The following is a 57,671-nucleotide window of genomic DNA, read 5'->3' as shown; positions in this document are numbered from 1 at the left end:
GGCGAGCACGATCAACAGGTGACCCTGGCCAACGAAGAAGCGCTGACGGCCTTTACCTGGGCGATCCGCCAGGCCCTGGATAACCAGGCGATCACCGGCGAGAACGGCGGCCATATCGATCATATCGAGTTGTTCGCCGATGACGTCGCCACCGACGCCGATACCATCACGCCAGCCGACAGTCGCAACTTCGTGCTCTGCCCGGGCAAGGCCTATGACCGCTCGCCCTGCGGCACCGGCACCAGCGCCAAACTGGCCTGCCTGGCGGCGGACGGCAAGCTGGCCCCCGGCGAGATCTGGGTGCAGGCCAGCATCACCGGTAGCCGATTCGAGGGGCACTTTGAATGGGAGGGCTGGGAGCGGGACGACCAGGCACGCGGTCGTATACGCCCCTATATCAAGGGCAACGCTTATCTCAGCGCCGATGCCACGCTGCTGATCGACGAGAACGATCCGTTTGCCTGGGGCATTACCGCGTCATAGCGGCGCTTTAAGACATCGTCCCGACAACACGACACCTAAAGATTCCAGAGGACAACCATGAACGACTCCATTTTCACCGGCTGTATTCCCGCCCTGATGACCCCGTGCACGGCCGACCGCACGCCGGATTACGACGCGCTGGTTGCCAAGGGGCGTGAACTCGTCGATCTCGGCATGCGCGCCGTCGTCTACTGCGGCTCGATGGGCGACTGGCCGCTGCTGAGCGAAGCCGAGCGTCAGGAAGGGGTGACGAGACTGGTCGCCGCCGGCGTGCCCACGATCGTCGGCACCGGCGCGGTCAATTCGAAGGAAGCGGTTTCCCACGCCGCGCATGCGGCCAGGGTCGGCGCGCAAGGGTTGATGGTGATCCCCCGCGTGCTTTCCCGTGGCACCTCGCTCGCCGCCCAGAAAGCGCACTTCTCGGCGATTCTGGAAGCCGCTCCCGAATTGCCGGCGGTGATCTACAACAGCCCCTATTACGGCTTCACCACTCGCGCCGAGCTGTTCTTCGAACTGCGTCGCGAGCATCCGAACCTGATCGGTTTCAAGGAGTTCGGCGGCGCCGAGGACCTGCGCTATGCGGCGGAGCACATCACCTCCCAGGATGACGACGTCAGCCTGATGGTCGGCGTCGACACCCAGGTCGTCCACGGCTTCGTCAATTGCAACGCCACCGGCGCGATCACCGGCGTCGGCAACGCGCTGCCGCGAGAAGTGCTGCAGCTGGTCGCGCTGAGCCAGAAAGCCGCCAAGGGCGATCTCGCGGCCCGGCGTCTGGCCCAGGAGCTGGAATCCGCGCTGGCGGTGCTCTCCTCCTTCGACGAGGGCGTGGATCTGGTGCTCTATTACAAGCAGTTGATGGTGCTAAACGGCGAAAGCGCCTACGAGCTGCACTTCAACGAGAGCGATGCCTTGAGCGAAGCACAACGGCGCTACGTCGAGACCCAGTACGCGCTGTTCCGCGAATGGTATGCGCAGTGGTCGGCCCAGCTCGGCGCCTCCTGAAAAGTCGGCGTTCGATTTTTGGATTGAATACAATATCCGAAAATCAATGGGATACTCGCTAATCATGGCAACTTTCAAGACCCGAGCCCAGCACGTCGCGGACGACCTGCGCGAACGCATTCTCGGCGGCGAGTTCAAGGGCGGCTCCCAGCTGCGACAGGACGCGTTGGCCAGAGATTACGACGTCAGTCGCATTCCCGTTAGGGAAGCACTGCTGACCCTGGAGTCCGAGGGGCTGGTGGAATTCCACGCCCACCGCGGGGCATTTACCACCGAGCTCTCCGTGGCCGCGATTCGCGAACTGTTCGATCTGCGCGTCCTGCTCGAGACCTATGTACTGCGCTACGCGATCCCGAATCTGACGGCGGCGGATCTCGATCATGCCGAAGGCATCCTTCGCCAGTATGACGCGGCGCTCGATTCCGGCAGCCAGATCGACAACTGGAGCGACTACAACTTCGCGTTTCACCACGCCCTGTATGCGCCCTCCGCGCTGCCCGAAACCCTGGCCATGATTGGCCAGTTGAACACCAAAGCGGGGCGCTATATCCGCATGCAACTGCTCTATACCCGCGAGATCGAGAAGGCCGAGCTGGAACACCGCGAGCTTTTGCGGCTGGCTCGGCAGGGCAACATCGACAAGGCCTGTCAGTTGCTGGAAACCCACATCAAGGACGCCGCGGAAGGCATAGCGGCGGTACTGGACAAGAGCCTGCGTAGCGCGTGAGCCGCTATTCGGTCCCTATCGCCCTGGTCATGAGGTAGCGCATGTCGGATCCATCCCATCCCGCATCGACCGATGCCGATATCGTCGTCGTCGGCGCTGGCCTCGTCGGCGTGACCAGCGCCTTGGCACTGGCCCGTCAGGGCCACCGCGTGCTGGTGCTCGATACCCAGGAGCCGGGGCGCGGCGCCTCCTACGGCAATGCCGGGCATATGGCCACCGAGCAGGTCTTCCCGATCGCCGATGCCTCGATCCTCAGGTCCCTGCCAGGCATGCTGATGGATCCGATGGGCCCGCTGCGCCTGGACTGGAGATATCTGCCCCGCGCGCTGCCGTGGCTGAGCCGTCTGATACTGAATCTACGTCCGCAACCGTTTGCCCGAAGCGTGGCCGGCATCCGTGCCCTCAACGAGCGCAGCCTGGCGGCGTGGCAACGCTTGCTGGCGTCGGTCGGCGGCGCTCACCTGCTGAAAGCGGATGGGTCGCTGCTGGTCTACGAGAAGCCCGAGTCACGCCACAAGCTCGAAGCGCTCGAGTCGCGCATGCGCGAACAGCAGGTGCCGGTCGAACGGTGGGAGCGCGAAGCGATCCAACGCGCGGCCCCGCAGCTATCGGATGATCTGCTGGGCGGGCTGTTCTTTCCCGGCACAGGGCACGTACTGGATCCGTGGCGGGTAGTCACGACCCTGGTGGAAGCGGCCCGCCATCAGGGCGTGCGCTTCGCCCAGGAGACGGTGCGCTCGGCGCAAGTCGTCGAGTCCGGCGTCCGCCTCGTCACCAACAGCCGTGAGCTGAGGGCCAGTAGAGTGCTGCTCGCCTGTGGCGCCCACTCGGCACCGCTGACCGTTCAGCTCACCGGCAAGCGCGTGCCGCTGGATACCGAGCGCGGCTATCACCTGATGCTGCCTCGCGAGCAAGACCGACTGCCCTTCGCGGTGACCTCGCTGGAGCGCCGCTTCATCATGACCCCGATGGAAACCGGGCTCAGACTGGCCGGCACCGTGGAGTTCGCCGGACTGCACGCACCGCCCAACATGGCGCGGGCGTGGCAGTTGCATCGCCTGAGCCGGGGGTTGTTCAAGGCCGATCTCGACGCCGAAGGCGCCACGCCGTGGATGGGCTTTCGACCCTCCCTCCCGGACTCGCTGCCGGTCATCGATCGTCTCGAGAATGGCCGCGTGCTGCTGGCCTTCGGCCATCACCATCTGGGACTGACCCAGTCGGCGATCACCGCCGAACTGATCGCGTCGCTGGCGGGCGGCAGCGCGAGCTTGACGCCAGCCAGCGATCTGCCGCCGCTCGACCCCTACCGGCTCGCCCGCTTCGGCTAGGCGGGGTCGAGCCCTTCAGGAAAGGCTGAGCGAGCCACGCTGATGCGCTGACGCGACGCGATAGACGTTGGAGGAATGCGACAAGAATGCCTTTATCGAGCGCCTTTATTATGCCGCCGTACGCAATGCTGATGGCATTCTTGTATATTTTATACAAACGATTAGTATCGATATAAAGCATAGTGTAGGAATGTAATTTTCCATGGCAGGATGAAAAACCACCGCACGCGACGCGGTCCAAGCACGGAAGGGCGTGATGCCCGACCCCTTTGCAGTACGAACAAACAAGTATGAACAAACAATAAGCGCTGAAGGGAGTAATGCTGTATGGGTAAATTTCTCAAATTGGTCGCCTCCGCGGCCATCGTCAATCTCGCCGCCGGCTCTCTTGCCATGGCGCAGGACGGCCCCATCACGCTGGGCGTTCAGGTGCCGACGACCGGCTCCGAAGCGACCTACGGCAAGGATATGTTCAATGCCATATCGCTGGCTGCCGACGAGATCAACGCCGACGGTGGGTTGCTGGGCGGCCGCCAGATCGAACTGGTGACCGGCGATACCGCCTGTGATCCCCAGCAATCGGTCAACGCGGCCAGTCGCCTGGCGTCACAGGAAGTCGTCGGGGTGGTGGGCGGCTATTGCTCCGGCGCCACGCAGCCCACGCTCAAGATCTACGGCGATGCCAATATCCCGTTCGTGATAGTGGCGGCCAATTCGACGCAACTGATCCCGGCCAATCCGGGCAATGCGGTAATGATCAACTCCACCGGTGCCGACCAGGCCAAGACCGCCCTCGACTTCTTCGAAGGCAAGGGCATCGAGAAGCTGGCCATCGTCAACCAGGGGGATGCTTATTCCCAGGATCTGGCCAACCTGACCCGCGATGCCTGGACCGGGGCCGGCCACACCGTCTCTGCCTTCGAATACGTCAACAAGGGCGAGCAGGACTTCTCCGCGCTGGTCAACAAGATTCGCGGCTCCGGTGCCGAGGCCGTGTTCTGGACCGCCTACTACGCCGACGGCGGCCTGCTGATCCGCCAACTGCGTCAGCGCGGTTTCCAGGGCACCATCGCCGTGGGTGATGGCTCCAACTCGCCGGAACTGTTCAATATCGCCGGCCAGGCCGCCGAGGGCGTGTTCGCCTTCTCCAACCCCACCGCCGACTTTCTGCCGGCTGCCGAGCAGTTCATCAGCGACTATCGTTCCAAGTTCGATAACGCGCCGGGGCCGTATGCGCCACTCGCCTACGATGGCCTGCAGTTGATGGCCTGGGCCATCAACAAGGCCGGCTCGACAGACCCCGATGCCATCATCAAGGCGCTGAACAGTGCCGATGGCCAGGAATGGCTGGCCGGCCCGATCTCCTTTACCCCGGAGCATACGCTGGCGCGCAGCAACTTCGTGGTACTCGAAGGTCAAGGCGGCAAGTGGACCCGCTACGAAAAATAACGGCTAGCTTTCCGGTTCGAGCTTCGGCTCGAGCCGGAGATGACGATACGCATTGCTGAAAATGGCGCAGTGAAACTGACGTAGTGCAACGCGTTCGTCCGCCCTTTCCGCTGTCCAGAGATGCACGCTCATGACCTGGTACGATTCTTTTCTACAGCAGCTCGTTGACGGGCTGGTGCTGGGCTCTTTCTATGCCCTGGTGGCGCTCGGTTACACCATGGTGTTCGGAGTCATCAAACTGCTCAACTTCGCCCATGGCGATCTCTACATGACCGGTGCCTTCGTCGGCTTCGGTGGACTGTCGCTGGTTTCTGGATTTCTCGGCGCCGGCTGGCTCGGTATCTTCGTCGCCATGCTGCTGGCAATGCTGGCGGTCGGATGCCTCGGCGTGCTGATCGAACGAGTGGCCTATCACCCCATGCTTGGCGCGCCGAGGCTGTCGATTCTGATTACCGCACTGGCCGTTTCGCTGGTGCTGCAGAACGCGGCCCTGGCACTGACCGGCGGCCAGTACACCGCGTTTCGCACCGAGCTCGGGTTCGGCGGCTTTAACCTGGGGAACCTGTTTCTCTCCTACAACCAGATCGTGCTGGTCGCGACCGCCGCGGTATTGATGATCGCGCTAGAGCTGTTCGTCTCCAAGACGTTGTATGGACGTGCCATGCGTGCGGTCTCCATCGATAAGGACATGTGCCGAATGATGGGGATCAACGTCTCCGCCGTCATCGCGGTGACGTTCTTCATCGGTTCGGGCCTCGCGGCTGCCGCCGGCACCATGGCGGGCGCGTACTACGGCAGCATCTGGTACTTCATGGGCTTCTTGATCGGACTCAAGGCCTTCACTGCCGCAGTGATCGGCGGGATCGGCAGCATCACCGGGGCGATGCTCGGCGGCCTGATCCTGGGCTTGCTGGAATCCTTCGGGACGCACATTCCCTTTATCGGCAGCGAATGGAAAGACGTCTTCACCTTCTCGATTCTGATCCTGGTGCTGGTGTTCAAGCCCACCGGCCTGCTGGGCAAATCCGAAGTGGAGAGAATGTGACATGGACAAACATTCGCTATCCACGACCTCGGATGCCGACGAGCCGCAGCCGCGCAATCCGTTTCAACGCCTCTACGTGGCCTTCGAGTCGCCGGGACGACGGCGTGCACTGCATGCCGTCATCATTGCCGCTCTCATCGTCATGCCGTGGATCTCGAGTCAGTACACCACGGTGATCCTGACTAACGCATTGCTCTACGTCGTGCTCTGTCTGGGACTGAATATCGTGGTCGGCTATGCCGGGCTGCTCGATCTCGGCTACGCCGCTTTCTTTGCCGTCGGCGCCTATACCGCGGGCATTCTGACCCAGCAGTTCGGCGTCAATTTCTGGGCGGCGATTCCCTTCGCGCTGATGGCCGCAGCACTCGCCGGCGTCATTATCGGCGGGCCGACGTTACGCCTGCGCAGCGACTACCTGGCCATCGTGACGCTGGGCTTCGGCGAGATCGTGCGGTTTTCCGCACGCAATCTGGAGATCACCGGCGGCGCCAGCGGCCTTTCACAGATTCCGGAGCCATCGCTGTTCGGTTGGCATATCGACAGCTCGATCGACTTCTACTATGTCTTCGCGGTGTTGGCGGTACTGGCCTACATCGCCAGCCAGCGGCTGTTCGATTCCCGCCTGGGGCGAGCATGGCTCTACGTTCGCCACGACGAGGACGCTGCCGAGGCGATGGGGATCAATCGCGTCACGACCAAGCTGGCGGCCTATGTCATCGGCGCCATCTTCGGGGCGATCGGGGGCATCTTCTTCTCGGTCAATCTGGGTGCCATCTCGCCGGAGAGTTTCAGCTTCCAGCAGTCGGTGCTGATTCTGCTGGCGGTGGTGCTTGGCGGCATGGGCAAGATACCCGGTGTCATTCTCGGCGCCTTCATCGTGGTGCTTGGTCCCGAATTGCTGCGTGATTTTGGCACCTTGCGACTGCTGATATTCGCGGTGCTGTTGCTGTTGATCATGCTGTTCCGGCCGAGCGGTATCTGGCCCGAGAAGCGTTCCTAGGGGGAAGCGATGCTGCTGCAACTGAAACAGGTGTCGCTGAGCTTCGCCGGCAACACCGTACTCCATGATGTCAATTTCGGCGTCGACGCGGGTCGGATCCACAGCCTGATCGGCCCCAATGGCGCCGGCAAGACATCGATGTTCAACGTGATCACCGGCTTCTATCGCCCTCAGCAGGGCGAGATCACGCTCGATGGCGAGCCCATCGTCAAGCGCAAGCCACATGCCGTGACGCGCCTGGGTATCGCGCGGACATTCCAGAACGTGCGGCTCTTTCGCGAAATGTCGGTGCTCGAGAACGTCATGGCGGGACAGCACTGTCGCAGCCGAGCCGGTGCGCTGGCGGCCATCCTGCGGCTGCCGAGCCAGCGCGCTGAGGAGCGCCGGATTCTCGAGACCAGCCTCGAGTGCCTCGATTTCGTTGGCCTGACGGGCCATCAGGATCGGCTGGCGACCAATCTCGCCTACGGCCATCAGCGACGTGTCGAGATCGCCCGCGCTCTGGCCACCGAACCCAAGCTGTTGCTGCTCGACGAGCCGGCGGCGGGTCTCAACAGCGGCGAGAAGCAGGCGCTGATCGAGCTGATCCGGCGCATCCGTGACGAACGCGGCGTGGCCGTACTGCTGATCGAACACGACATGGGCCTGGTGATGAATGTCTCCGAGCATATCAGCGTGCTCGACCACGGCAGCCTGATTACCGAGGGCGATCCGCAAACGGTGCAGAACGACCCCAAGGTGATCGAGGCCTATCTCGGCCAGGACGACGAGGAGCTGGCGCTGTGACGGAAACCATCACTCAAACCGATACGCCGGCCAGCGCCACGCGGCCTGGCAAGGTGCGCCTGAGCATTCGCGACGTCGAGGCTTTCTACGGCAAGATTCAAGCCCTGCGAGGCGTGACGCTGGACGTCCACGAGGGAGAAATCGTCACCCTGCTGGGCAGCAACGGTGCCGGCAAGTCGACCACGCTGAAGACCGTGTCTGGACTGGTACGGGCACAGCGTGGCGACGTCCAGCTCGAGGGCGCATCGATCGCCAAGCTGGCCGCCCACGAAATCGCCCGCCGCGGGGTGGTTCACGTACCGGAAGGCCGCCACATCCTGCGCGGCCTGACGGTCAAGGAGAACCTGGAGCTGGGCGCGTTCACGGTCAAGGACAATGCGCTGCGTCGCCAGCGGCTCGACGAGGTCTACGAGCTGTTTCCGATCCTGCACGAACGCCGTCATCAGGACGGCTCGCTGCTCTCCGGCGGCCAGCAGCAGATGCTGGCGATGGGGCGCGCCTTGATGCACGGCCCCAGCGTCATGCTGCTGGATGAGCCCTCGATGGGGCTGGCGCCGAAGCTCGTCACCGACATCATGCGCATCATCAAGCGCCTCAATGAGGCGGGAACCACCATCCTGCTGGTCGAACAGAATGCGCGGCTGGCGCTACGTCTGGCGCACTATGCCTACGTGATCGAAAACGGCGAGATCCGGATGCAGGGCGAGGCCGCCAAGCTCCGGGAAGACGAATCGATCGTGAAGGCCTATCTGGGCATGGGCAAGTGACGAAACGCCGGTGGACCGGGAACGTCGGCCCGCTCTGGAGCGTCGGAGAAGCGTATGCAGACCACTCGTGTGATTCATAGCGTCAGTTGCCATGCCGAGGGCGAGGTAGGTGACGTCATCGTTGGCGGGGTGGCTCCGCCGCCCGGCGAGACGCTGTGGGAGCAGTCGCGCTGGATCGCCCGCGACGAGACGCTGCGCCACTTCATGCTCAACGAGCCGCGAGGTGGCGTCTTTCGTCATGTGAATCTGCTGGTGCCGCCGAAAGACCCGCGCGCGCAGATGGGCTGGATCATCATGGAGCCGGAGGACACGCCACCGATGTCCGGTTCCAACAGCCTGTGTGTCGCGACCGTGCTGCTCGAGACCGGCATTCTGCCGATGCAGGAACCGGAGACGCAGCTGGTGCTGGAAGCGCCGGGCGGGGTGATCGAGGTCATGGCGCGTTGCGAGAACGGCCGGGTGCTGGACGTTACCGTGCGCAACCTGCCGGCGTTCGTCGACCGGCAGGACCTGCAGCTCGAGGTCGAAGGGCTCGGCACGCTGCGCGTCGATACGGCGTTCGGCGGCGACAGTTTCGTGATTGTCGATGCCGCCGATCTCGGCTTCAGGCTGGTGCCGGACGAAGCGCGGGAACTGGTCGAGGCCGGCATCCGCATCACCAATGCGACCAACGAGCAGTTCGGCTTCCATCATCCCGCCAATCCCGACTGGCGGCACGTTTCGTTCTGCCAGATTGCCGCACCGCTGACGCGGGAGGGCGATGCCTGGCTCGGGCGCAATACGGTGGCGATTCAGCCGGGCAAGCTCGATCGCTCTCCCACCGGGACCGGCTGTTCGGCGCGCATGGCGCTGCTGCACGCCCAGGGCAAGCTCGGGTTGGGCGAGACCTTCATCGGCGAATCGATCATCGATTCACGCTTTGTCTGTCGGCTCGACGGCACCACTCGCGTTGGCGACAAGGCAGCAGTGACGCCGCTGATCCGCGGGCGCGCGTTTATCACCGGTACCCATCAGCACACTCTGGATCCTCGTGATCCGTGGCCCGACGGCTACCGTATCGCCGATACCTGGCCGCGCATTGGCCGGTAAACGCTGTCTGCGTCGATCGGGATGCCAGCGGCTCGTACGGCCGATCGAAGCCCGAACATGACAGCGCGTTCGCATCGCCGCACAATGGAGGAATACGCTGACAGGCGCTGTCGGCATGCACGGACCCGCTCAATGAGGCAACGAACTTCCCATGTCATTTAAGGTATACGTAGACGGTCAGGAAGGCACGACCGGCCTGCGCCTGCTCGACTATCTAGAGGCCCGCGACGATATCGAGTTGCTGCGCATCGACTCCGCCAAGCGCAAGGACAGCGTCGAGCGTGCTCGCCTGCTCAACGCCGCCGACGTGGCTTTTCTGTGCCTGCCCGATGCCGCCTCGCGCGAAGCGGTCGCGCTGCTGGACAATCCCGACACCTGCCTGATCGATGCCAGTACGGCGTTTCGTACCGCCGAGGGCTGGACCTACGGCCTGCCGGAACTGGCCCCCGGTCAGCGCGAGCGAATCCGCCAAAGCAAGCGCATCGCCAACCCCGGCTGCCATGCCAGCGCCTTCGTCATGCTGGTGCGCCCCTTGGTCGATGCCGGCCTGCTGCCCGCCGACTACCCCCTATCGGCGTTCTCGCTGACCGGCTACAGCGGCGGCGGCAAGACGCTGATTCAGGAATACCAGGCCGCCGAGGCGGGCCGCCTGAGCGCCCCGCGCCCCTACGCCATGAACATGACCCACAAGCACCTGCCGGAAATGCACGTGCACGGCGGGCTCGCACTTTCGCCGGTGTTCAATCCGGTGGTCGGGCCGTTTCTCAAGGGCCTGGCGGTGACCGTGCCGCTGCACGTCAGCCGGCTGGCACCGGGCGCCAGCGGCGCGGCGATTCACCAGGCGTATCTCGAGCACTATGCCGGCGAGCGCTTCGTCAACGTCATGCCGCTGGCCGACGAAGCGAGCCTCGATCACGGCTTCTTCGACGTTCAGGGCGCCAACGACACTAACCGCGTCGACCTGTTCGTCTATGGCGGCGAGGAGCAACTCGCCCTCGTAGCCCGGCTCGACAATCTCGGCAAGGGCGCCGCCGGCGCCGCGGTCCAGAGCATGAACATCCACCTAGGGCTCGACGAAGCCACCGGTCTCGCGGTGCGCTAAGCGGGCGGTGCATGCTCACACGGGCTCAGCGCCACAATTTCAGCAGCTCGCCGCCCACCGGATCGTCGGCGGGTAGTTCCACCCGCGCGACCCGGGCCTGGGCGGCGGCCAGCTCGGCGGGGTCGCCGCGCTCCACTTCCCAGACCTGCCCCGGCGGATAGGCGCCGACCATCTCGAAATCGTCGCTGGATTCAAGGCACGCATGCCCGGTGCCCGCCGGCAGGATCAGCGCGTCGCCCGCAGCGATATCGAGCTCATCGCCCTGCGGCCCACCCAGGCGAACCCGCGCATAGCCGCTGAACACACCCAGCGCCTCGTGGGCGGTGGAGTGAAAGTGGTCGAAATCGTAGAGTCCGTAGCGCCACTGCGGCGGCCAGCGGTGACGCTCGAACAGCGTCTCGAAGGCCGTGGCCAGTTCAACGCCCGGGCCGGCGAGCAGCTGGCGATAGATCAGTACCGGCAACGGCGAGTTGGGAAAACCGCCCCGCGCCTCGAAATGCAGCGTCTCGGGCATGGGGACATGGCTGTCGCCGCCGGCCTGCGCGGTCGGCGTGGCCGCGAACGGCGGCTTGGCTGAATGGCGCATCGAAACCTCCCTGTTTCATGGACCGAGCGATGAATCGAGTTCGGCGCAGCTGCTCGGTTAAAGTTAGCTCAACCGGCCGAGCGCGAAGCTGGCGATCGCGGTGTCCTGCACTCCGGTGCCGGTCAGGTCGCAGACGGTGATGCTGGCGTCCGAGACGCGCAGGCGCTGGCCTTCGGCGATCACCTTGCCCAGCTCGTAGACCTTGAACGGTGGCTTTCCATCGGCCCCGAAGCCGGCCGAACCGCTCCCTGAACTGGCCGAGGCGCTTGCGTTCCGACGAGCAAACGCCTTGAGTTCGCCGTTGGTCTCGCTCTGGGCGCGGGTATCGCAGACGAAGGCATCGGCGCGGATCATCACTTCCTCGTCGAGCTCGCGCTTGTCGGGGCTGTCAGAGCCCATGGCGGTGACATGTACGCCCTCGGGCAGGTCCTGGGCGGTCAGGATCGGCTCGCGGGCCGGCGTCGCGGTGACGATGATGTCGGCCTGCTCGCAGGCGGAGCGGACATCGTCGTGAACGTTGACGGAGAACCCCAGGCTGCGCACGCGCTCGGCATAGGCTTCGGCCGACTCGCGGCTGCGCGCCCAGACGTCGACGGTGTCGATGTCGCGGACCAGTTGCAGCGCGCGCACCTGAAGCTCGGCCTGCTCGCCGGCGCCGAGCACCGTCACTCGCCGGCTGTCCTCGCGAGACAGGTGCTTGCTGGCGAGGGCCCCGGCCAGCGCGGTGCGTACCGCGGTCAGATAGCCCTCGTCGAACAGCACCGCGTCGACCAACCCGGTCTTGGCGGAAAACACCATCATCAGGCCATTGAGGCTCGGCAGGCCGATCTTGGGGTTGTCGAAGAATCCCGGACTGACCTTGATAGCGAAGCGCTCGCCGCCGCGGATATGCGCGGTCTTGACGTCCACCTCACCGTTGGATTCCTCGATTGCCATGGAAAGGATCGGCGGCTGCACGACGTCGCCGCGGCCGAGCGCCGCGAAGGCGTTTTCCACCGCTTCCAGGGCGGCCGCGTCGATGGTGACCGCCGCCTCGATGATGTCGCGTTGGTAGAGCTGCATGGCGGTGATCCTCAGTCTTTGGGTAGCATTTCGTGCGGCGTTTCCCCAAGCGCAGCAAGGTTAATCGGTTTTGGCAAGCGCCCGGGCGCGATCGAAAGTCTCCAGCGCCACGCCGTTGCCCGATACGACCAGCGCCACGCGCTGACCGCGAATATCGATGGCATGTTCGTCCAGTGCCGCCAGACCCACCGCCGCGGCGCCCTCGACGAGCATCTTCTCGTCTTCCAGCAGGGTGACCATGGCGCGGGCGATGGCCGCTTCGCTGACCTGGTAATGATCGTCCATTACCTCGCCCACCAGCGCGAAGGTACAGCGGTTGTCGAGCCCGATGCCGCCGCCCAGCGAATCGCCCAGGCTCTCGACCTCCTCGACCTCCGTCGGCCGGCCGGCTTGCAGGCTCTGCCACATGGCATCGCCCTGGGCGAGACTGACCCCGGTGACCCGGGTTGCGGGGCGAATCGCCTTGATTGCGGCGCCGATGCCGCCCAGCAGCCCGCCGCCGGAGAGCCCGACGAGGACTTGGTCGAGATCGGGCTGATCCTCGAGCAGCTCGATGCCGATGGTGCCCTGGCCGCTGGCGATCAGCGGGTCGTCGAACGGCGGGACCAGGGTCATGCCCTGCTCGTCGACCAGCCGCGCGACCTCGCCGAACGCCTCGTCCTGGCTGTTGCCGACGCGCCGCACCTCGGCGCCCAGTGCCTCGATGGCCCGCGCCTTGTTGTCGGGCACCAGCCTCGACAGGCAGATCACCGCCGGCACGCCGAGATTCGCTGCCGCCAGCGCTACCGCACGCCCGTGATTGCCGGTCGACGCCGTGGTCACGCCGCGGGCCAGGGCATCCGGGCCGCGTTCCTGCATCAGCGTACGGATCATGTGGGTCGCGCCGCGCAGCTTGAAGGCGCCGCTCGGCTGATGATTCTCCAGCTTGAGGAACACCTCGGCCTCGAAACGCCGCGACAGCGCCTGCGAGCGAATCAACGGCGTGCGCACGACCTGGCCGATGAGATTGGCCCGCGCCCGGTAGATCGAGGCCAGCGTCACGCCGTGGCTGGGTTGGGTCATGGTTTACCTCGCAATATCTGAGGGCATTTACAAAAGGACTGCGCTCGCCAATGCGGCGTTAAAATCATCCTCGTTCGCGAGCCCGGTCAACATGCTCATTTAGCACCATGTAAACTCCGCTATTTCGGCTGATTTTTCCTTGACTTGCCTTCGCTCGTCTGTTTCGTAAACACCCTCACTACTCATAAACAATAACGCCGCAAGCGAGTTGCGGCGCTATCAATACGTTGATCAGCTTAGAGGTTTGAACGCGAGTGCAGTCAGTTCAAACCTTGAGGTCTCCCGACTTGACGAGCTCATCGGTGACCCTGTCCACTGCGCGCTTGGCGCGGGCGATGACCTCGTCGACCTCGTCGCGGGTGATCACCAGCGGCGGCGCGAAGCCGAGGATGTCGCCATGCGGCATGGCCCGGGCGATCAGGTTCTCGTCGACCGCCGCGGCGCTGACCCGCGGCCCGACCTTGAGCGACGGTGCGAAGTGCGCGCGGTTCGCCTTGTCGGGCGAGAACTCGAGCGCCGCCAGCAGGCCGATGCCGCGCACGTCGCCGACCAGCGGATGCCCGGCGAAGGTCGCCTGCATCTGGTGCTGCAGATAGGCGCCGGTCTCGGCGGCGTTCTGGGTCAGCCCCTCGCGCTCGATGATTGCCAGGTTCGCAAGGCCGGCGGCAGCGCCCAGCGGATGGCCGGAATAGGTCCAGCCGTGGCCGATCGGGCCGAACTCGCCGGTGCCCTGCTCGAGGACCCGCCAGACCTTGTCGCCGACGATTACCCCGGACAGCGGCTGGTAGGCGCTGGTCAGGCCCTTGGCGACGGTGATCAGGTCCGGACGCATGCCGAAGTAATGGCTGCCGAAATCGGTGCCGATGCGGCCGAAGCCGGTAACCACTTCATCGGCGATCAGCAGCACGTCGTACTTGGCCAGGACCTGCTGGATCTCCTCCCAGTAGCCTTCCGGCGGAGCGACGATGCCGCCGGTACCCAGCACCGGCTCGCCGATGAAGGCGGCGACGGTGTCCGGCCCCTCGCTGAGGATCATCGCTTCGAGTCTGGCCGCGCAGTCCTTGGCGAATTCACGCTCGCTCATCCCCGCCTGGGCGTCGCTGCGCCGGTAATAGTACGGCGCCTCGGTGTGCAGGATGCCGTCGATCGGCAGGTCGAAATGGTTGTGGAAAGTCGGCAACCCGGTCAGCGAGCCCGAGGCGATGCCCGAGCCGTGATAGCCGCGGCTGCGCGCGATGACCTTCTTCTTCTCGGTGCGGCCGAGCACGTTGTTGTAGTAGCGCACCAGCTTGAGCTGGGTCTCGTTGGCATCAGAACCCGACATGCCGTAGTAGACCTTGGACATGCCCATGCCGGCTAGCTTGAGGATCTGCTCCGAAAGCTCGATCAACGGCTCGTTCGAGGTGCCCACGTAGGTATGGTAATAGGACAGTTCGAGGGCCTGCTTGTAGATCGCCTCGGCCATCTCGGTACGCCCGTAGCCGATGTTGACGCAGTACAGTCCGGCGAAGCCGTCGATCATCTCGCGGCCCTGCTTGTCGACGATCGAGATGCCCTTGCCACCGGTGATCACGCGCCCCGGGGCGTCGCCATGCGCGAAGTCGCGCAGGTGCGTCGAAGCATGGAAGGTGACCTTGCGGTCGCGATCGATCAGATCCTGATGAGTGCTCACGGCACGCTCCTAAATTTCAATTTTCAAGTAGTTAAAACGTCAGCCGCAGAAGTTCTGCGAGCGATGGCCAGACCGGGCCACGCTGGCCGGGCCACGCTGGCAAGGCGTGGCCTGTTTCGATCAACTGCCGGATAGCGTGCCCAACCCGCCGATGCAGTAATATTTGGTCTCGAGGAATTCCTCGATCCCCGCGGTGCCGCCCTCGCGGCCCAGGCCGGATTGCTTGACCCCGCCGAACGGGATCGGCGGTCCGGTCATCTTGACGGTGTTGACCGCGACCATGCCGTTCTTCAAGGCGCGCATGATCTTCCAGATGCGCCGCACGTCGTAGGTGAACAGGTAGGCCGACAGCCCGTATTCGGTGTCGTTGGCCATCTCGATCACCTCGTCGTCGCTGCGATAGCGGGTGATGCCGGCCACCGGCGAGAAGTTCTCCTCGCGCCAGATCTGCATCTCCGCGGTCACCTCGGTGAGCAGCGTGGGCATGAAGAAGTTGCGCCCCGGCGCCTGCGATTGATCGCCATGCACCAGCGTCGCGCCGCGCGACAGGGCGTCATCGACGATCGAGGTGGCCTTCTCCACCGCGCGTTCGTGGATCAGCGGGCCGAGATCGATCTCGCTGTCCAGTCCGTTGCCCACGGTCAGCGCCTTCATGCGTTCGGCGAAATGCTCGACGAAGGCATCGTGGACGTCCTCGTGGACCAGGATACGATTGGCGGCCAGGCAGTCCTGCCCGGCGGTCTGGAACTTCGCCGCCACCGCCGCCAGCGCGGCCTCCTTGGGGTCGACGTCGGGGCCGACGATGAACGGCGCATTGCCGCCGAGCTCCAGCGACACGCGCTTGACGGTGCTCGCCGACTGCTCGAGCAGCAACCGCCCGACCGGGGTGGAGCCGGTGAACGACAGCGCCATGACCCGGGTGTCCTTGCACAGCACTTCGGAGACCGTCGGCGCGTCGCCCAGCACCACGTTGAACACCCCGGCGGGGATGCCCGCGCGCTCGGCGAGCTCGGCCAGCGCCAGCGCGGTGAACGGCGTCTCGCCGGCCGGCTTGACCACCACCGGACAGCCGGCGGCCAATGCCGCGCCGGCCTTGCGGGTGATCATCGCCAGCGGGAAGTTCCACGGCGTGATCAGCGCGGCAACGCCGACCGGCTCCTTGATGGTGCCCAGCGCCGAATTGGGGATGTGGCTGGGAATCGTCTGGCCGAAGGTGCGCTTGCTCTCCTCGGCGAACCAGCGCACGAAGCTGGCGCCGTACTCGACCTCGCCGCGGGCGTCGGGCAACGGCTTGCCCTGCTCGAGGGTCATCAGCGTCGCCAGGTCCTCGCGATGAGCCTGCATCAGCTCGTACCAGCCGAGCAGCCGGTCGCAGCGCTCGTCGACGCGCAGCGCGCGCCAATGCACGAAGGCCCGGTCGGCGGCGTCGACGGCACCCCGGATCTGCTCGGCCTCGAGCAGCGGAATGTGGCCCAGCGTCTCGCCGGTGGCCGGATTGATCACGGCCTCTTCGCGCCCCGCATCGCCGTGGGTCCACTTACCGTCGATGTAGGCGTACTGGCGGAATAACCGCAGATCGCTGAGCTTCATGGTCAGCCTCCCTGAAACGAACCTCAAAAGACATGGCCGGGTATCGCTACCCGTCTGCCTGCCAGACTAGAGGATTCGGCACCAGGAGTGTTTCTGTTCGCCGCAGCGGCGAGGCGGGATTTTTCTGGAAATCGCGGCGTCGACGCGGTTTTTTTCGGACAGCGCCATTAGTGCTGTAGCTGGCCGGTGACGAGTGGCGTGCGTGCGCCGTTGCATTCGGAATGGGAACGAGCGGGAGCGGCGAAAGCGGATGTCGAATCGGGCGATGACGCCCCGCTCACTCGCCGCCGCTGAGCAGTTCCAGCCGGCGGCCGCGATGGCAGCAGATCAGATTGAGTTCACAGGCGCGGGCGACTTCCACCGACAACGCCGAGGGCAACGCCAGGGTCGCCAGCGTCGTGATGCCCGCGCGCACGCTCTTCTGCACCAGCTCCAGACTGCAGCGGCTGGACAGCAGGATCGCGTCGGGCATGGCGCGGGCCTCGAGCCCCGCGCCGATCACCCGGTCCAGCGCATTGTGACGACCGATATCCACGCCGCTAAAGCGCACCTCGCCGTGGGCGTCCAGGCCCAGCGCGGTATGCAGCCCGGCGCGTCCGCCCTGGCTGAGCGCCTCGAGCCCCCGTTGCAGCGCCTGCGCCGCCAGCGGTGGGTGCGCCGGCAAGCGGGTCAGGCCGAACATCAGCTGCGCTTCCTCGGCCACCCCGCAGGCGCCGCAGCTGGATACCGAAGGTCCGCCGCGTTGCAGCCGAGCCGCACGTTCGGCGATGCGCGGCGCGACCGACAGGCGCACGCTCAGGCCGTGGCGCAGGCGCGACAGCTCGATCGACTCGACCTGGGCGGCGCGCTCGATCCAGCCGGCGGTGAAGGCGTGGCCCAGCGCCAGCGGCTCGAGCGACTCGGGGGTCGCCAGCAGTGTGACCATGGCGGTGTCGTTGAGCGTCAAAGTGACCGGTTGCTCGGCGGGGTCGCCGAAGTCGCGCAACGGCCGACCGCGCTGATCGTCGTAGCCGTCGGCGGGCGGGCGGGCTTGGGTGGGCTGGGACGGTGGCATGCAGGACGATCCGGTCGACGAGAGAGCACGCTATTTTGTAAACGCTCTCCTAGGATGGGCTCATGGGGCGCCCTCGTCGAGCGTCATCGGCGGTGCCTGGTGTTTGACGGTCTTGGTGACGATGTAGGTGAAGTAGCGCTCGATGCCCAGCTCCGAGGTCAGCCAGTCATCGATCAGCCGCTGATAGGCATCGATGGAGGATGCCTCGACCTTGACCAGATAGTCGACGCCGCCGCCCACCGCCACGCATTCGGTGACGAGGGGCTCGTCACGCATGGCGTTCTCGAAGCACTGGAAGCTCTCGGCGTTGTGCGCCTTGAGCTCGATCTGCATCCAGACCGGATTGCGCTTTACGATCGCCCGCGGGTTGATGCGTGCCGAATAGCCCTCGATGACCCCGGCCGCTTCCAGGCGGCGCACCCGCTCCCAGCACGGGCTGACCGACAGGTTGATCGCCTCGGCCAGCCGCGACTTGGTGATACGCCCATCCTTGGCGAGGATTTCCAGGATCTTGAGGTCGTAGCGATCGAGCTTCATGCGGATCCGTTGTCGATGACGCCGGCGGCGCCGGCGAACGTTGGGGCGGCTCAGGCGTCGCGGGAGTCGACCACCTCGGCGATCACCGCGATGGTGTCGCCCATGTTGACCAGAGACGGGAAGCGTCGCGCCACCAGCACGCCGCTACGCTTGGCGCGGTACTCGACCGGTGCGGCGCCGGTGCGGGTCATGTCGTAGATCCGCGCGATCACCTCGCCCTCGCGAACCGTGTCGTTGAGCGCCAGGGTCAGTTCGAGCAAGCCTGTATGTTCGCTCTGCACGTAACAGGAGGCATCGGGCATGTCGACGAAGACCTGCGGCTCTTCAGGCAACTCCAGCTCGCCATCGATCAGGCCGTAATGGATCAGGAAGTTGCGTATCCCGCGCTCGGCGATCGCCATGCGCTCCGGGTTGGTGGAGCCGCCGCCGCCAAGTTCGGTGGCGACGAACACCTTGCCCTGGCTCTCCACCGCGGTGTCGAACAGCTTGGCGGCGTCGAGCTCGAACATCAGCATCGCGGTGGGCGCGCCGAACGCCTTGGCGCCCTCCACGGCCTGGCGCTGAAGTGCCTTGTCGTCGAGCTGATGCGAGGCGCCGAACGGGATGATGTCGAGCGTGCGTCCACCGGAATGCAAATCGAGCACCACGTCGACCAGCGGCACCAGGTAGCGGGTGAAGTAATCGGCGATCTGCTCGGTGACGCTGCCGTCGGGGTCGCCGGGAAAGCTGCGATTGAGATTGCCGCCGTCCATCGGCGAGGTGCGCCGGCCGACCTGTGCGGCGGGCACGTTCATCATCGGCACGATGATCACCCGGCCGTGCACGTCGTCGGCCTCGAGCGAGTTGGCGAGTTTGAGCAGCCCCGTGATGCCCTCGTACTCGTCACCGTGATTGCCGCCGGTCAACAGCGCGCTGGGACCCTCGCCGTTCTTGACCACGGTGATCGGAATCATCACCGCGCCCCAGGCCGATTCATCGGTGGAGATCGGCAGCTTGAGAAAACCGTGCTGGACGCCGTCGGCATCGAAGTCGACGGTCGCTGAGATGGGGCTGGGCCGCACCCGGCTGGGCCGCATTTGACTGGGGGTTTGGCTCATAGGGCTCCCTCCATTATTTGACGAACAGCTGACGCGGGAAGTTGGCCAGCGGCTCGGCGCCGTTTTCGGTTATCAGGATACTCTCGGTGATCTCGAGCCCCCAATCGTCCATCCACATGCCAGGCATGAAATGGAAGGTCATGCCCGGCTCGAGGATCGTCTCGTCGGAGGGGCGCAGGCTCATGGTGCGCTCGCCCCAGTCCGGCGGATAGCTGATGCCGATCGGATAGCCGCAGCGCGCACCGCCGCGGTCGAAGCCGTACTTGTCCATCGCCGCGCCCAGCGCCATGGCGATGTCGGCACAGCGATTGCCGGGCTTGGCGACCGCCAGGCCGTTCTCGATGCCCTCGAGCAGCGCCGACTCGCCGCGCACGAACTCCTTGGGCGGCGTGCCCAGGAACACCGTGCGCGACAGCGGTGCGTGGTAGCGCTTGTAGCAGCCGGCGATCTCGAAGAAGGTGCCCTCGCCCTTGCGAAACGGCGTGTCGTCCCAGGTCAGGTGAGGCGCGGCGGCGTCGGAGCCGGTCGGCAACAGCGGCACGATCGCCGGGTAGTCGCCACCGAACACCGTGCCCTGGCCGTCGGTCCAGCCCTCGGTGCCCACGCGGTAGATCTCCGAGACCAACTTGCTCTTGGCCAGGCCGGGCTCGATCACCTCGAGAATCCGCGAATGCATGCATTCGACGATACGCGCGGCGACCCGCATGTATTCGATCTCCTGCGGCGACTTGATCGCCCGGCACCAGTTGACCAGGGCGTTGGCATCCTCGAAGCGCGCGTGGGGCAACTCCTTGACCAGGCTCTGGTAGGCCTTCGCCGAGAAGTAGTAGTTGTCCATCTCCATGCCCACCACGCCACGGTCCCAGCCACGCTCGGGCATGACCGACTGGGCCAGGTATTCCATGGGGTGCATGTCCGGATTCTGGACGTAGTAATCCGGGTAGTAGGTGATGTTGTCGGGGTTCAGCCAGCAGGTGCGCAGCGCACCGTTGCTGTCCTGGCGTCGGCCGTACCATACCGGCTCGCCTTCCAGGCCGAGCAGCACGCATTGGTGCACATAGAACGACCAGCCGTCATAGCCGGTCAGCCAGGCCATGTTGGAGGGATCGCTGATGATTAAGACATCGATGCCCCGGCTGGCCATCGAGCTACGTACTTTCCACAGACGCTGAGCATATTCCTCACGCGTGAACGGCAGGGTCACCTGGATCATGGACCTCGTCCCAACACGAATCGCCAAATTCGGACCTCACCGTCATACGGGAGGCCGAGCCGCTTGCCTGGACGCTTGGTAACAAGCCGACACCGAAATTGTCATGACTTGGGCTAATTGAAAGCATGACAATTACCTGCCAATGTCCCACCGCCGATACTAGCACCAAGGCTGAGCCAGCCGTCAAAGGCTTTATTGAATCATGACAATTGACCTGACGCCTTACCTGTCTTCGCAGGGTCCCAAGTACCTGGCCATCGCCCGGGCGCTGTCCGAGGCGATCCGCCATGGCGAGTTGACCCCGGGCACGCGCCTGCCGCCGCACCGCCAGCTCGCCGAAGCATTGGGCGTCAGCGTACAGACGGTATCGCGGGCCTATGCCCAGGCTGACAAGATGGGCCTGGTCCAGGCCCGGGTCGGGAGCGGCACCTGGATCAATACGCTCGACGACAAGCGCGAGACGGAATATCTGCGCACCGGCGAGGCACGCCCCGAAGCGGCGCTGATCGACCTGTCGATCGCTCACCCGGTATGCCCGCCGACCCATCACCTGCGCTTTCGCGAGACGCTCGCCGAACTCGCCGAGCAGGCCTCGCCCGAGGTGATTTCGGCCTGCCGGCCGATCGCCGGGCTGGTGTATCAGCGCGAACGGGCCGGCCAGTGGCTGCGCGAGCGGCTCGGCGTACCCGGCGACACCGAGGAGCGCATTCTCTGCAACGGTGCCGCCCATGGCCTGATGGTGGCGATCACCACGGTGGTCCAGCACGGCGACGTGGTGCTCACCGAAGCGCTCAGCGATCACGGCCTGATCGCCCTGTCACGCACCCTGGGCTTTCAGTTGCGCGGCGTGGCGATCGACACCGAAGGCATCGTCCTCGAGGCACTGGATGCCGCCTGCCGACGCTTTCGGCCAAGCGCCGTGTGCCTCACGCCGACCCAGCTCAATCCCACCGGAGCGACCATGGGCGAGGCGCGCCGCGACGCCGTGGCCGCGGTACTCGAGCGTCACGGCGTGTGGCTGATCGAGGACGACGTGCACGCCCTGCTCGAGGCGCCGGGTTTGAGCCCGCTGGCCGCCCGACTGCCCAGCCAGAGCTTTCATGTCACCAGCCTGACCAAGGTCACCGTGCCGGGGCTGCGCGCCGGCTATCTGACGGTGCCGCGTGGCCAGCTCCACCATGCCCTGCCGCGTCTGCGCGCGACCAGTTGGATGGCCACGCCGCTGATCTTCGAGATCGCCGACCGCTGGCTGGCCGACGGCAGCGTCGAGTCGCTGGCCGCCCAGCAGCGCGGGCTGCTCGCCGAACGCCAGCGGCTGGCCGCGCGTCGCATGCATGGCCACGAGCTTGCCGCGCGACCCTCGAGCCTGCACGTCTGGGTGACGCTACCCGCCGCGTGGCGCGCCGAGGAGCTGCGCCAACAGGCCGAGCAGGAGGGCCTCGCGCTGACCGCCTCGCAGCCGTTCATGGTCGAACAGACCCCGCCCCCGCGACGCGTGCGCCTGAGCCTCGGCGCCGAACCCGATATCGAGCGCCTCGATCGAGGCCTCGAACTGGTCGCCCGCTTGCTCAACGAGGCACCGCCACCCATGCTGGGAATGGTCTACTGACTCGCCGCACCCCCTCTCACGGAAGCGGCAATCCATAGAAGTGATAACCGCTCACAGGAAGGAGAGCCGATGCGCATACTAGTGCATAACGACGACGCCACCACCTGGCGCGACGCACTGGCCCAACGTCTGCCCCACGCCGAGGTGATCACCAGCGAGGAGGCCGGCGATCGCCAAGCGGAGGATTTCCAGGCGGACTATCTGGCGGTATGGAAGCCGCCCACCGAACTGCTCCAGGGCCAGACCCGGCTCAAGGGCATCGTCAATCTCGGCGCCGGCGTCGATGCGCTGCTCAAAAACCCCGGGCTGCCGCGCGACGTGCCGATCGTCAAGCTGCGCGACGCCGGCATGGCCCCGCTGATGGCCGATTACGTGCGCTTCGGCGTGCTGTATTTTCAGCGCGACTTCGACCGTTACTTCGCCCAGCAGAGGCACGCCGTGTGGCACGAATCGCCGCTCGCCGACAAGGCCGACTGGCCGGTCGGGGTGCTCGGCCTGGGCGCCATCGGCGCGCATGTCGCCCAGGCCCTGGCCGAGGACGGCTTCCCGGTGCATGGCTGGAGCCGTTCGCCGAAGAGCCTCGGCGGCGTCATCTGCCATCACGGCGACGAGGGTCTGGATGAGTTGCTCGGCACGGTGCGTACCCTCGTCACGCTGCTGCCGGATACCGCGAGCACGCGCGGCATCGTCAATGCCCGCACGCTGGCGCGGATGACCGACGGCGCCAGTCTTATCAATCCCGGTCGCGGCACGCTGATCGACGAGGAGGCATTGCTCGCCGCGCTCGGCCCCGGCGACAAGGAAGGCCGGCTGCGTGGCGCCGTGCTCGACGCCTTCAGCGAGGAACCGCTGCCCCGCGACAACCCGCTGTGGAGCCATCCGCGGGTGCGCATCACCCCGCACATGGCCGCGCCGACCCCGGTGCGTGACGCCGCCGACCAGGTCGCCGCGCTGATCACGGCGCTCGACAACGGCGAGGACGTCGAGACCATCGATCCCGGCGCCGGCTATTGATGCTCCACTAATGCGCCATTGAGTTGGCTTCGCGCGGCCCGGGAGAGGCCGCCGATATGCTAAGGTGCTTGCACCGTCAACGCCCCAGCAAGTCCGCCCGGAACACGCCATCATGAACGACAGCCTAACCGTGACGCAGCAATCGCGCGCGACGTCCGCCCCGAGCGACGTCGCGCCGGCGATCGTCAGCGTTCGCAACCTGACCAAGACCTACGCCTCCGGCTACCAGGCGCTGAAGCCGATCGACCTGGAGATCCGCCGCGGCGAGATCTTCGCCCTGCTCGGCCCCAACGGCGCCGGCAAGACCACCCTGATCAGCATCATCTGCGGGCTGGTCAACCCCAGCGGCGGCACCGTGCTGGCCGACGGCCACGACATCGTCCGCGACTATCGCGCGGCACGCGAACGCATCGGCCTGGTGCCCCAGGAGCTGACGTCGGACGCCTTCGAGAGCGTCTGGAACACGGTCAGCTTCAGCCGCGGCCTGTTCGGCAAGCCCGCCGACCCGGCGCATGTCGAGCGCGTGCTCAAGGACCTGGCGCTGTGGGACAAGCGCGACAACAAGCTGATCACGCTGTCCGGGGGCATGAAGCGCCGGGTACTGATCGCCAAGGCGCTGTCCCACGAGCCGCAGATCCTGTTCCTCGACGAGCCCACCGCGGGGGTCGACGTCGAACTGCGCCGCGACATGTGGAACGTGGTGCGACGCCTGCGCGAGGCCGGCGTGACCATCATCCTCACCACCCACTATATCGAGGAAGCCGAGGAGATGGCCGATCGCATCGGCGTGATCAACAAGGGCGAGATCATCCTGGTGCGCGAGAAGCGCGAACTGATGCGCCAACTGGGCCGCAAGCAGATGACCCTGCAACTCCAGCAGCCTCTCGCGGCGATTCCGCCCGCGCTCGCCGACTATCCGCTGGAACTCGCCGACGACGGCTTCGAGCTGACCTACAGCTATGACTCCCAGCAGGAACAGACCGGTATCACCGGCTTGCTCAACGCGGTCAACGCGGCGGGCATCGAGGTCAAGGACCTGCAAACCCGGCAGAGCTCGCTGGAAGATATCTTCGTCAACCTGGTCAAGGAGCGCCAATGAACCTCACCGCGGTCCGCGCCATCTATCGCTTCGAGATGGCCCGCGCACGACGCACGCTGCTGCAGAGCATCGTCTCGCCGGTGCTGTCGACATCGCTGTACTTCGTGGTCTTCGGTGGCGCGATCGGCTCGCGCATCAGCGAGATCCAGGGCGTCAGCTACGGTGCGTTCATCGTGCCCGGACTGATCATGCTGATGCTGCTGACCCAGAGCGTGTCCAACGCCTCGTTCGCGATCTTCTTTCCCAAGTTTTCGGGGACTATCTACGAGCTGCTCTCGGCACCCATCTCGCACTTCGAGATCGTGCTCGGCTACGTCGGGGCCGCGGCCACCAAGTCGGTCATTCTGGGGCTGCTGATCCTGGCCACGGCCAGCCTGTTCGTGCCGCTGCAGATTCAGCATCCGATATGGATGCTGCTGTTTCTGGTGCTGACCGCGATGACCTTCAGCCTGCTGGGTTTCATCATCGGCATCTGGGCGGACAATTTCGAGAAGCTGCAGCTGGTACCGCTGCTGGTGATCACGCCGCTGACTTTCCTTGGCGGCACCTTCTACTCCATCGACATGCTGCCCTCTATCTGGCAGACGCTGACCCTGGCCAATCCGGTGGTCTATCTGGTCAGCGGCTTTCGCTGGAGCTTCTTCGGCATCAACGACGTCAGCCTGGCGGCCAGCCTGGGCATGATCCTGCTGTTCCTGGGGCTGTGCCTGGCCATTGTGGCGTGGATCTTCCGGACCGGCTATCGCATCCGCCCCTGAGCCTTCCCGCTGGCCGCCGTCATCCCAACTCAGCTCAGCAGTTCGTTGAACTGCCTTAGCCATTCGGGATGCGCCGGCCAGGCCGGTGCGGTGACCAGCTTGCCGCAAGTCACCGCCTGATCGACGGCGATATCGGCGAAGTTACCCCCGGCGAGGCGCACTTCCGGCGCGCAGGCGGGATAGGCCGAGACCTTGCGTCCTTCCAGCGACACCGCGGCGGCCAGGATCTGCGCGCCATGGCAGATCGCCGCCACCGGCTTGTCGGCCTCCATGAAGTGGCGCACCAGTTCGAGCACCCGCTCGTTGAGACGCAGGTATTCCGGCGCCCGGCCGCCGGGCACCACCAGCGCATCGTAGTCGGCGGGGTCGGTCTCGCCGAACGTCGCGTTGAGGGTGAAGTGATGGCCGGGTTTCTCGCTGTAGGTCTGGTCACCCTCGAAATCGTGAATCGCGGTCTTGATGCTGTCGCCCTCGCGCTTCTCGGGGCAGATGGCATCGACGCGGTGGCCCATCGCCTGCAGGGCCTGGAACGGCACCATGATCTCGTAGTCCTCGACGAAATCACCGGCGATCAGCAGAATCCTGGCCATGGCTGCGCTCTCCTGTCTTGCCTGTCATGGTGGTTGGGGCAAGGCCGCTGCGGCGATGCGCGACGTCAAGCCGCCACTGCCCCTCGGTAAGTCTTCTGTTGCGTTTATGAAGATAGTGACTCCGGGGCGAGTGCGCACGAAGGCATGCGCGGCCTGCGGAACGCAACGCCGCGTTCGTCGGTCACATCCCTCGTGTCTCTCTTCGGTGCTTACCGGTCGATCACCTGAAAAAGGATTCCCATGCCCGACTCGAAGCGCCATCGTCACTGCCCACCGATCGCCCCGTGGCAGGGCCTGCTGATCGTGGTCTGGATGAGCCTGGCGCCATTCGCCACAGCGGCCGGGCTGGCCAAGCCGGTGGCGTTCGAGGCGCGTTACCGGCTGACACTCGATGGCTGGCCGGACATGACCATCGATCATCGTCTGTCCCGCCAGGGCGAGCATTGGCAGAGCCGCATGCAGGCCGAGATTTCGATCGCCAGCGCTCGCGAAACCAGCCGTTTTCGGATGGTCGACGACGGTGTCGAGGCACTGCTCTATACCAGCCGCTATCGCCTGATGGGCTTCGGCGAGCAATTCCGCCTCGACGCCGACCAGCTCGCCAGGCTGCCCGATCGCCAGACGGCCTTGTTCAGTCTGGCACGCCGGGCGCCCGCTGCCGAGTGCCGCGGCAAGGCCGCCACGCCCTGCACGATTCGCTATCGCGATCACCAAGGCGAGGAGAAGACCCTCGACTATCGGGTGCTCGAGCTCGATCGTCACGCCACGCCGGCGGGCCGCTTCCCCGCCGTCACCCTCGAGGCCTGGTCGCCTGACAAGCCCGAGCGGCGCCTGACGCTGATCTTCCACCGCGACGTGCCGGGGCTGCTGCTGGGCATGAGCTACCGCCGCGATGGCGAGCGGCGTAGCCATTTGAGCCTGGCACGCGTTTCCATCGCAGACGATCAGCCGCGCTGATGGGGCATCAGCGATTGTCACCGCTGCCACGCCCCTGCCCACCGACGGCTCTGGTAAGCTAGCCGGCTTGATTGCGCGGCCAAGCGAGCCGCGTGCCAACCGACAAGGAAATGGGCATGGTTTCGGGGCTGCTGATCATCCTGCTACCGCTGATCCTCGGCTATCTGGTGCCGGTGCGCCATGCCGGGCTGCAGGCGGCGATCAACCACGGCGTCAACGGCTCGATCTATGTGATCCTGGCGCTGATGGGCGTGAGCCTGACCGGGCTCGACGACCTTGCCGGCCAGCTCGGCCGCATGGGCGGCCAGGCAGCGACGCTGCTCGCGGTGATCGCACCGATCAACCTGCTCGCGCTGTACGTGCTGTCGCGCCGCAGCCGGCTGCGCGCCGGCACTTCGCCGGTGGTCAAGGACGCCCCGACCAGCAAGCTCGCCGCGATGCGCGGGTCGCTGATGCTGGCCGGCGTGGTGGCGCTCGGCATCGTCGCGGGCATCGCCTGCGACCGGCTGGGCTGGACGACGGCACCGGCGCTCGCCGAACGGCTCGCCGAGTGGGTGCTCTACGCGCTGCTCGCGCTGATCGGCTGCCAGCTACGCAACTCCGGCATGCCGCTCAAGCAGATCTTGCTCAATCGTCACGGCCTGGCGATCGCCGTCACGGTCGCCGTCAGCTCGCTCGCCGCCGGGCTGCTCGCCGCGCCGCTGCTGGCACTGCCCTGGAACGAGGGGCTGGCGCTGGCCTCGGGGTTCGGCTGGTATTCGCTGTCGGGCATTCTGGTCGGTGACCGGCTGGGGCCGGTACTCGGCGGGGTGGCGTTCTTCAACGACCTGGCCCGCGAGCTGATCGCCTTTCTGCTGATCCCGCTGGTGATCCGGCGCTGGGCGCCGATGGCCATCGGCTTCGGCGGGGCGACGTCGATGGATTTCACGCTGCCGGTGATCCAGCAGCACGGTGGGGTCGCCTGTGTGCCGATCGCCGTGGTCAGCGGCTTCATCCTGTCGCTGCTGTCGCCGCCGCTGACGCTGTTCTTCCTGTCGCTGTAACCCAGCAGGCTGTCACAATCGTATTGTGGCCCGGTCAGTTTGCACCGGGCTTGCACATTTCTTGACGACTGCCTGCCTTGCGCGCGGCGATGATACGCTCTCACCGATCCGACACGAGCTCACCATGGCGCATCGCGCGACATCTTCTTGCCCCGCTTATCGTCCTGCTGCCCGCGCCCACCGCGTGGCGCGTGCATACGCGCGAGCAAACCAGAGCGGGCGTATCGCCCTGGCCCCGCTGGTCGCCATGGCGGTGATCGCGCTGGGCCTTGCGATCGGCTACTGGCTGCTCAGCCATCAACCCCACGTCGAGCGCCGCCCCGCGGCCAGCCAGCCACCACCCAGCGTCGAGCTGGCCCGCGTCCAGCGCGGCCCCGTCGCGCCGCAGATCACCGGCTACGGCCGGGCGATCGCCGCCCGCGAGACCCAGGTCGCCACCCGGGTCGGCGGGCGGCTCGAAGCGTTCGCCGAGGGCGTCGAGCCGGGCCGGGTGGTCGAGTCCGGCGCGCTGCTCGCCACCCTTGACGCCGACGACTACCGGCTCGCCGTGCGCAGCGCCGAGGCCGCGCTGGCCCAGGCCCAGGCCGACCTGGCCGTCGAGCGCGGCGAGCAGATCCAGGCACAGAACGACTATCAGGCGTTCGGCCGCCAGCTGTCCTCCGAGCGGCGCGCGCTGGTGTTACGCGAACCGCAGCTCAAGGCGGCCCAGGCCGCGGTGGACAGCGCCCAGGTGGCGCTCGAGTCGGCCCAGCTCGAGCTGGCGCGTACCCGGATCGAGGCGCCCTATCGCGGCATGATCGAGGAGCGCCTGGTCGGCCCGGGCGGTTCGGTGGCGGCCAATACCGCGCTGCTCAGCCTGGTCGACGTGTCGCATTTCTGGCTGCGCGTGTCGCTGTCCAACGAGGCGCTGGGCTGGCTCGATAGTGGCACTGGCGACACCGCCGGCAGCGCGGTGACGCTGACCAGCGACGCCTGGCCGCCCGGCGCCAGCCGCCGGGGCCGGGTGTATTCGGTGTTGCCGAGCCTCGAGGAAAACGGCCTGATGGCGCAGTTGCTGGTACGTGTCGACGACCCGCTGGCGCTCGAAGGCCCGGGCCCGGCGCTGCGACTCGGCGATGTGGTCGCCGCCTCGTTCGACGCTACTCCGCGCGACGACCTGCTCGCGCTGCCCAATGCCGCGCTGCGCGACGGCGATCAGGTATGGACGCTGGATGACGAGGAGCGGCTGCAGATCCTCGACGTGGACGTCGTGCATCGCGGCGAACATCAGGTGCTGATCGCCGCCGACGCTGCGCTCGCAGACGCCGGCCGGGTCATCGTCAGCGCGCTGGCCCAGCCCCGTGAAGGCATGGCGCTGAGCGTCGTCGAAACCGACAACGCAGACTCGGATCTTGCCAACCAGGCCGCGCACGAGCCGGAAGCCGGAGCGGGCTCATGACGCGCCGCGGCCCGATCGCCTGGATGGTCCAGCACGGCGTGGCGCCCAATCTGCTGATGGTGGTGCTGTTGCTGGGCGGGCTGATGGCCAGCCTGCAGATCAAGAAGGAAGTGTTCCCCGACTTCACCCTGGAATCGGTCTCGGTGAGCGTCGTCTATGCCGGCGCCACCCCCGAAGAGATCGAGCAGAGCCTGCTGCTGGCCATCGAGTCGGAACTGGCCGACATCGAGGGCATCGACGAGATCACCGCCACCGCCAGCGAGGGCAGCGGCAGCGTGGTCGCCGAGCTGATCGGCGGTGTCGACACCATGCGCGTCTACCAGGAGATCCAACAGGCGGTGGACAGCATTCGCACCTTTCCCGACCAGGCCGAGGCGCCGACCTTCAGCATCAGCGGGCATTCGCGCGGGGTGCTCGACCTGCAACTGCATGGCCACGTCGATGCCCTGACCCTCCAAGAAACCGCCGAGAATCTGCGCACCGAACTGCTCACCTCGACGGCGGTGAGCAAGGTCGAACTGGCCGGCAGCCGCGATCGCGAAATCCAGGTACTGCTCGACGAGCAGGCCATGCGCCGCTACGGCCTGACCCACGCCGCGCTGGCCACGCTGGTCGGCGACGAAGCCATCGATCTTGCCGGCGGCAGCCTGGATACCCGCGACAGCGAGTGGCTGGTGCGTTACCAGGGGCGTCGCGAGCGGGCCGCCGAGTTCGCTCGACTGCCGATAATCGCCACCGCCGACGGCGGCGTGCTGCGCCTGGGCGATATCGCCGAGGTTCGCGAAGGGCTCGCCGAAAGCGACAGCGAAGTCGAATACAACGGCGAACCCGGCCTCTCGCTGGAGATCTACCAGGTCGGCGACCAGACGCCGCTGGGGCTGTCGGAGATCGTGCGCGGCGAACTCGAACGGCTGCGCGCCGAGCTGCCCCAGGGCGTCGAACTGACGCTCGGCTGGGACAGCTCCGAGGTCTACCGCGAGCGCCTCGACCTGCTGCTCAAGAACGCCTGGATGGGCCTGGCGCTGGTGCTGGTGCTGATGGCGCTGTTCCTCGAGGCGCGCCTGGCGTTCTGGGTCACGCTGGGCATCCCCACGGCGTTTCTCGGCGCGCTGCTGTTCCTGCCCGGGCTCGGCGTGTCGCTGAACATGATGTCGATGTTCGCCTTCATCATCGCCCTGGGGATCGTCGTCGACGATGCGATCATGGTCGGCGAGAACATCTACGCCTATCGCGAGCAGGGCCATTCGGTGCGCGAGGCGGCGGTACGCGGCGCCCGCGAGATCGCCGTGCCGGTCAGCTTCGCGGTGCTCTCCAACATCGTCGCCTTCCTGCCGCTGATGTTCCTGCCGGGTTTTCTGGGCATGATCATGAGCGTAGTTCCCCTGGTGGTGGTCACGGTGTTCGCGGTTTCGTGGCTGGAGGCGCTGTTCATCCTACCCGCCCACCTCGCCCATAGCCGCGAACGGCGCACGCTGCCCGCCTGGCAGCGCCCGCTGGAGCGGCTGCGGCTCTACATGCAGGGGCGCCTGGCGGATTTCACCCAGCGGCGTTTCGAGCCGTTCCTGCAGCGCACCCTCGACCAGCGCCTGCTGACCGTAGCGCTGGGCGTGGCGATTCTCTGCGTGGCGTTGGCCTACGCCATGAGCGGACGGCTGGGCTTCTCGCTGATGCCGCGGGTCGAATCCGACCGTGTCGAGGCCAACGTCACGCTGCCCGCCGGCAGCCCGATCGCCGCCGACCGCGCGGTTCGCGATGCGCTGCTCGCAAGCGCCTCTTCGCTCGCCGCACGCGACGACGGCCCGCGTTTCGAGAGCACCCGTGCGCGCCAGAACGGCGACAGCCTCGAGGTGCGCCTGGAGATCGCCGCCGAGAGTCTCGCCGAATGGCCGCCGTCGCGACTGGCCCGCGCCTGGCGCGAAGCCAGCGGAGCGTTGCCCGGCGCACAGGCGATCCGCTTCGCCAGCGACGCCGGCGGCCCGGGTAGCGGTGCGGCGCTGACGTTGCGGTTGTCGCATTCCGACAGTGCCACCCTGCAGGCCGCGGCGGCCGAGTTGGCGGCTACGCTCGGCGACTATCAAGGCGTTACCGACGTCGACAGCGGCATCAGTAACGGCAAGCCGCAGCTCTCGCTCGCCGTCTCGCCCGAAGGGCGCGCATTGGGGCTGACCGGCAGCGATCTGGCGAGCCAGCTGCGCGGCCCCTTACAGGGCGCCACCGCTCTCAAGCAGCAGCGCGGGCGCGGCGAGATCAGCGTCGAGGTGCGCCTGCCGCCCGGGCAGCGCGACAGCCTGAGCGAGCTCGAATGGCTGTCGATCCTCACCCCCGACGGCGGCCGGGCACCGCTTTCACGGGTCGCCAACATCGAACACGGCCGCGCCTCGGCCTCGCTGACCCGCATCGACGGCCGCCGGGTGATCGACGTCAGCGCCGACGTCAGCGACGGCGCGCCGGTCAATACAATCCTCGCCACGCTGCAGGACGAGACGTTTCCTGCATTGAGGAATCGCTTTCCCGGTCTCGAGATAGGCCTCGGCGGGCGCCAGGAAGAAACCGCCGACAACCTGGCGGCGCTCAAGACCGCGATGTGGGCGACCCTCGCCGCGCTCTACGTGCTGCTGGCGATCCCGTTTCGCAGCTACATCCAGCCGCTGCTGGTGATGGCGGCGATCCCGTTCGGCATCATCGGTGCGGTGGCCGGGCACGTAGTGATGGGCTTCGGGCTGTCGATCATCAGCCTGCTGGGCATGCTGGCGCTGTCGGGGGTAGTGATCAACGATGCGCTGGTGCTGATCGACTATGCCAACCGTCGGCGCCGCGAGGGCATGGGCGCGCGCGAGGCGATCGTCGCCGCCGCCACGCGCCGCCTGCGGCCGATCATGATGACCACCCTGACCACCTTCCTGGGGCTGGCGCCGATGATCTTCGAGACTTCGCGCCAGGCACGCTTCATCGTGCCGATGGCGGTCTCGCTGGGTTTCGGCATCCTGTTCGCCACGCTGATCTTGCTGGTGCTGGTACCCTGCCTGTACCTGATGATCGAGAACCTGCGCGAGCGCCTCGCCGGAGCGCCGGCCGCTCTAGAGTCCCTGAACGAACAGAACCCATGAACGAGCAGAGTCAATGAACGAGCCGCAAGCATGAACAAGCGCCTGACCCCTTCCATCTCGCCACTGGGGCTCAAGCTGTTCGCCACTATCCTGCTAGTCAACGTGGCGATCTGCGGGCTGATCTTCCTGTTCGTCTCGCGCAGTCTCGACCAGGGTTTCATCGATTATCTCGAGCGCACCCAGGCCAACCGGGCGGCGGCCCTCGCCGAGGCGCTCGGCGACGAGTGGGCGAGTCGCGGCGACTGGCAATGGCTGCGCGACGATCCACACGCCTGGTTCCGACTGGTGCGCCATCAGCTATGGCCCGGCGCACAGCAGCCGCCGTCGGCGATCCAGCGCGAACTGGGCAACCCCCGCGACTTCATCGTCCGCGATGCCAACGGCGAGACGTTGATCGGCCCACCGCCGCATCGCGGCGACGCAGGCCCCGCCCCGTTGAAGGGCCCTCTCAGGCGCGTGGCGATCGTCAGCGACGGGCAGCAGGTCGGCGAGCTCAGCTATCGCCCGCCGCGCGAATTGATGGCCCGCATGGACCGGATCTTCCTCGAGCGTCAGCAGCGCAACCTGTCGATCATCGTCGGCTCGCTGGCCCTGGCCTCGCTGCTGCTCGCCGGCGGGCTTTCCTGGTGGTTGGGGCGTCGCACCCGCGGCATGGCACTGGCCACCCGGCGGCTGACCGAAGGCGACTACAGCGTGCGCCTGGCCGAGCGCGGCCGCGACGAACTCTCCCGGCTGGCCCACGACTTCAACTTGCTCGCCGAAACGCTCGAGGCCAACCGCCGCTCGCGCCAGCGCTGGGTGGCCGACATCGCCCACGAGCTGCGCACCCCGCTGGCGGTACTGCGTGGCGAGATCGAGGCGCTGCAGGACGGCATCCGCCACGCCGATGCCGATAGCCTGAACTCGCTGGCCCAGGAGGTCGGCCAGCTCGAGCGGCTGGTCAGCGATCTGCGCTTGCTCGCCCAGAGCGACGCCGGCGTGCTCGAGGCCAACCTGGTACCGCTGGATATCGCCGAGAGCCTGCGCGCCCGGCTCGAGGACGCCCGCGGCTGGCTCGACGATGCAGGTATCACGCTGGAGGTCTCGCTCTCCGGGCCGGCCCCGGTCCTCGGCGATCCGCAGCGGCTTCACCAGCTATGGAACAATCTACTGGCCAACACCCGCGCCTATACCGACGCCCCCGGACGCTTGAGCGTGACCCTGCAGCACGATGCTCAACGGGTTACGATCGACTGGGAGGACAGCTCGCCCGGCGTCGACGAGCAGGCATTGCCGCGGCTCACCGAGCGCCTGTACCGTGTCGAGGCCTCGCGCAACCGGCGCAGCGGCGGCAGCGGCCTGGGGCTGTCGATCGCCGCAGCGCTGGTCAAGGCCCACGGCGGCGAACTAGCGCCGTCGGCCTCGCCGCTGGGCGGGTTGCGCTGGACCTTGAGCCTGCCGTTGGCCAGTGCGTCCGCGTTACGAGCAAGCTTCCAAGGAGAAAGCCGGTGAACGAACGCATCCTGATCGTCGAGGACGAGCCCAAGATCGCGCGGCTGGTCGCCGACTATCTGACCGGTAGCGGCTTCGAAAGCCACCACATCGAGCATGGCGATGCGGTGCTGCCCTGGCTGGACAAGGCCGACCCAATGCCGGCGTTGGTGCTGCTCGATCTGATGCTGCCGGGCACCGACGGCCTGACGCTGTGCAGGGAAATTCGCCAGCGCTGGCCACGGCTGCCGGTGATCATGCTCACCGCGCGGGTCGAGGAGGTCGATCGCCTGCTGGGGCTCGAGCTCGGCGCCGACGACTATATCTGCAAGCCCTTCAGCCCCCGCGAGGTGGTCGCCCGAGTCAGGGCCGTGCTGCGCCGGGCCCAGGCCGCCGCCGGAGAGCACCCGGCGGCCACGCGGGACGCCCTTCCCCTCGAGCTCGACGCCGCCGGTTGGCGAGCCCTGGCCGACGGCCGCGACCTGGGCCTGACCGCGGTGGAGTTCCAACTGCTCAAGGTGATGATGCAGGCGCCGGGGCAGATCTTCTCGCGCGATCAGTTGATGGATCACATGTATCGCGACCATCGCATCGTCTCCGAGCGCACGGTCGACAGCCACGTCAAGAAGCTGCGCCGCAAGATCGCCGAGGTGTGGCCCGAGCGCGAGATCATCCGCTCGGTTTACAGCGTGGGCTACAAATACCAACCCGAAGAATGAGCGTCGAACAACGCTTTCGCTTGCGCAATCCTTACGTATTGCCTGCGCGCTGGTTGCGCAACACCACGCGAAACTGACAGCGTCCACACAAGGAGACGCTGTCATGTTTAAGACCCGATTCGCCGCTTCGCTATTCACCGCCCCTCTGGTCGCCGCGCTGCTCGCCGGCGGCACGATTTCCCTGGCCCAGGCAGCTCCCGGCGCGCATGAAGGTCATGCTCCTCAAGGCCCGAATCCACGCGTCGAAGCGCTGTTCGACAGTTGGCAACTCGACGATGACACCCGCCAGGCCTTTGCCGATGAACAACGCGACTATCGCGAGCAGATCCATAGCCTGCGCGAGGAGCATCGCCAACGCCTCGGTAAATTTCTCGACGAGCAACAGCTCGATGCCCTGCACGCTATGATGTCGCCGCATCGGCCAATGATGATGCACTCAGCCATACGAGGCGGGCCTGGCAATCATCATCAGCATGAGCGAATGGCGCAAGACAAGCCCGGCGAACTGTTCAGCGCGCTGTTCAAGAGCTGGGGACTCAGCGACGCCGAGCAGGCCAAGCTCGACGATGCCCGCCAGCAGTTCTTCAGCCAGGCTCGCGAACTGCGCAATCAACAATTCGACAGTCGTGAAGCGAAGCGCGACGCCTGGCAGGCCCTGCGCGACGCACATCGTCAGGCCCTCGACGAGGTGCTCAGCGACGATCAGCTAGCGGTGCTCGAACAACTGCGTCCCTCACGCCATTACGCTCACGGGCCTGATGCCGACGACGCCTGATCTCGCCGACACCCACCCCGTGTCATTCGCGTCCAACGAGATCGCCCCGCTCAAGCGGGGCGATTTCGTATGGATACGACGGTGTCGCTGCATCGGGGCTTTCTCAACGCACGTCGAGTTGCTTCACCCGTAGCGCGTAGTTGTTGGCGACATCGTTGGGATTGCCGTAATTCTGGCCAGATACCCATACGGTATAACTGCCCGGCTGAAGTACCGTCTCGATATCGATATCGCCCGCAAAGCGCGAGCCCTTCTCGCTGGCAACGACATTGCCATCGCTATCGAGGATGCGCGCTTCGATACGATACGTGCCTTCGTAACCGCTCATGGTCGATGTGGAAACAGCAACCGTCCCCGCTTGTCGGACATCGAAACTCAACGCCTTGCCCTTATAGCGCATATCGACATCGGTGACGACCTCCTTGAAGCCCTCGGCAGGGGTGTCTTCAGCGAAGGCCTGATTGGCACTAGCTTGGCTGGCGCTACCCGCGGCGGTCGTATCCGAGGTGGGGGTTGAATCGCCCGTCGTATCGGCCGCTACGCCGGCGTTGCTCGTCGTCGATGAGGCCTGCGATACCGGCGCGGCGAGTGCCGCCGTGGCATCCGGCGAGCGCACGAAGGCCGTCGTCGGGCCTTCGGCCTCGCGGTCATAGCCGATGCCACTGGGTTCCTCGATACCACTTTCACCCGCACTGAGCCGGTTACCGCGCTCATCCAGGCCGGCGACGCTAATCGTGTAACGATTACCCTTCAGCTTGGTGTCGCCGAATTCTCGGGCGTTGACTCTGAGCACGTAATCGCCGGGTTCCAACTCCTGTGACATATGCAGACCACCCTCGTCGGACCCCAATGCTTCGCTTTCGGCTACGACATTGCCCCGATCATCCAGCAATTGCGCCTCGATGCGATAGCGGGTTGACATCCCCGCGCGGGACGAACTTTCGATCAGATAACGACCGGCTTTTTCGACGGTGAACTTGTGCTCGTTCCAGCCACCGAAGTTGAAGCTTTGGCTTCTTGCATCGCTGCGACTCGAAAAGAATTTCGTCACATCGATGGTCGACCCCTGATAGTTGGGCGGCATATCGGCCTGGGCGGCCGGCAAAGCGGCATAGAGCCCGAAACCGAGCAGAACGGGAGCCAGAAACCGATGATTCATAGCGTAGTGTCCTATCCATACGAAAGATCAGGGAAGAAAGAGCCGAATTGGGCAGCCGCCAACGAGTTTGCACCGCCCGCCCCTGCACATCAACCCGGCAAAAAGAAAGCCGGCCCACAAGGGGCCGGCTTCGGTTTAGGCTTTCTTACGACCGAGAAGGTCTTAGAAAGTGAAGGCCAGACCGGTAGCGACGAAATCGCCTTCGTCATCTTGCTCGTCGTACATGGTGCCTTCAACAAAGTAAGTCACCGCCGACGTCAGACTATAATCGGCGCCCAGCATGACCTGATTCAGAGATTCACTGTCGTTATCGCCAAGATCTTGATCGACATACTGGTAAGTCGCGTAGAGGTTACCCATGCCGTAAGCGTAGTTGGCCTTGACCGCATACATATTGGCGTTATCGACATTAGTCAGCGCCTCAGTATCGTCGGTACCGTCGTAACGCTCGTACTTGGCGGACAGGGTCCAGGCAGCCATGGCGTACTGAGCGGACAGACCGTAGGCATCACCGGCGTCGTAGTCGCCATTGCCGGCAACAGTACCGTCATAAGTACCCAGGTTGTCATAGACAGCGGCCAGGTCCAACGCACCCACGGTGTACTTCACGCCACCGAAGAAAGATGCAGTGCTGTCGCTCTCAACGCGGTTGTCAGTCTCGGCATCGCCCTTATACTGGGTGCCCACGGCGAACTGCAGACCACCGAAAGAGGGTGACTTGTAGGTCAGCTGATCGCCTTCGCGATCGTTGTTGTCACCAGCCAGATACGACGCGGAATTATAGACACCGGCGTACCAGGAACCGTCGACCGGATCCTTGACCCAGTCGTCAATCAGGGTGTCGTAAGAACCCAGCTTGACGTCACCGAAATTGCCTTTCATACCAGCGTAGGCGGTGTCGCCGCTACCATAAGGAGTAGACTTGAGCTCGTCACCCGCGAAACCGTCAAGTTCCAGCTTCAGATAGGCGATCAGGCCCGGGTTGACCTGATGCTCGGCGGCAACACCCAGAGTGGTGCCGTTGTCGAAAATGTCATCAACGGAGCCGTCACCAGTGTCGACAGAGCGATAACCCAACTGAACGTTACCGTACAGGTCGACCTGCGTACCGTCCTGGTTGTAGACAGTGGCAGCCTGGGCGGCGGAGGCGCACATGGCACCGGCAATAGCAGTCGCTAAGAGCGTCTTTTTCATCGCGATAGTTCCTTAACTAGCTTACTGTTCGATCGTTGTTTAGATGCAACTGGCTTGCCAGGCACGCCTCTGAAATTCTTTTGTGAAGCGCTCTTGCCTTAGCGAAGCCTTGTTATTATCCAATGCTCGCAGGGGAACCTTATACTGGGGTTTGGCGGAACGCAACAAGAAAAAACACTGTTTTCAATCTCGCCACATCGAACCGCCTACCGATCACGATCCCCTGCACACTGCCGATACCGAACATGCCGGCACCGCGTCACGCAATGACCCTAGCGCCGTTCTATGACCGCCAAGTGACAAATGCGAACGCTGTTCATGATGACAGCCGTTCGACTGATTGCAAGACGCCTAATAAAGGAAGTATTCGGCGCTTTCCAACGGCTGGTTAACGTAAGCCGGCCACTCGGTGGCCATCAATGCTTGCCATGCTTGGCCAACAGGTCGCCCAGTTTGCGATCAAGTCGGGCGCTCTGATTCTGACGCTCCTCTCGCTTAAGCGTCTTGTCTCGCTTGCGCTGCTGAGCCTGCAACGCCTCCAGCTTCTTGTGTGCGTGACGCGCTTCGCCGGGCGTGACGGCACCGGCCGGCTGGCCAGCCAGATCGACGCGCTCGGCACCGGCGCGAACGGCCTTGAGATAGCGCGGAAGATTGACGTAACAGGCCAGCGCGCGGCGCACCAGCTTATCGGACCAGGGCTCGTTGGCAACCAGATCCTCATGGATACCGATCTTCAGCGGTCGCGTATGCCCTTTGAAGAAGGTATCGGTGTAGCGCCGGTACCATTCATCGAGCAGCGCCTGCGGGGATGGCGCCTCGCCGATCGCTAGCCGACTCTGGGAACCTGGTTCCTCGACAAGCGCATCAGAGGATCCTCGCTCGGCCTCGGTAACGGGTTCGGGTGTCGGTGCAGGCGACATCACTCGGCGCGGCAATGGGTAGCCACGTTCGACATGGCTCGCCTGGACGGGTGATTCAGTAGCGTCGGATGTTTCGGCAGGCTCGGCTCGCTTCGCCAGCGAATGGCGAAGTTGCTGGTTCTCGCTCTCCAGGCGGGCTAGTCGTTGCCGAAGGCTGACGACCTCCTGTCGCTCACGGCGGACATGCTGCTCCAGGGAATCGAATAGCGCGGCTACGCGTTGCGTCGTCAAGGGCAACCTCCATTGCTTTCGTTTAGCTAGCGTCAGCGTTTAGCCAGCTTCAGCCTGCGCCGGAAATTCAGCCATTATTGTTATCGTTCGATCGTGTCGCCATGCCCCCACGGCAAGAAGGCGGACGCCGATCCATGTCGTCCTCAGCGGCGATGATAAACGACGAAATCATAAGCGGGACGGCCCTGCTGGCCGCTTTCCTCGCCCGGCACGCGCTGCGCTTCATGCCAGAGCATCCCGTCGATGGCCGGAAAGCGTGCATCGCCATCGATCTCGACGGCGACCTCGGTCAGGTAGAGCCGCGAGGCCCGCGGCATTGCCTGAGCGTAGACCTCGCCGCCGCCCATGACCATGACCTCCTCGACACCGTCGATGATCGCCTGATGGTCGGCCAATGCCAAGGCCTCGTCCAGATCGTGGCAGATGCGCACGCCCTCGGCCTCGAAACCGGCATCACGGGTGATGACGATGTTCAATCGACCAGGCAGCGCGCGACCGATCGAGGCGAACGTCTTGCGCCCCATCACCAAGGGCTTGCCCTGGGTCATGCGCTTGAAGAACTTGAGGTCTTCGGGCAGGTACCAGGGCAATTGGTTGTCGACACCGATCACGCCATTGCGCGACACCGCGGCGATCATCGCCACCGGCACCAGCGATTCTTCCGGAGTCGCTTCGCTCATACCGCCACCTGTGCCTTGATATGTGGATGCGGGTCGTAGCCTTCGATGGCGATGTCCTCGAAACGAAACGCGAACAGGTCGTCGATCTCGGGGTTGAGGACCAGCTTCGGCCGCGCGCGCGGCGTACGCGTGAGCTGCAGCTCGGCCTGCTCGATATGGTTGAGGTAGAGGTGAGCATCACCGAGGGTATGGACGAATTCGCCGGGCGCCAGATCGCAGACCTGAGCGATCATCTGCGTCAACAGCGCATAGCTTGCGATATTGAACGGCACCCCCAGGAAAACGTCGGCGCTGCGCTGATAGAGCTGGCAGGACAGCCGACCCTCGGCGACATAGAACTGGAACAGCGCATGGCACGGCGGCAACGCCATCTCGTCGACCAGCGCCGGGTTCCAGGCGCTGACGATCAGTCGTCGCGAATCGGGGTTGTTGCGAATCTGCTCGACGACCTTGGCGATCTGGTCGACATGGCCACCATCGGGGCGCGGCCAGCTACGCCACTGATAGCCATAGACCGGGCCCAGGTCGCCGTTGTCATCGGCCCATTCGTCCCAGATACGCACGCCATTGTCGCGCAGATAGGCGATATTGGTATCGCCGCGCAAAAACCACAGCAGCTCATGGATGATCGAGCGCAGATGCAGCTTCTTGGTCGTCACCAGGGGGAAGCCGTCAGCCAGGTCGAAGCGCATCTGGTGACCGAAGACGCTCTGCGTGCCGACGCCGGTGCGGTCGGCTTTCTTGACGCCGGTATCGAGCACCCGGCGCATCAATTCAAGGTAGGGCTGCATAACTCGCCTATCGCAGAATCAGGATGTCGCTTCGCGCGTCTCGACCTTGCCACCGTCCACCGGCTGGCTCCTCGACCAGATCATCAAAACCAGGCCGGCCAGGATCATTGGCAGGGACAGCAGCATGCCCATGGTCAACCAGCCAAAGGCGATGAAGCCGAGTTGCGGGTCGGGCAGACGGACGAACTCGACCGCGAAACGGAAGATGCCGTAAAGCACCAGGAATAGACCGGAAATCATACCGCGACGACGCGGTCTAAGCGACACCGTCCATAGGATGGCGAACAGTACCACACCCTCGAGGGCGAACTCATAGAGTGCCGAGGGATGGCGCGGTTGGCTGCCCCCCGGATAGACCATCGCCCAGGGTAGATCGCTGACGCGCCCCGGCAATTCGGCGTTGATGAAGTTGCCGATACGCCCCGCGCCCAGGCCGATAGGCACTAGCGGGGCAATGAAATCGGTCATCTGGAAGAAGGTCAGGCGGTGCTTGCGGGCAAACAGCAGAGCCGCGATCAACACGCCGATCAGGCCGCCATGAAAACTCATGCCGCCGTCCCAGACCTGAAACAGCCATAATGGATCGGCCAGCAGGCGATCGAAGCCGTAGAACAGCGCGTAACCGATGCGGCCGCCCAGCACCACACCCAGCGCGCCGTAAAACAGCATGTCACCGATGTCGTCGGGCTTCAGTCCCAGGCGCGCCGCCCGCAACCGCCCCAGCCACCAGGCGCCGATGAATCCGACCACGTACATCAGGCCATACCAGTGGACTTTCAGCGGTCCCAACGCGATGGCCACCGGATCGATCTGCGGGTAGTCGAGCATGTCGTTTCCTAGCAAGAAGATGAATCAAGATACGGTCGAGGGAGCGACCACGCCGGGAAGCCAGCGTTGTATCACGTCGACCAGCGCCTGAGGGCGATAGGGTTTGGCCAGATAGTCGTCCATGCCGGCAGCAAAGAAGCGCGCACGATCGGTCGCGCTGGTATTGGCGGTCAGCGCCACCATCACGCTGCGCCCGCCCTGGGCACTTTCCCGCTGACGCCAACGGCGCGTGGTCTCGATACCATCCAGCGAGGGCATGTAGATATCCATGAAGACCAGCGCGTAGCTGTGCTCCATCGCCAACTCGAGAGCCTCTTCACCGCTGCGCGCGGTATCGACCAGCAAGCCTTGATCGGTCAACACCCGCCGCGCCAGGGCGGTATTGACCGGACCATCGTCGACGATCAACACCCGTTTGCCCGAGGCGCCGCTATTCACGCGTCCGGTTTGACTCGACGCTTCGTCGGTTTCGGCGACGCGCTCGAGCAACGAGATGAGCCCCGCGAGACGCTCAGCCAGTGGCGAAGCGCTCGCAGCGTCAGCAGACACTCCCGCTACGTCGAGGCTCTCGAGTTCGCGACGAATCTGGCCAAGATAGCGTGACTTGAGCTTCGACTCCTGTCGTGCGCGATCGCGCTCCTGCCTGAGATGATAAAGCTGATGATGCGACTCGCTGTCGTCGTGCAGTATCCCCAACGCCTGGCCCTGCGCGGCCTGGCGACGATCGAGGCGGAACGCATGGCGCGCCCCGTGGGCGTCGCTGAGTACGGCGTAATCGGCGGACTCGCCAAGAAAGGGCTCGCTGGCATCCAGCGCATCGATCGGCAGATCCTGCAAGTCACGGCGCGAACGGCCAAGGTGCTGAACCAGTCGATCGTTGACCGTCACCAGCCGATTGCCGCCAGCCAGAAAGGCGGCTTGCGGCAAGGACTCGAGCAGGTCTTCGATACGACTCTCGGCTTGGCGCTGTGGCAGGCTCTCCTCCAGCACCTTTATCACCGCATCGAGGTCGAGCGGCATATGCTCGGGTACATCGGAGGCACGGACCAGTTGGCTGAGGCGGACCGCGGCCTGAAAGCGCTCGAGACGCCGGCGCTGGCGGGCACTGCGCCAGCCCAGCAGGGCGAAGATCAGGCCGCCTGACAGCCAGACCATCACTAGCGCATCGCGAATACCGGCGCTGAAGCGTTCGCCAAGCAGCACCGCCACCAGCAGGCAGGTAAAAGTCAGACAGGCCTCGAGGCCCCATAGCCACGCCGACAGCCGCGGCGACCCACCGCTCGGCATGGCAGGTCGGGCTGCCCGTTTACCTTCGGAGATGTCTTGCATCCCTACCCCTGTCATCGACAATGGCCAGAGTGTACGCTCAGCGCCTATAGCCTGTCATGCCGCCGCTACGCACTCGCCCTAGAGAAAAGTCATGTGTCTGATCGCTTTCGACTGGCGCCCCGGTAGCGCCACCCCCTTGCGCCTTGCCGCCAATCGCGACGAGCGCCATGACCGCCCTGCTGCCCCATTGGCAAGGTGGCGCGATTGTGCCGAGATTCTCGGCGGTCGCGATCTCGAGGCCGGCGGCAGCTGGCTGGCCGCCCACGCCGCCGGACGCGTGGCCGCGATCACCAACGTCCGCGCCCCCGGTTTCAAGGCCAATGCAAGCGGGCCGAGCCGCGGCCACCTGGTTCATCAGGCGCTGATCTGCGCCGATCTTGGCGCCTGGCTTAAATGGCTTGCGAACCAAGCGGCGCAGGCTTATGCCGGCTTCAACCTGCTGGCGTGCGACGGGGAGACGCTTTGGCATCTTCATCACGGCCCCTACGGTACCCGGCTGTCGCAGGTGGCGCCCGGTTTGCATGGCCTTTCCAATGCCAGCCTCGATTCGCCTTGGCCCAAGCTTGTCCAGGCCCGCCAGCGCCTGGCCGGGTTACTCGACGATCCCGGCCGCCCCTTTCTGAGCGACGCCTGGGAACTATTGGGCGATACACGACAAGCCGACGATGAAAACCTCCCCGACACTGGCGTGGGACTGGCGCTAGAGCGCCAGCTCTCGGCCGCGTTCATCCTCGGTCAAAACTACGGCACACGCGCCAGTACATTGCTCGAATGGCGGGCGCACGGCGAGATCGTCATCGTCGAGCGGCGCTTCGAACCCGGCGGCGTCACGGCCGGGCAACAGCGCTGCCACCTGTCAGTACCGCCCCAGTCGACGACCCGCCGAGTATAAGACCGTAGGCTCGACACATTGGTTGCCCGATAACGTATCGAGCAGCGACCGGGAAGGCGCTAAGCGTCATCGCGCGGCGGCAGCAGATGCGTCAACTGCCATTCGGCGAAACGCGCTTGCAGGTGGGCACGCACCGCGGCCGGCGTTGTGAGGCGCAGGGTTTCTTCGACCAGCGCCCGGGCCGCACTCATCGGCACGCGCCGAATCGCCGCACGCACCCGCGGCAGGCTCGGCGCATTCATCGACAGTGCATCGAAGCCCATCCCGGTAAGCAGCAACGCGCCACAAGGGTCGCCGGCCAGCTCGCCACACACCGAGGTCGGCATGCCCAGCCGATGGCTCTCCTCCGCGAGCCGGGTCAACGCCGACAGCACGGCCGGATGGCAGGCGTCGTAAAGGCTGGCCACGCGCGGATTGTTTCGATCCACCGCCAGCAGGTACTGGGTCAGGTCGTTGCTGCCCACCGAAAAGAAATCCAGCCGCTGGGACAACGCCTCGAGCTGATAGAGCGTTGCCGGCACCTCGATCATCACTCCCACCTGGGGACGCTCGATCTTGGCGCCCTCTTCCCCGATCTCGTCGTTGAGCTCGGCCAGCGCCCGATCGAGCAGACGCAACGCGGCGTCGACTTCATCGACGTTGGTGATCATCGGCAGCATGATGCGCAGGTTGTCGAGTCCAACCGAGGCGCGCAACATCGCCCGGAGCTGAACCATCAACACCTCTGGATGATCGAGGGTAACGCGAATCCCGCGCCAGCCGAGGAACGGGTTGGCCTCATGAATCGGGAAGTAAGGCAGATCCTTGTCGCCGCCGATATCCAGCGTGCGCATGACCACCGGCAATGGCGCGAAGCCCTCCAACTGCTCGCGATAGAGCTTGGTCTGCTCGTGCTCGCCGGGAAAGCGCTCGGTGATCATGAACGGCACTTCGGTGCGGTACAGCCCGACCCCGGCGATGCGTGGCTTGAGCACCGCCACCGCGTCCACCGCCAGGCCGGTATTGACCATCAGCGGCACGCTGTAGCCGTCCGGCGTTTCACTGGGCAGGTGCTGTTCATGCTCGAGCACTTCGGCGAGCGCCAGCTCCTCATCGATCAGCTTCTGGTAACGGTGGGACAGTTCCTCATCGGGGCGCACCAGCAAGCGCCCGCGGTGACCGTCGAGGATCACCGAGGCGCCGTTCAGGCGGGTCAGCGGCAGATCGACCATGCCCAGCACGGTGGGAATGCCCATCGCCCGGGCCAGGATCGCCACATGAGAGGTGCTCGACCCCTTCAGCGAGACCAGCCCCGCCAGGCGTTCGCGGGGCACCTCACCGAGCATCGCCACGCTGAGCTCGTCGCCGATCACCACGCAGCGTTCGGGGAAGGTATCGAAGCCCTCGCCGGTTTCCTGCTGCAGATGCGCCAGCACGCGGCGTCCCAGGTCGCGGATGTCCGCGGCCCGCTCACGCAGGTAATCGTCGTCGACGCGCTCCAGGTACTGGACGTGACGGCGCACCACGTCGGCCAGCGCACCGGGCGCCCACTGGCCCTCGCGGATGCGTTTCTCGACCTCCTGGCCCAGCGCGGCATCGGCCAGCATCTGCTCGTAGACGTCGAACAGCGCCAGCTCCTGGCTGGAAATGCGACTGGCGAGTCGCTCCCCGGCGCGCCGGATCTCGTGGCGCACCCGCTCGATCGCCTCGCTCAAGCGGCGGATCTCGAATTCGATGTCGGTGGGTACCAGGTCGGGCACATTGTCCAGGTCGGCCGGCGGCGCAATGACCACCGCCTTGCCGATCACCATGCCCGGCGAGGCGGCGATGCCCTTGAAGGTCGCCATGCCGTCGGCCCTGGTCGGTCGTGTCAGGGCGCCGGTGGCCAGAGCATGCGCCAGCACGCCGGCGAGCTGCGCTGCCATGGTCACCAGAAAGGCTTCATCGCCCTCGTCGTAGCGACGTTTCTCCTGCTGCTGGACGACCAGCACCCCCAGCGCACGGCGCTGATGGATGACCGGCACCCCGAGGAAGCTCGAGAAGCGCTCTTCGCCGGTTTCCTCGAAATAGCGGAAGTACGGATGCGCCGGGGCATCCTCGAGATTCAGCGGTTCCTCGCGCTGCCCGACGAGGCCGACCAGGCCTTCGCCGAGGCGCATCGAGACGTGACCCACGGCCTGGGTATTCAGGCCGATGGTATCCATCAGCACCAGGCGATCCTGGGCGGCATCGAACAGATAGATGGAGCACACATCGGTGTGCATGGCCTTGCGAATGCGTCGGACCATGGTGGCCAACGCGGCCTCAAGACTGCGTGCTCCATTGACCTCTTGGACGATGCGTCTTAGTACATCGAGCATGGGCGTTCTTCTTGTAGTCGAAGGATCGGGAGCACTGCGGATTCAACCCTCGCCCAGGGCGAGTCGCTGGACCCGGGGCGCCAGCTCCCGCAGGGCACGGCGGTAAACCTCCCGCTTAAAGGGCACGACCTGGCCCAACGGATACCAATAACTGACCCATCGCCAGCCGTCGAATTCCGGCTTGGCCGTGGTATCCATGCAGATACGGCTGTCCTGGCAGCGGATCTTGAGCAGGAACCACTTCTGTTTCTGGCCGATGCAAATCGGCCGCGATTGCGTGCGTATCATGCGCCGGGGCAGGCGATAGCGCAGCCACCCTCGGGTACAGGCCAGCACTTCGACGTCGTCGGGGGTGAGGCCGATCTCCTCCTCCAATTCCCGATAGAGCGCCTGTTGCGGTGACTCGTAACCCTTGATGCCTCCTTGAGGAAACTGCCATGCATTCTGCCCAACCCGACGCGCCCAAAGCAGCTGGCCCTCAAGGTTGGTAATGATGATACCAACATTAGGGCGGAAGCCGTCAGCGTCGATCACGGGCTTCACCTTATGAATCCAATATTGGATTCATTCTTCCACAAACGCTGAAAGCGCATCAATACACAGCCGGAAACCCGCGGCGGTGGGCAAGCGCCGGTCGTTCTGCAATAATCGCCGCCGCCTTTGAAACCATCGGCTACGCCCATCACCGATTTGAGGAGAGTGCTCTTGAGCCTGGCCATCTTCGATCTCGACAACACCCTGCTGGGCATCGACAGCGACCATGCCTGGGGCGAGTTCCTGGTCGAACAGGGAGCCGTTGACCCGGTCAGCTATCGCGAGGCCAACCAGCGTTTTCTCATGGCCTACCAGGACGGCACGCTGGATATACATGCCTACCTGGCCATGGCCCTCAAACCGCTCGCCGAGAACAGCCCCGAACAGCTCGCCGCCTGGCATCAACAGTTCATGGCCAGCAAGATCGAGCCGCACATTCTGCCCAAGGGTGAGGAATTGCTGGCCCGTCATCGCGAACGCGGCGACACCTTGCTGATCATCACCGCGACCAACCGCTTCATTACCGGGCCGATCGCCAAGCGCCTGGGTGTCGACGAGCTGATCGCCGTCGATGCGGAAATCCTCGAAGGACGCTACACCGGTCGCGTAGCGGGCACGCCCAGCTTCCGCGAGGGCAAGATCGAGCGCCTCGATGAGTGGCTGGCAAGCCGCGAAGTCAGTCTCGACGACGCCTGGTTCTACAGCGACTCGCACAACGATCTGCCGCTGCTCGAGAAAGTCGATCATCCCGTTGCCGTGGACCCCGACGCTACCCTCGACAGTATCGCCCGGGAGCGGAACTGGCGAATCATAAGCCTGCGATAGCAAAAAATAACATGCCATCGATGCTGCATTGCGGCATCAAGGACTATCTCAAGAAGCCACTCAACCCATTGATTGAGTGGCTTTTTTTCGTATTCATGAAAACAAATGTTTTCCTTATGGGAAAACCAAGAGGCATAAGCTAAAGCTTGTGGTTGGCTCGTTTTTTCTATACCGCCAGGTATAATGGGCTTATTTGAATCAGCCCAGAGGGTGACAACCAACCATGCAAGAGGCCGTTGACGTCGTACTCGTAGGTGGCGGAGTCATGAGCGCCACGCTCGCAACACTTCTACACGAACTGGAACCCACGGCGCGCATCGAAATCGTCGAACGCCTGGATTCCATCGCCAGCGAAAGCTCGTTTGCCTGGAACAATGCCGGCACGGGTCACGCTGGCCTGTGCGAACTCAACTACACGCCCCCCAGCGCCGATGGCTCGATCGACATCGACAAGGCCATCCATATCAACACCATGTTCGAGGAGTCCAAGCAGTTGTGGAGTTCGCTGGTCGCACATGGCAACCTCGGCGATCCCGCCAACTTCCTCTCGCCGGTGCCCCACCTGAGCTTCGTACGCGGCGAGGACAACGTGAAATTCCTGCGCTCCCGCCACGAAGCCATGAGCAATCATCACTGCTTCGAGTCGATGCAGTATTCGCAGGACCCCGCGACCATCGCCAACTGGGCCCCGCTGCTGATGGACGGACGTCAGGCCGGCGAACCGGTCGCCGCGACCCGCGTCGAAAGCGGGACGGACGTCAATTTCGGCGCCCTGACGAATCAACTGTTCGCTCGCCTGAGCGAACAGGACAGCGACCGAGTCAATATTCGCACCGGGCAGAAGATCAAGGATCTCGAGCGCAACGCCGACGGCAGCTGGAACCTGAAGATCGAGACCAGCGACGGCGGGCAGCGCGAATTGCGCTCGCGCTTCGTCTTTCTCGGCGCGGGCGGTGCCTCGCTGCGCCTGCTGCAGAAAAGCGAGATCCCCGAAGCCAAGGGCTATGCCGGCTTCCCCGTCAGCGGGCAATGGCTGCGCTGCGACAAGCCCGAGGTCGTTTCGCAACACCAGGCCAAGGTGTACAGCAATGCCGCCGTCGGGGCGCCGCCCATGTCGGTGCCGCATCTCGACACCCGCAATGTCGACGGCAAGCCTTCCCTGCTCTTCGGTCCCTTCGCTGGCTTTACCACCAAGTTCCTTAAGAACGGCTCGGTCTTCGACCTGGTCAAGACCGTGCGCACCTCCAATCTCAACCCGATGCTGTCCGTCGCGCGCAGCAACTTCAGCCTGATGAAATATCTGGTCGATCAGGTCCGCCTTTCTCATGCCCAGCGGGTCGAGGAGTTGCGCGCCTTCTATCCGGACGCCAAGGCCGAGGACTGGAAGCTCGAAGTCGCCGGCCAGCGCGTGCAGATCATCAAGAAGGGTCCCCGGCGAGGAGGCGTGCTGCAGTTCGGCACCGAGATCGTTACCGCGAGCGACGGCTCCCTGGCCGCTTTGCTGGGGGCCTCGCCCGGTGCCTCGACGGCCACATCGATCATGCTCGACCTGATCGAGCGCTGCTTCCCCGAACGCTTCGCCTCCGCACAATGGCAGGCTCGCCTCAAGCAACTGGTTCCGGTCCGCGCCGAGACACTGCAAAAGGATGCGACTCGCCTCAGGGAAGTGCGCCGCGAGACGCACCGAATCCTCAAGCTCGACGCTCTCGAGCCCGCCAATCGACCTTCCGAACCGATGCCGCGCGCTGCCCGCGTGGCCGAGCCGGAGTGCTGCTGACGCGTTGCCGCCGCGTGTGACTTCTCGTATGACTTTTGCCTGATACACTGGTGCCCCGGCCACGGCCGGGGCACTCACGTTTATACGGACGATGGCCCGGGCCATCTTGGCCAAGGGACGGTTACTGCCTATGCGTTCGCGATTCTCGTTGTCCCCGGCATGGCTCGCCCTGTTGCTCGGCGTGGCACTGCTGGTCTGGCTGGCCTTCGGCGACATGCAGCGCTTTCGCCAACACCCCCCCGCCGAGCGAGCGGCCGCCCAGCCCAGCCTGCCGCGGATCGAGGTCGAGACCTCGCAGGCCCAGATGCATACCCCGCACGTCATCCTCCAGGGGCATCTCGAATCGCGCCAGGACGTCACCCTGCGCGCTCGCCGAGCCGGTGAGGTCACCGCCCTGCCGCAACCGCGGGGCGCCAACGTGGATGCCGGCGAGCGGCTCATCGAGATCGACCCCGGCGATCTGCCGGCACGGATCGAGCGCGCCGAAGCGCAGCTGGCGCTGAGCCGCTCGGAACTCTCAGGCGCGCAGAAGCTCAGCGGCCGCAACCTGGTTTCCGATAACGAATTGCTGCGCCTCAAGAGCGAGCTGGCACAGAGCCGCGCCGAGCTTGCCGGGTTGCGTGAATCGCTCGCCGACACGCACCTAGAGGCGCCCTTCGCCGGTGTGCTCGACCGGCTCGAGGTCGACCTCGGCGACTATCTGCAAGCCGGCGAGGAGATCGGCCTGCTGGTCGATATCGCTCAGCTCAAGGCCAGGTCGTGGCTGCCCCAGCGCCGCGCCGATGAGGTCCGCGAAGGCATGCCGGTCACCGTCACGCTGCTCGACGGACGCACCCTCGAGGGCCAGGTCAGCTTCCTCGCCAGGAGTGCCGAGGACGCCACCCGCAGCTATCCGCTCGAAGTCAGCGTGGCCAACCCGCAGCGCCTGCGTATCGCCGGAGGTAGCGCGACGCTCGACGTTGCCCTGGCCGAAAGGCCGGCACACCGCATCTCGCCGGCCCTGCTGGTGCTCGATGAACGCGGCCGGATGGGCGTCAAGACCGTCTCGGACGACGCCAGGGTGCGCTTCATGCCGGTCGACATCATCAGCGCCGATGCCGAGCAGGCCTGGGTCGGCGGCCTGCCCGACGAGGTGCGCTTGGTCACCCTGGGCGGCGGTTTCGTCGAAGCCGGGCAGCGCGTCGAGGCGGTAGCGGCCGAGCAATCCACGGCCCAGCCCGCCTCAGCCGATTCGGGTAATCGCTGATGCGTGCGCTGATCGATGCCGCGCTGGATCGTTCGCGCACCACCCTGCTGCTGCTGGCGTTCCTGCTGCTGGCCGGTGGCCTCGCCTATCAGGCGATTCCCAAGGAAGCCAATCCCGACGTCGCGATTCCCATGATCTACGTCTCGATGACCCTCGAGGGGGTCAGCCCCGAGGATGCCGAGCGCCTGCTGGTGCGCCCCATGGAGCAGGAACTGCGCGCCATCGAGGGTATCGAAAAGATGACCGCCCAGGCCAGCGAGGGCTTCGCCTCGATCACCCTGGAGTTCGACGCCGGTTTCGATCCCCGCCAGGCGCTGGCCGACGTGCGCGAGAAGGTCGACATCGCGCGCAGCTCCCTACCCGAACAAGCCGAAGAGCCGCGCGTCATGGAAGTCAACGTGTCGCGCTTCCCGGTGCTCTCGGTGGGCCTGTCGGGACCGCTGTCCGCCGCCGAGCTGATGACCGCGGCACGCGGCCTGAAGGACGCCATCGAGAGCATCCCCCAGGTGCTCGAGGTCGACATCGCCGGCGAACGCGAGCACCTGATGGAGATCGTCGTCGACCCGCTGGTCCTCGACAGCTACGGCATCGACTTCGACACCCTGTTCAACTTGGTCTCGCGCAACAACCAACTGGTCGCCGCGGGCAGCATCGACAACGGCGCCGGTCGCCTGGCGATCAAGGTGCCCGGGGTGATCGAGAACCTCGACGACCTGCTCGGCATGCCGGTCAAGGTCGACGGCAATCGGGTGGTCACCTTCGGCGACGTCGCCACCATCCACCGCACCTTCAAGGACCCCGCCGGCTACGCGCGCATCAACGGCCAGCCGGCGATGGTGCTGGAAATCTCCAAGCGCACCGGCGCCAACATCATCGCCACCATCGACGCCGTCAAGGCGCTGCTCGCCGAGGCCGAGCCGCAACTGCCCGAAACCCTCGACGTGCGCATCATTATGGACGAGTCGACCACCGTCGATCGCTTGCTCGACGACCTGCTCAACAACGTGCTGACCGCGGTGGTGCTGGTACTGATCGTGATCCTGGCGACCATGGGGCTGCGCTCGGCGCTGCTCGTCGGGCTGACCATCCCCGGCGCCTTCCTGACCGGCATCCTGCTGATCTGGGCGGTCGGCTACACCCTCAACATCGTGGTGCTGTTCGCGCTGATCCTGGTCGCCGGCATGCTGGTCGACGGCGCCATCGTGGTCGCCGAACAGGCCGACCACAACCTCGCCGGGGGCCAGCCGGCACGCGCCGCCTGGGCCGGCGCGGCGGGGCGCATGGCCTGGCCGGTGATCACCTCCACCACCACCACCCTGGCGGTGTTCATGCCGCTGCTGTTCTGGCCCGGGGTGGTCGGCGAATTCATGAAATATCTGCCGGCCACGGTGATACTGTGCCTGCTCGCCTCGCTGGCCATGGCACTGGTGTTCCTGCCCACGCTGGGCCACCTGCTGCGTCGCGGGCGCCCCGCCGGCGGTACCCGGACCAGCGCCGGTGGGCGGCTCTACCGTCGGGTGCTCGCACGTCTGTTGCGCCACCCGGCGCTGACGCTCACCGGCGCGCTGCTGCTGATGGCGCTGGTCTACGTCGGCTACGCGCGATTCAACCACGGCGTCGAGTTCTTCCCCGCGGTGGAGCCCGACAGTGCCCAGATACTGGTCCATGCGCGCGGCGACCTATCGATCGCCGAAAAGGATGCGGTGGTCCAGCGCGTCGAACGGCGCGTCGCCGGGATGGCCGAGATCAAGGCGCTCTACGCACGCTCCTTCGCGATTCCCGACGGCCAGCTCGGTGCCGACGTGATCGGCCAGTTGACCTTCCAGCTGATCGATTGGAATCAACGCCGCCCGGCGAGCCGGATTCTCGCCGAGATGGCCGAACGCACCGCCGACCTGCCCGGCGTGCGCCTGGAATTCCGCGAACAGGAGCAGGGCCCGACCAGCGGCAAGCCGATCCAGATCGAGCTCACCGCGCGTCAGCCGGCGGCGATCGAACGCGCGATCGAGCAACTGCGCGCGGCCATGCACGAACTCGGCGGTTTCCGCGACATCGAGGACAATCGCAGTCTGCCAGGTGTCGAGTGGCGGCTGCGCGTCGATCGCGAGGCCGCGGCACGCTTCGACGCCGACGTCGCCACCGTCAGCAGCGCGGTGCAGCTGGTCACCAACGGCCTGCAGCTCGCCACCTACCGTCCGCCCGACGCCGATGACGAGGTCGACATCCGGGTGCGCCTGCCCGGGGCGTGGCGCAGCCTCGACCAGCTGCGCCGATTGACCGTCACCACCACGCGCGGCCAGGTGCCGATCAGCCAGTTCGTGCGCCTGGAGCCGGCGCCCAAGGTCGGCACCCTGCACCGCGTCGACGGTCGCCGCGCGCTGACCCTGGAAGCCGACGTCGCCCCCGGCTTCCAAGTCGACGAACGCCTGCGTGCGCTCGGCTCGGCGCTCGACTCGCTTCCCGAGGGAGTGCGCTACAGCTTCGCCGGCGAGCAGCAGGACCAGGCCGAGACCAGCCGCTTTCTGGGCATGGCCTTCGGCGTAGCGATCTTCATGATGACGATCATCCTGGTCACCCAGTTCAACAGCCTGTACCAGACCGGTCTGGTACTCTCGGCGATCGTCTTCTCCACCGCCGGCGTGCTGCTCGGCCTGCTGCTCAATGCGCAGCCGTTCGGCATCGTCATGGTGGGCATGGGCATCATCGCCCTGGCGGGGATCGTGGTGAACAACAATATCGTGCTGATCGACACCTACAATCAGTTGCTGAATGACGGCCTCGATGCCTTCAACGCCGCGCTCGAAGCCGGCTGCCGGCGCCTGCGGCCGGTACTGTTGACCGCCATCACCACGGTGCTCGGACTGTTGCCGATGGTGCTGAGCGTCAACGTCGACCTGCTCACGCCCAGTCTGGGCTTCAGCGCACCCTCGACCCAGTGGTGGACCCAACTGTCCAGCGCGATCGCCGGCGGGCTGGGTTTCGCCACCGGCCTGACCCTGCTGCTGACGCCGTGCATGCTCTACCTCGGCGCCCGCATCGGAGCGCGACTGCGCGGCCGGCACAGATCGAGGCAAGGGTCATGACGCGAAAGGCCCCGTCGGCGCTTCGTCGACGGGGCCTTTCTGAATAGTGCTCGGTAACCGGCGAGTCGGGCTTGATGCATGCGCTCTGAGCACACCGGCTCAGTAAGTGGCGCTGGGGGCAACCTCTGGGGCCGGCGGCGGCGTATGCGCGGCGTGCAGGCGGCTGATCAACTGATCCTCGAGCGTAAAACGCTCGGTCAACGCCTTGCGCAGGCGATCCATCCAGGCCGGCAGGCGGAACAGGTAGTGCTGGCAGCGCGTCGGCGTGGAGTAGTCCTCGTCGAACTCGAGCACCATGGCGGTCGACATCTCAAGGCGCTGCAGCAGCTGTTCGGCGATCTTCAGCGCCTCATGGTCGTTGAACTGCTCCGCCTCTTCGCGCAACTGCGGGTAGATCTCGAAATGCCCGGCGCTGATGTAATCCATCAGCAGTTCGCTGAAGCGGTCGATCTGTTCCTTGGTGATCACTTCGGGGTCCGCGTCGCAAGCTTCCTGGAGTTCCAGCATCGCGACCAGCATCTCGCGACGCTCTTCGAACCAGCGATCGATCAGTCGATGGACGCCACCCCAGCGCTCCTGAGCGGTCTTGCAATCTTCCAGCATTGTCCTGCCTCCATGCGTTCATGCAGCCTGCGGAAGCTCAGCGTCCCTCCTGGTCGCATGGCTGTCAATGCTGGATGCGGGATATTCGTCGGCTAGTCGCGACGTCTTCTTATAAAGCCGCGAGCAATCAATACGATGGGTACCAACGCCAGGACCAGGAATCCGACCAAAGTCCACTGTGGCAGGGTCACGCCCAGCCACACGCCCTCGACCGCGGCACATTCCCCCGAACCCGATAACACGCGTGAGAGAACGTCCCACATCGGCATGACTTCCATCATGTAGTCGAGCCCCGGCCCGCAACTGGGCACCTGGTCGGCCGGCAGCGACTGCAGCCAGACGTGACGCCCGGCCACGGCAATGCCGCCGGCGACCGCCACCAGTCCCAGCAGGCCGTAGACGCCGCCGCCCCAGCCGCGCGGGTTGTGGATCGCCGCGACCAGGAAGACCAGCGCCGCGGCGATGACCGCGATGCGCTGGAAGATACACAGCGGGCACGGCTCGAGCCCCACCACGTATTGCAGCGCCAGCGCCACCGCCATCATCAGCGCACAGAAGGCCAGGCCGGCCAGGCTCCAGTGACGAACCGTCATTCGCCGCGTCCACGTTCCGCTCAAGCTAGCCGCCATTCATGCGCTCCCGTCAGTGAATGCCAATCCCACAAAAGCTCGGGCCCGACTGGCGGGCCCGAATGAATCGTTCAGACTGCCGACGCGGGCCGCGGTTCCCGGGCGCGCGCGAAATAGGCCTCGAGGAAAGCCTCGAAGCTCTCGCGGTCGTCGGCCTCGATGTCGTCCTGCTGTTGATGCGAGGTCTCGCTGAGCTGGCTGAACAGCCCCTCGCGGGCAGGATCCATCGGCTCGCTGCGAAAACGCGTGGCCTGCTCGCCGGCCAGTTCGAGCATGTAGTCGACGAACTCGCCGCCACTTTGCTGGAGCACCTCGAGCAAGCGCGCGGAGGGCGTGCGCTCAGGCTGGCGCAGCAAGGGGGCCAGGCTGTCGAGCGCCGTGGCATGCGCCTGCGAGGACTCGATGGTGTCGAGCAGGCCGGCCACCTCGCGCAGTTCGTCGAAGAGGGCCTCGGCACGACGCGCCAGCTGCTCTTCGCGGGCATCGATGGCCAGCGTGAGCGAGGGATCGCGGCCACGCTCGACCACCGCCTGGCGGTTGTCGTCGAGCCGGTCGCACTCCTCGTCGGGGATCCACGGGCTGCCGGCGAGCAGGCACCACATCAGGAAGGTATCGAGAAAGCGCATCTGCGTCTCGTCGATACCCAGCGGCAGGAACGGGTTGAGATCGAGACAGCGCACCTCGATGTATTCCACGCCCCGCGCCTCGAGCGCCTGGGTGGGGGTCTCGTCATGACGCGCCACACGCTTGGGGCGGATATCGCTGTAGTACTCGTTCTCGATCTGCAGGATGTTGGCGTTGAGCTGACGCCACTCGCCTCCCTCGTTGACGCCCAGGCGCTGGTAGGCCGGCCATGGGGTACTGATGGCGTGGCGCAGGGTACCGACGTAGTTGGACAGCGAATTGAAACAGATCTTGAGCTGCGCCTGGACCTTGTTCTGATAGCCCAGATCGGACATCCGCAGGCTCGTTGCATACGGCGACACCAGGGTATCGCGGGCATGAGTCTTGAGCTTGTCGGGCACCGCGCCGGTCAGGAAGCTGCGGTCGAGCGCCGGCGAGGCACCGAACAGGTACAGCAACAACCAGCTGTTGCGCCGGAAGTTACGGATCATGTCGAAGTAGCGACCCGAGCGATAGCCGTTCAGCGGCTTGTCCTGCGCGCCCTCGAGCTCGCGCAGCAACGGCCAGAACTCCTCGGGCAGCGAGACGTTGTAGTGCACGCCGGCGATCGACTGCATGATCCGCCCGTAACGCACGTCCAGACCCTTGCGATACACCGACTTCATGGTGCCGACATTGGAACGCCCGTAGTCGGCGATCGGCACGCTGTCGTTGCCGGCGAGGCGGCCGGGCATGCTCGCCGGCCAGATCAGTTCGTCGTCCAGATAGCGATAGCTGAAGCGATGCAGGTCGGCGAGGAACGCCGTCGCGTCCTCGGGTCGGCAGTAGACCGGCGTGATGTATTCGAGCAGCGACTCGGAGTAATCGGTGGTGATGTGCGGGTGGGTCAGTTTCGACCCCAGCGCCCGGGGGTGCGGCGTCTGGGCGATCGCTCCCCGCCGGTCGACACGCAGGCCTTCCTTCTCGATGCCGCGGCGCAAACGACCCAGCCGCCCCTCGCGGGCCAATCCCTTGAGCCGCTCGACGGCCTTGACTAGTTGCTCGGACAAGTTGAACACCCCCGGTTACAGGCGATTCACCGTCGCTCACCGCGACGCTGGATGAAGGACAGATTATGGTGCCTGGCGCAGCCCTTTCAAGGCTAACGATCGACAGCGATGATTCAGCGCTTATTACGGGCCTTGAGCAGCGCCTCGCCCAGCGCCCCCATGCCACCGCTTCCGGCGCTACCGCCACCCTCCCGCTTATCCGGGGCACCGCCGCCACGGCGCGCGCCCTTGCCGCGGCGCTGGCCGTCGTTGTCCTGGCGCCGAGGCCCCCGGGCAGGCGCCGAGCCCTCCTCGGCCTGGGGTTCGTCGCTAAGGCGCATCGACAGACCGATCCGCGCACGCTCGATGTCCACGGCCATGACCTTGACCTTGACGATGTCGCCGGCCTTGACCACCTGCCGCGGATCGTCGACGAACTTCTCGGCCAGCGCCGAGATGTGCACCAATCCGTCCTGATGAACGCCGATGTCGACGAAGGCGCCAAAGTGGGTGACGTTGGTCACGCTGCCCTCGAGGATCATCCCCGGCTCGAGATCCTTGAGCGTTTCCACGCCCTCGCGGAACTCGGCGGCCTTGAATTCGGGGCGCGGGTCGCGGCCGGGCTTGTCGAGCTCCTTGAGGATGTCGGTCACCGTCGGCACGCCGAAGCTGTCGTCGACGTAGTCGGCGGGCTTGAGCGCTTTCAGAAAGGCGCTGTCGCCGATCAGGCTGGCCAGTTCCCGATCGCCGCGCTCGGCGATGCGCGCCACCACCGGGTAGGCCTCGGGGTGCACGGCACTGGCGTCGAGCGGGTTGTCGCCGTTCATGATGCGCAGAAAGCCGGCGCACTGCTCGAAGGTGCGCGGCCCCAGGCGACTGACCTCGAGCAGCTCGCGGCGATTGCGGAATGCGCCGTGCTCGTTGCGCCGCGCGACGATATTCTCGGCAAGCCCCGGGTTGAGCCCCGAGACCCGCGACAGTAGCGCCCCGGAGGCGGTATTCAAATCCACCCCCACGGCATTGACGCAATCCTCGATGACCGTTTCCAGGCTGCGCGAGAGCTGTACCTGGGATACATCGTGCTGGTACTGGCCGACACCGATCGACTTGGGCTCGATCTTGACCAGCTCGGCCAGCGGATCCTGGAGACGCCGGGCGATCGACACCGCGCCGCGGATGGTCACGTCGAGATCGGGCATCTCCCGCGCCGCCAGCTCGGAGGCCGAATACACCGAAGCTCCTGCCTCGCTGACCATCACCTTGGCGAGTCGGCGCGAGCCGTCCTGCGCGGCCAGGCGCTTGACCAGCTCGCCGGCGAGCTTGTCGGTCTCGCGGCTGGCAGTGCCGTTGCCGATCGCGATCAGGCTCACACCATGCTTGTCGGCCAGCCTGGCCAGCGTCGCCAGCGACTCGTCCCAGCGCTTGTGCGGCGCGTGCGGATAGATCACCGCCTGCTCGAGGTATTGTCCGGTGGCGTCGACCACCGCGACCTTGCAGCCGGTACGCAGCCCCGGGTCGATCGCCAGCGTCGCCTGCTGGCCGGCCGGCGCTGCGAGCAGCAGATCCTTGAGGTTGGCGGCGAAGACCCCGATCGCCTCCAGTTCGGCACGCTCGCGCAGCCGCCCCATCAGCTCGGTCTCGAGATGGGTGTAGAGCTTGACCCGCCAGGTCCAGCGCACCACCTCGCGCAGCCAGCGATCGGCCGCACGCCCGTGGTCTTCTACAC

General features: G+C 65.3%; 50 protein-coding genes (2 of these 50 running past the window's edge). 27 read left to right on the top strand and 23 right to left on the bottom strand.

Going from position 1 to position 57,671, the window contains the following annotated elements; genetic code table 11:
* The 11 genes from R6258_RS11015 to argC form a co-directional block, all read left to right on the top strand.
* A protein-coding gene (locus R6258_RS11015) for a 4-hydroxyproline epimerase (RefSeq protein WP_318450165.1) crosses the window boundary here: on the top strand, nucleotides 1-483 show its 3' end. 501 nt of this gene lie to the left of the window's left edge; 483 of the gene's 984 nt are visible here — the last part of the coding sequence; its start codon lies beyond the left edge, outside the window; it ends in the stop codon at nucleotides 481-483.
* A 57-nt stretch (nucleotides 484-540) separates the two neighbouring features.
* Nucleotides 541-1,488 carry a dihydrodipicolinate synthase family protein gene (locus R6258_RS11010; protein ID WP_318450163.1) on the top strand — a complete coding sequence of 316 codons (948 nt, stop codon included), beginning with the start codon at nucleotides 541-543 and terminating at the stop codon, nucleotides 1,486-1,488.
* 64 nt (nucleotides 1,489-1,552) lie between these two features.
* Nucleotides 1,553-2,215, top strand: a complete 663-nt coding sequence (locus tag R6258_RS11005; RefSeq protein ID WP_318450160.1) for a GntR family transcriptional regulator — start codon at nucleotides 1,553-1,555, stop codon at nucleotides 2,213-2,215.
* Between the two features lie 41 nt (nucleotides 2,216-2,256).
* The gene (locus R6258_RS11000) at nucleotides 2,257-3,543 is read left to right on the top strand and encodes an FAD-dependent oxidoreductase (RefSeq protein WP_318450158.1); all 1,287 of its coding nucleotides are present in this window, start codon (nucleotides 2,257-2,259) and stop codon (nucleotides 3,541-3,543) included.
* A gap of 327 nt (nucleotides 3,544-3,870) precedes the next feature.
* The gene (locus tag R6258_RS10995) at nucleotides 3,871-4,992 is read left to right on the top strand and encodes a branched-chain amino acid ABC transporter substrate-binding protein (protein WP_318450156.1); all 1,122 of its coding nucleotides are present in this window, start codon (nucleotides 3,871-3,873) and stop codon (nucleotides 4,990-4,992) included.
* 130 nt (nucleotides 4,993-5,122) lie between these two features.
* Complete coding sequence (locus R6258_RS10990) at nucleotides 5,123-6,037, top strand: branched-chain amino acid ABC transporter permease (RefSeq protein ID WP_318450153.1); 915 nt, start codon at nucleotides 5,123-5,125, stop codon at nucleotides 6,035-6,037.
* A 1-nt stretch (nucleotide 6,038) separates the two neighbouring features.
* The gene (locus R6258_RS10985; protein ID WP_318450151.1) at nucleotides 6,039-7,037 is read left to right on the top strand and encodes an ABC transporter permease subunit; all 999 of its coding nucleotides are present in this window, start codon (nucleotides 6,039-6,041) and stop codon (nucleotides 7,035-7,037) included.
* Nucleotides 7,038-7,046: 9 nt separating this feature from the next.
* Nucleotides 7,047-7,823: an ABC transporter ATP-binding protein gene (locus R6258_RS10980; protein ID WP_318450149.1), complete on the top strand. Its 777-nt coding sequence runs from the start codon at nucleotides 7,047-7,049 to the stop codon at nucleotides 7,821-7,823.
* A gap of 53 nt (nucleotides 7,824-7,876) precedes the next feature.
* Nucleotides 7,877-8,590: an ABC transporter ATP-binding protein gene (locus tag R6258_RS10975; RefSeq protein WP_412176374.1), complete on the top strand. Its 714-nt coding sequence runs from the start codon at nucleotides 7,877-7,879 to the stop codon at nucleotides 8,588-8,590.
* A 54-nt stretch (nucleotides 8,591-8,644) separates the two neighbouring features.
* A complete protein-coding gene (locus R6258_RS10970) occupies nucleotides 8,645-9,679 on the top strand; it encodes a trans-3-hydroxy-L-proline dehydratase (RefSeq protein ID WP_318450145.1) in 1,035 nt (344 codons plus the stop codon).
* 151 nt (nucleotides 9,680-9,830) lie between these two features.
* Nucleotides 9,831-10,781, top strand: a complete 951-nt coding sequence (gene argC / locus R6258_RS10965; protein WP_318450143.1) for an N-acetyl-gamma-glutamyl-phosphate reductase — start codon at nucleotides 9,831-9,833, stop codon at nucleotides 10,779-10,781.
* A gap of 25 nt (nucleotides 10,782-10,806) precedes the next feature.
* On the opposite strand, the gene R6258_RS10960 is transcribed toward argC, so the two are convergent.
* The 9 genes from R6258_RS10960 to doeA form a co-directional block, all read right to left on the bottom strand.
* Nucleotides 10,807-11,367, bottom strand: a complete 561-nt coding sequence (locus R6258_RS10960; RefSeq protein ID WP_318450141.1) for a cupin — start codon at nucleotides 11,365-11,367, stop codon at nucleotides 10,807-10,809.
* A gap of 63 nt (nucleotides 11,368-11,430) precedes the next feature.
* Entirely contained in the window at nucleotides 11,431-12,429 is a 999-nt protein-coding gene (locus R6258_RS10955; RefSeq protein WP_318450139.1) for a cyclodeaminase, read from the bottom strand.
* Nucleotides 12,430-12,489: 60 nt separating this feature from the next.
* Nucleotides 12,490-13,491, bottom strand: coding sequence for a hydroxyectoine utilization dehydratase EutB (gene eutB, locus R6258_RS10950; protein ID WP_318450137.1), 1,002 nt, complete (start codon nucleotides 13,489-13,491; stop codon nucleotides 12,490-12,492).
* A gap of 265 nt (nucleotides 13,492-13,756) precedes the next feature.
* Nucleotides 13,757-15,163, bottom strand: coding sequence for an aminotransferase (locus R6258_RS10945; protein WP_318450136.1), 1,407 nt, complete (start codon nucleotides 15,161-15,163; stop codon nucleotides 13,757-13,759).
* A 120-nt stretch (nucleotides 15,164-15,283) separates the two neighbouring features.
* Nucleotides 15,284-16,753 (bottom strand): NAD-dependent succinate-semialdehyde dehydrogenase, encoded by a 1,470-nt coding sequence (locus tag R6258_RS10940; protein WP_318450134.1) that lies wholly within the window; start codon nucleotides 16,751-16,753, stop codon nucleotides 15,284-15,286.
* Nucleotides 16,754-17,030: 277 nt separating this feature from the next.
* Complete coding sequence (locus tag R6258_RS10935) at nucleotides 17,031-17,807, bottom strand: formate dehydrogenase accessory sulfurtransferase FdhD (RefSeq protein WP_318450133.1); 777 nt, start codon at nucleotides 17,805-17,807, stop codon at nucleotides 17,031-17,033.
* Between the two features lie 60 nt (nucleotides 17,808-17,867).
* Nucleotides 17,868-18,344, bottom strand: coding sequence for an Lrp/AsnC family transcriptional regulator (locus tag R6258_RS10930; protein ID WP_318450131.1), 477 nt, complete (start codon nucleotides 18,342-18,344; stop codon nucleotides 17,868-17,870).
* Nucleotides 18,345-18,394: 50 nt separating this feature from the next.
* Complete coding sequence (doeB, locus tag R6258_RS10925) at nucleotides 18,395-19,441, bottom strand: N(2)-acetyl-L-2,4-diaminobutanoate deacetylase DoeB (RefSeq protein ID WP_318450129.1); 1,047 nt, start codon at nucleotides 19,439-19,441, stop codon at nucleotides 18,395-18,397.
* A gap of 13 nt (nucleotides 19,442-19,454) precedes the next feature.
* Nucleotides 19,455-20,654 carry an ectoine hydrolase DoeA gene (doeA, locus tag R6258_RS10920; protein ID WP_318450127.1) on the bottom strand — a complete coding sequence of 400 codons (1,200 nt, stop codon included), beginning with the start codon at nucleotides 20,652-20,654 and terminating at the stop codon, nucleotides 19,455-19,457.
* Nucleotides 20,655-20,856: 202 nt separating this feature from the next.
* On the opposite strand from doeA, the gene R6258_RS10915 reads away from it, so the two are divergent.
* The 4 genes from R6258_RS10915 to R6258_RS10900 all read left to right on the top strand — a co-directional run bounded on the left by R6258_RS10915 (nucleotide 20,857) and on the right by R6258_RS10900 (nucleotide 25,134).
* Entirely contained in the window at nucleotides 20,857-22,263 is a 1,407-nt protein-coding gene (locus R6258_RS10915) for a PLP-dependent aminotransferase family protein (RefSeq protein WP_318450125.1), read from the top strand.
* A 69-nt stretch (nucleotides 22,264-22,332) separates the two neighbouring features.
* The gene (locus tag R6258_RS10910) at nucleotides 22,333-23,277 is read left to right on the top strand and encodes a glyoxylate/hydroxypyruvate reductase A (protein WP_318450123.1); all 945 of its coding nucleotides are present in this window, start codon (nucleotides 22,333-22,335) and stop codon (nucleotides 23,275-23,277) included.
* Nucleotides 23,278-23,389: 112 nt separating this feature from the next.
* Nucleotides 23,390-24,376: an ABC transporter ATP-binding protein gene (locus R6258_RS10905; RefSeq protein WP_318450121.1), complete on the top strand. Its 987-nt coding sequence runs from the start codon at nucleotides 23,390-23,392 to the stop codon at nucleotides 24,374-24,376.
* Nucleotides 24,373-25,134, top strand: coding sequence for an ABC transporter permease (locus R6258_RS10900; protein ID WP_318450119.1), 762 nt, complete (start codon nucleotides 24,373-24,375; stop codon nucleotides 25,132-25,134). The genes R6258_RS10905 and R6258_RS10900 overlap by 4 nt, the downstream gene beginning before the upstream one ends.
* Nucleotides 25,135-25,163: 29 nt before the next feature.
* Here R6258_RS10900 and R6258_RS10895 read toward each other — a convergent pair whose 3' ends face one another.
* Nucleotides 25,164-25,724: a DJ-1/PfpI family protein gene (locus tag R6258_RS10895; protein ID WP_318450117.1), complete on the bottom strand. Its 561-nt coding sequence runs from the start codon at nucleotides 25,722-25,724 to the stop codon at nucleotides 25,164-25,166.
* 240 nt (nucleotides 25,725-25,964) lie between these two features.
* Here R6258_RS10895 and R6258_RS10890 point away from each other — a divergent pair, with 240 nt between their 5' ends.
* The 7 genes from R6258_RS10890 (at nucleotide 25,965) to R6258_RS10860 (ending at nucleotide 35,233) form a co-directional block, all read left to right on the top strand.
* On the top strand, nucleotides 25,965-26,681 hold the full coding sequence (locus R6258_RS10890; protein ID WP_318450115.1) for a hypothetical protein: 717 nt from the start codon (nucleotides 25,965-25,967) through the stop codon (nucleotides 26,679-26,681).
* Between the two features lie 116 nt (nucleotides 26,682-26,797).
* Nucleotides 26,798-27,724 (top strand): lysine exporter LysO family protein, encoded by a 927-nt coding sequence (locus tag R6258_RS10885; protein WP_318450424.1) that lies wholly within the window; start codon nucleotides 26,798-26,800, stop codon nucleotides 27,722-27,724.
* Between the two features lie 184 nt (nucleotides 27,725-27,908).
* Entirely contained in the window at nucleotides 27,909-29,162 is a 1,254-nt protein-coding gene (locus R6258_RS10880) for an efflux RND transporter periplasmic adaptor subunit (RefSeq protein WP_318450113.1), read from the top strand.
* Nucleotides 29,159-32,269, top strand: a complete 3,111-nt coding sequence (locus R6258_RS10875) for an efflux RND transporter permease subunit (protein ID WP_318450111.1) — start codon at nucleotides 29,159-29,161, stop codon at nucleotides 32,267-32,269. Before R6258_RS10880 ends, R6258_RS10875 begins: the two co-directional genes overlap by 4 nt.
* Nucleotides 32,270-32,299: 30 nt before the next feature.
* A complete protein-coding gene (locus R6258_RS10870; RefSeq protein WP_318450109.1) occupies nucleotides 32,300-33,760 on the top strand; it encodes an ATP-binding protein in 1,461 nt (486 codons plus the stop codon).
* Nucleotides 33,757-34,458, top strand: coding sequence for a response regulator (locus tag R6258_RS10865; protein WP_318450107.1), 702 nt, complete (start codon nucleotides 33,757-33,759; stop codon nucleotides 34,456-34,458). The genes R6258_RS10870 and R6258_RS10865 overlap by 4 nt, the downstream gene beginning before the upstream one ends.
* 103 nt (nucleotides 34,459-34,561) lie before the next feature.
* The gene (locus R6258_RS10860; protein WP_318450105.1) at nucleotides 34,562-35,233 is read left to right on the top strand and encodes a hypothetical protein; all 672 of its coding nucleotides are present in this window, start codon (nucleotides 34,562-34,564) and stop codon (nucleotides 35,231-35,233) included.
* A gap of 103 nt (nucleotides 35,234-35,336) precedes the next feature.
* On the opposite strand, the gene R6258_RS10855 is transcribed toward R6258_RS10860, so the two are convergent.
* From R6258_RS10855 to R6258_RS10825, 7 genes are all read right to left on the bottom strand, one after another.
* Entirely contained in the window at nucleotides 35,337-36,317 is a 981-nt protein-coding gene (locus R6258_RS10855) for a hypothetical protein (RefSeq protein WP_318450103.1), read from the bottom strand.
* 237 nt (nucleotides 36,318-36,554) lie between these two features.
* The gene (locus R6258_RS10850; RefSeq protein WP_318450101.1) at nucleotides 36,555-37,586 is read right to left on the bottom strand and encodes a porin; all 1,032 of its coding nucleotides are present in this window, start codon (nucleotides 37,584-37,586) and stop codon (nucleotides 36,555-36,557) included.
* A 416-nt stretch (nucleotides 37,587-38,002) separates the two neighbouring features.
* Complete coding sequence (locus R6258_RS10845; RefSeq protein WP_318450099.1) at nucleotides 38,003-38,737, bottom strand: ProQ/FINO family protein; 735 nt, start codon at nucleotides 38,735-38,737, stop codon at nucleotides 38,003-38,005.
* Nucleotides 38,738-38,880: 143 nt separating this feature from the next.
* Nucleotides 38,881-39,417, bottom strand: coding sequence for a dihydrofolate reductase (locus tag R6258_RS10840; protein WP_318450097.1), 537 nt, complete (start codon nucleotides 39,415-39,417; stop codon nucleotides 38,881-38,883).
* Nucleotides 39,414-40,208, bottom strand: coding sequence for a thymidylate synthase (locus R6258_RS10835; protein ID WP_318450095.1), 795 nt, complete (start codon nucleotides 40,206-40,208; stop codon nucleotides 39,414-39,416). Before R6258_RS10835 ends, R6258_RS10840 begins: the two co-directional genes overlap by 4 nt.
* Nucleotides 40,209-40,226: 18 nt before the next feature.
* Complete coding sequence (gene lgt, locus R6258_RS10830; protein ID WP_318450094.1) at nucleotides 40,227-41,036, bottom strand: prolipoprotein diacylglyceryl transferase; 810 nt, start codon at nucleotides 41,034-41,036, stop codon at nucleotides 40,227-40,229.
* A 24-nt stretch (nucleotides 41,037-41,060) separates the two neighbouring features.
* Nucleotides 41,061-42,365 (bottom strand): response regulator, encoded by a 1,305-nt coding sequence (locus R6258_RS10825; protein WP_318450092.1) that lies wholly within the window; start codon nucleotides 42,363-42,365, stop codon nucleotides 41,061-41,063.
* A gap of 91 nt (nucleotides 42,366-42,456) precedes the next feature.
* Between R6258_RS10825 and R6258_RS10820 the strand changes: the two genes are divergently transcribed.
* Entirely contained in the window at nucleotides 42,457-43,257 is an 801-nt protein-coding gene (locus R6258_RS10820) for an NRDE family protein (RefSeq protein ID WP_318450089.1), read from the top strand.
* A 59-nt stretch (nucleotides 43,258-43,316) separates the two neighbouring features.
* Here the strand turns inward: R6258_RS10820 and ptsP are convergent, their stop codons facing one another.
* Nucleotides 43,317-45,596, bottom strand: a complete 2,280-nt coding sequence (gene ptsP, locus R6258_RS10815; RefSeq protein WP_318450087.1) for a phosphoenolpyruvate--protein phosphotransferase — start codon at nucleotides 45,594-45,596, stop codon at nucleotides 43,317-43,319.
* A 42-nt stretch (nucleotides 45,597-45,638) separates the two neighbouring features.
* Nucleotides 45,639-46,130, bottom strand: a complete 492-nt coding sequence (locus R6258_RS10810) for an RNA pyrophosphohydrolase (protein WP_318450085.1) — start codon at nucleotides 46,128-46,130, stop codon at nucleotides 45,639-45,641.
* A 171-nt stretch (nucleotides 46,131-46,301) separates the two neighbouring features.
* Here R6258_RS10810 and R6258_RS10805 point away from each other — a divergent pair, with 171 nt between their 5' ends.
* The 4 genes from R6258_RS10805 to R6258_RS10790 all read left to right on the top strand — a co-directional run bounded on the left by R6258_RS10805 (nucleotide 46,302) and on the right by R6258_RS10790 (nucleotide 53,061).
* Nucleotides 46,302-46,955, top strand: coding sequence for an HAD family hydrolase (locus R6258_RS10805; RefSeq protein WP_318450083.1), 654 nt, complete (start codon nucleotides 46,302-46,304; stop codon nucleotides 46,953-46,955).
* A 223-nt stretch (nucleotides 46,956-47,178) separates the two neighbouring features.
* Complete coding sequence (gene mqo, locus R6258_RS10800; RefSeq protein ID WP_318450081.1) at nucleotides 47,179-48,732, top strand: malate dehydrogenase (quinone); 1,554 nt, start codon at nucleotides 47,179-47,181, stop codon at nucleotides 48,730-48,732.
* 130 nt (nucleotides 48,733-48,862) lie between these two features.
* On the top strand, nucleotides 48,863-49,978 hold the full coding sequence (locus tag R6258_RS10795; protein ID WP_318450079.1) for an efflux RND transporter periplasmic adaptor subunit: 1,116 nt from the start codon (nucleotides 48,863-48,865) through the stop codon (nucleotides 49,976-49,978).
* On the top strand, nucleotides 49,978-53,061 hold the full coding sequence (locus R6258_RS10790) for an efflux RND transporter permease subunit (RefSeq protein ID WP_318450077.1): 3,084 nt from the start codon (nucleotides 49,978-49,980) through the stop codon (nucleotides 53,059-53,061). Before R6258_RS10795 ends, R6258_RS10790 begins: the two co-directional genes overlap by 1 nt.
* 99 nt (nucleotides 53,062-53,160) lie before the next feature.
* On the opposite strand, the gene rsd is transcribed toward R6258_RS10790, so the two are convergent.
* The 4 genes from rsd to R6258_RS10770 form a co-directional block, all read right to left on the bottom strand.
* On the bottom strand, nucleotides 53,161-53,664 hold the full coding sequence (gene rsd, locus R6258_RS10785; protein ID WP_318450075.1) for a sigma D regulator: 504 nt from the start codon (nucleotides 53,662-53,664) through the stop codon (nucleotides 53,161-53,163).
* Nucleotides 53,665-53,756: 92 nt separating this feature from the next.
* Nucleotides 53,757-54,257 carry a disulfide bond formation protein B gene (locus R6258_RS10780; RefSeq protein WP_318450073.1) on the bottom strand — a complete coding sequence of 167 codons (501 nt, stop codon included), beginning with the start codon at nucleotides 54,255-54,257 and terminating at the stop codon, nucleotides 53,757-53,759.
* 107 nt (nucleotides 54,258-54,364) lie between these two features.
* Nucleotides 54,365-55,966 (bottom strand): glutamate--cysteine ligase, encoded by a 1,602-nt coding sequence (gene gshA, locus R6258_RS10775; protein WP_318450070.1) that lies wholly within the window; start codon nucleotides 55,964-55,966, stop codon nucleotides 54,365-54,367.
* Nucleotides 55,967-56,079: 113 nt separating this feature from the next.
* Nucleotides 56,080-57,671, bottom strand: the 3' portion of a protein-coding gene (locus R6258_RS10770; RefSeq protein ID WP_318450068.1) for a Tex family protein. It continues 796 nt past the right edge of the window; 1,592 of the gene's 2,388 nt are visible here — the last part of the coding sequence; its start codon lies beyond the right edge, outside the window; the stop codon is at nucleotides 56,080-56,082.

Origin of the sequence: Halomonas sp. HP20-15 (assembly GCF_033446685.1) — a bacterium.
GTDB lineage: Bacteria > Pseudomonadota > Gammaproteobacteria > Pseudomonadales > Halomonadaceae > Modicisalibacter.
The sequence above is the reverse complement of the archived record's forward strand: the minus strand, read 5'-3'. Positions and strand labels throughout refer to the sequence as shown.

Excerpts from the sequence above, each read along its gene's own strand:
- R6258_RS11010 (WP_318450163.1), top strand. The coding sequence starts at position 541 with ATGAACGACTCCATTTTCACCGGCTGTATTCCCGCCCTGATGACCCCG.
- R6258_RS11005 (WP_318450160.1), top strand. The coding sequence starts at position 1,553 with ATGGCAACTTTCAAGACCCGAGCCCAGCACGTCGCGGACGACCTGCGC.
- R6258_RS11000 (WP_318450158.1), top strand. The coding sequence starts at position 2,257 with ATGTCGGATCCATCCCATCCCGCATCGACCGATGCCGATATCGTCGTC.
- R6258_RS10995 (WP_318450156.1), top strand. The coding sequence starts at position 3,871 with ATGGGTAAATTTCTCAAATTGGTCGCCTCCGCGGCCATCGTCAATCTC.
- R6258_RS10990 (WP_318450153.1), top strand. The coding sequence starts at position 5,123 with ATGACCTGGTACGATTCTTTTCTACAGCAGCTCGTTGACGGGCTGGTG.
- R6258_RS10985 (WP_318450151.1), top strand. The coding sequence starts at position 6,039 with ATGGACAAACATTCGCTATCCACGACCTCGGATGCCGACGAGCCGCAG.
- R6258_RS10980 (WP_318450149.1), top strand. The coding sequence starts at position 7,047 with ATGCTGCTGCAACTGAAACAGGTGTCGCTGAGCTTCGCCGGCAACACC.
- R6258_RS10970 (WP_318450145.1), top strand. The coding sequence starts at position 8,645 with ATGCAGACCACTCGTGTGATTCATAGCGTCAGTTGCCATGCCGAGGGC.
- argC (WP_318450143.1), top strand. The coding sequence starts at position 9,831 with ATGTCATTTAAGGTATACGTAGACGGTCAGGAAGGCACGACCGGCCTG.
- R6258_RS10960 (WP_318450141.1), bottom strand. The coding sequence starts at position 11,367 with ATGCGCCATTCAGCCAAGCCGCCGTTCGCGGCCACGCCGACCGCGCAG.
- R6258_RS10955 (WP_318450139.1), bottom strand. The coding sequence starts at position 12,429 with ATGCAGCTCTACCAACGCGACATCATCGAGGCGGCGGTCACCATCGAC.
- eutB (WP_318450137.1), bottom strand. The coding sequence starts at position 13,491 with ATGACCCAACCCAGCCACGGCGTGACGCTGGCCTCGATCTACCGGGCG.
- R6258_RS10940 (WP_318450134.1), bottom strand. The coding sequence starts at position 16,753 with ATGAAGCTCAGCGATCTGCGGTTATTCCGCCAGTACGCCTACATCGAC.
- R6258_RS10935 (WP_318450133.1), bottom strand. The coding sequence starts at position 17,807 with ATGCCACCGTCCCAGCCCACCCAAGCCCGCCCGCCCGCCGACGGCTAC.
- R6258_RS10930 (WP_318450131.1), bottom strand. The coding sequence starts at position 18,344 with ATGAAGCTCGATCGCTACGACCTCAAGATCCTGGAAATCCTCGCCAAG.
- doeB (WP_318450129.1), bottom strand. The coding sequence starts at position 19,441 with ATGAGCCAAACCCCCAGTCAAATGCGGCCCAGCCGGGTGCGGCCCAGC.
- doeA (WP_318450127.1), bottom strand. The coding sequence starts at position 20,654 with ATGATCCAGGTGACCCTGCCGTTCACGCGTGAGGAATATGCTCAGCGT.
- R6258_RS10915 (WP_318450125.1), top strand. The coding sequence starts at position 20,857 with ATGACAATTGACCTGACGCCTTACCTGTCTTCGCAGGGTCCCAAGTAC.
- R6258_RS10910 (WP_318450123.1), top strand. The coding sequence starts at position 22,333 with ATGCGCATACTAGTGCATAACGACGACGCCACCACCTGGCGCGACGCA.
- R6258_RS10905 (WP_318450121.1), top strand. The coding sequence starts at position 23,390 with ATGAACGACAGCCTAACCGTGACGCAGCAATCGCGCGCGACGTCCGCC.
- R6258_RS10900 (WP_318450119.1), top strand. The coding sequence starts at position 24,373 with ATGAACCTCACCGCGGTCCGCGCCATCTATCGCTTCGAGATGGCCCGC.
- R6258_RS10895 (WP_318450117.1), bottom strand. The coding sequence starts at position 25,724 with ATGGCCAGGATTCTGCTGATCGCCGGTGATTTCGTCGAGGACTACGAG.
- R6258_RS10890 (WP_318450115.1), top strand. The coding sequence starts at position 25,965 with ATGCCCGACTCGAAGCGCCATCGTCACTGCCCACCGATCGCCCCGTGG.
- R6258_RS10885 (WP_318450424.1), top strand. The coding sequence starts at position 26,798 with ATGGTTTCGGGGCTGCTGATCATCCTGCTACCGCTGATCCTCGGCTAT.
- R6258_RS10875 (WP_318450111.1), top strand. The coding sequence starts at position 29,159 with ATGACGCGCCGCGGCCCGATCGCCTGGATGGTCCAGCACGGCGTGGCG.
- R6258_RS10870 (WP_318450109.1), top strand. The coding sequence starts at position 32,300 with ATGAACAAGCGCCTGACCCCTTCCATCTCGCCACTGGGGCTCAAGCTG.
- R6258_RS10860 (WP_318450105.1), top strand. The coding sequence starts at position 34,562 with ATGTTTAAGACCCGATTCGCCGCTTCGCTATTCACCGCCCCTCTGGTC.
- R6258_RS10855 (WP_318450103.1), bottom strand. The coding sequence starts at position 36,317 with ATGCCGCCCAACTATCAGGGGTCGACCATCGATGTGACGAAATTCTTT.
- R6258_RS10850 (WP_318450101.1), bottom strand. The coding sequence starts at position 37,586 with ATGAAAAAGACGCTCTTAGCGACTGCTATTGCCGGTGCCATGTGCGCC.
- R6258_RS10840 (WP_318450097.1), bottom strand. The coding sequence starts at position 39,417 with ATGAGCGAAGCGACTCCGGAAGAATCGCTGGTGCCGGTGGCGATGATC.
- R6258_RS10835 (WP_318450095.1), bottom strand. The coding sequence starts at position 40,208 with ATGCAGCCCTACCTTGAATTGATGCGCCGGGTGCTCGATACCGGCGTC.
- lgt (WP_318450094.1), bottom strand. The coding sequence starts at position 41,036 with ATGCTCGACTACCCGCAGATCGATCCGGTGGCCATCGCGTTGGGACCG.
- R6258_RS10825 (WP_318450092.1), bottom strand. The coding sequence starts at position 42,365 with ATGCAAGACATCTCCGAAGGTAAACGGGCAGCCCGACCTGCCATGCCG.
- R6258_RS10820 (WP_318450089.1), top strand. The coding sequence starts at position 42,457 with ATGTGTCTGATCGCTTTCGACTGGCGCCCCGGTAGCGCCACCCCCTTG.
- ptsP (WP_318450087.1), bottom strand. The coding sequence starts at position 45,596 with ATGCTCGATGTACTAAGACGCATCGTCCAAGAGGTCAATGGAGCACGC.
- mqo (WP_318450081.1), top strand. The coding sequence starts at position 47,179 with ATGCAAGAGGCCGTTGACGTCGTACTCGTAGGTGGCGGAGTCATGAGC.
- R6258_RS10795 (WP_318450079.1), top strand. The coding sequence starts at position 48,863 with ATGCGTTCGCGATTCTCGTTGTCCCCGGCATGGCTCGCCCTGTTGCTC.
- R6258_RS10790 (WP_318450077.1), top strand. The coding sequence starts at position 49,978 with ATGCGTGCGCTGATCGATGCCGCGCTGGATCGTTCGCGCACCACCCTG.
- rsd (WP_318450075.1), bottom strand. The coding sequence starts at position 53,664 with ATGCTGGAAGATTGCAAGACCGCTCAGGAGCGCTGGGGTGGCGTCCAT.
- R6258_RS10780 (WP_318450073.1), bottom strand. The coding sequence starts at position 54,257 with ATGACGGTTCGTCACTGGAGCCTGGCCGGCCTGGCCTTCTGTGCGCTG.